This window comes from Chitinophaga sp. SVR4-12A, assembly GCF_056754765.1.
Window position 1 is genome coordinate 4,532,427 of sequence record NZ_JBPGWP010000001.1, and the last position, 57,671, is coordinate 4,590,097.

A 57,671-nucleotide genomic window follows, 5' to 3' on the forward strand; every position below is an offset into this window, starting at 1 on the left:
GTTCAGATAGGGTGCCAGCGGTATTACGGTCAACAGGCTCAACATGTTGAGCAGGAATTCCTGGAGGCTGGTGTATTTACTTTCATCGATAGCCATTCTGCCTTGCAAATAAGGCAAAATTATGCCAAGAATGAAGAAGTTTTATTACCACATTTTAGCCACCTGTTTAAATGATGTGCTTCTTTGTATGAGCTCAATCTGTTGTTGGGCCTGGAATAATTGCTTGTCCATTTTCAGCCGCTGGTAGATCTTGCGCAGCAGGGAGAAGTTCATGAGCCCCAATAGTTTAAGGTCTTGTTTCTGGGCAGTTTCCATGGCTGTTTCAGCTGCGCGGATCGCCTTATTATATTCCTGGTTGTTATAATGCACATTTGCAAGGATGACCTTCTGCAGTGTTTCCAGGTAACGTACCCCGTAAAGGTCTGCCGCATACTGGTGGAGCACTTCATCCAGGTGGCGGCATATTTTTTCGGCCATCTGATGATTGCCCAGGTTGAGCTGTGCATAGGCCTGCCAGCAGAGCAACGTTTGCCGGAGGGTGTCAAACTTCCGGTATTGCAGCGAAGGATAGTTCTCAAATAGCCGCTTGCTGAAATTGAACAGGTGGGCATAATCATTCATCAGTATGAACACCAGTCCCATATTGCGGTATATGATCTCCTGCTGTACGGAGAATTGCGGCTGCGAGGTACCGCTCCAGTAGCGGGTATAGTTATAGATCTTTTCCTTGATGCCTTCGTTAACAATGCCAAATTTCAGGTATTCATAGATGAACAGGTAAATTTCATAGGGGGTGATCCAGAGACTGTCATCCATATGTTCCCTGTTGCAGATCCTTTTGATGTTATTGAGCTCCAGTTCGCATTGCTCGGCATCCAGCTGCATAAGCGACATCCGGAAAAGAATGCTCCTTATTTTCAGGCGGTCTTCCGGTCCATCCGCCAGCCCGAACAGGGCCAGCAATACCTTCCGCTTGCTGAAATGCATGAATTCCTCGCTGATAAATTCGCTGAGCGGGTGTTTCTTAAAGTATCCAGGGGGGAAGATGGTCTTCAGCTCTACCTGGCGGTCGCCTTCGTGCTGATAATGCAGCACCAGGTATTCCAGCAGGAATGATTTTTCTATGTGTGAAAGCGGGAGGTCGAACATTTTTCGGATGCCCTCCGGCTGGTCATTATTGAGGGCATAGCGCAATAGCCATTTAAATACGCTGGCGCGATAGGTAGAGGGAGGCAGGTGCTGCAATACTCCCTGCAACATAGGCTCTCCTATCAGGTGGCCGCCTTCCTGAATATAATGCATGGCAGTGAAGTACTCCAGCAGGAAGTTATGCGCAAAGCGCACCTTTACATTGAACATGATCTCCTGGCTGAGGTTCTCCTCCACCAGTATATTATCCGCCAGCAATTCCTTATAAGCCGGGAAAAGATCGGAATTCTGGTTCAGCAGCAGTTGCTTGTCGATATACTGTCCACCGCGGCCATAATCAAGGAGCGACAGCAGCTGTTCAATGATCCGGATCTTGAAGGAATTGGTCTGGGAGCTGAATACCCGTTGCTGTATGAATTTTGAAACGATCTCGAAGAGGCTCAGATGCTCATCGGCAAGGGATTGCTCCGGCCCGGCGTTCAGCTGGCAGAACAGCTGCAGGTAGTACGGGTAACGCAGCTTTTGCAGGAAATGCTCACTAAAAGTGCGTACGGTGGCCGGGTCAAACTGGTGGTTGTATAAGATCGATTTAACTTCCTGTTCGGTGAGCAGCGGCAGGTTGATATTGGTTTCTTCGTCCATTTCCGCGCCCAGGTACCAGTAGCGGCGAAAAGCGGGGTACTGCACGGAATGCTGGAATATTTCAGCCCAGGTATTGCTGCGGATAGACAGTATCACTTTTACCCAGGGAAAGAGATCGTTGGAATATACAAAGTCTTCCAGCTTGGTATACATCAGCCGGAGCTTGTCGCCGGCTACCGCTATTTCGTCAAAACCGTCTATGATCAGTACCAGGCGGCCACCTTTTTTATCAAAATGGCTGGCAAAATATTCCCGGAAGTTTTCGCCACTGCCCAGGTTAAGCTGGTTGTCCAGCCAGGAGGAAAGGGAGAACCCTTTCAGCAGCAGGCTGCCTGCAGCATGTGCGTGGATGAACCAGCAAATATCCTGCTTGTAACGGGCCTCTTTGCCAAACCAGAAATGTTCTGCAAGATGTACCAGGGTCACTGATTTTCCCCAGCCGGAGGGCGCGATGAATGCAGTAGCGGCATAATCACTTTCCAGGAACCTTTCTATATGGGCAGTGCAATATTGCCGCGGAACGGTGGATGTAAAAGAAACACCAGAGCGGTTCTTTAACGTCACCATTGTATAATGGGAGACAGCATCGGCCTTGTTCTTAAGGTCGGCCCATTTACTGTTATCCACAGCTACGTCGCCGCTCAGCCGCTTATAATGATGGGTTTGAAAGTCTTCCCAGTCTTTATAATTGCAATATTGTGATAAGGTATTAAGTGTATAACGGGAGAAGCTGTGCTGGGCTACGGCAAATCCGAACACTCTTTTGAGGGTTGTTTCGCTGACCAGTTTAGTAGTGGCGTCCAGGATGGATTGCGAGAGGTGTTTACAGTCTCCCGGCAACATTACTTCTACGCCAAATCTCCGCAGCACTTCTTTTTGCAGCGTTATGATAAAATCATAGGATAGATCTATCATAGGGAGTGATAAATGGTTTTAGATGATGGATAGTCTTTAGGTTTCAAGAAATAATTACGTACAGATGAGACATTTAGATTTACCGTTTTTAAAATTAATATTAGGTAGGAATCACATGATACCGACGCTATACATTAACGTATTTTTTAATTACTATATGCCTGAATGGCATTTGTTATAACGATTGCATATCTAAGTCAATGATAGGTAGTTCATATTTGTTTTTACACTAATTAGTTAGGACTGTCAATTATACTGCTAAAACTGGTGAACAAAGCAACTAAGTCTCTTCACTTATTCCTGCTGGGCATACTACCATTGCGTGTTAAAAAATGAATAAAAAGAACAAAGTACAGACTAATGGATGGTATGAACATCTCCGTCTTCCTGAATGAAATGAATTTTCTTAATCCCACCCTTCAGAGTACATTCGTGCCGGTTATACCAACTAATAAACAGTAATAGATTCCCCTCCCTCATAGCCCTTGCCAGCGTTTGGAACAACGATAGTGAAAACCGTAACGCATTAAAAAATAAGAACCCTAACCAATTATTGCTATGCACTTAAACGTTACTCCTCGAAGGCTTTTGAGGGCTTTTATACTTGTTGTCATCCTCCTTTTCGGGTTAATCGGGCTACCGGCAACAACTACATATGCCAGCAGCCCCCATGCAGCAACAGCTGATGTTGCCATGCAGATGTACAGCTGGCAACGCGCATATCTTAAATGGCATCCCTATGCACCCTTCTCAGGGAAAGACATTACCATCCCCTATGGAACGGGAGCAGCTGCAGGGCCATTATGGAGCTTTGCCACCACACAGCAGAGTCCCATTACAAGCGGCCTTGCGTGCATCCTTTGCCTTGTGCAGAACCCAGCAAGGGCTATTGACGGAGATACTACCACCTACTCTACCCTGGTACTACCCGTTGGTATCGCAGCCACATTGGGACAACGCCTTACCTTTCCCGGCGATTACCTCGCAGGCGATTATGTAGCGCTTGAACTGGAAGTGCCCAGCCAGGCAGTATCCGGGACCCTGTTGGGTGGGATCAATATCGTGACCTACAATAATGGCGTATCCAATGCCGACCAGACCTTTCTGAACAACGGCGCTGTGACCATAGATCTCCTGGGTCTTGGTAACGGCAGCACCACTAAATTCCGGGCCGTTTTCCCTGTTGCACATAACTTTAACGCAGTACAGGTGAACATTACCTCTGCGCTGGCGGCCCTGGGTAATTTAAGGATCTATGAAGTGGTAGCAGGCGTGCCGCCCGCTATTACCCCGGCCAATCCCGTTGTCACCACCGGGCAGCAGGCCTCGCTTACCGCTTCAACGCGTTTGGCCAACGCGGTATTTAAGTGGTACTCCACCCCAACGGGCGGCAGCCCCGTTTTTACCGGCGCTACTTATAACACTCCGGCATTGCACAGTAATACCACCTATTACGTAGAGACCACGACTACCAACAATAACATCACCAGTTACCTGCGTACGCCTGTAACCGTTGCAGTTGTTAAGGGGCCCGCCCTGTGGACCTTCGGTATAGAACAGGAAAGCCCGAGAACCGGCGGCCTTGCCTGCGCACTGTGTAATGTAGAAAATCCGGAACTGGCAGTAGATGGAGATACCAGCACCCGCTCAAGGCTTATAATGTCACTAGGTGTAGCCTCCACCGTGGGGCAGTATATTCGTTTCCCGGCCGGATACCGGGCAGGGGACAGTATCGTACTATTCCTGTCAACCGAGGCAGACCTGCTGGCAAACACCAGCCTGCTCAACGGAATACAGGTACAAACCTTCCGCGGCGATACAGCTAATAACGATCCAGCCACCCTTAATCCCGCACTGGTCAATCTCCAATTGCTGGGAGCCAGCGATGGCCTTAATCATTTCCGTATAAGTTTTGCGGCCACGCAGCCGTTTGACGGCATACAGGTAGACCTGGTTTCGCTTGTTGGATTGGCAGGCGGACTGTATATAGGGGAGGCAGCCGCCATGATGCCGGTACAGGTTACAAGAATAAATCCAACCACAGATACCATACCGGCCGGACAAAGCGCCAGCTTTGCAGCGGCGATTCCCCGCATCCCGGATGCTACTTTCAGCTGGTATGAAACACCTACCGGTGGTACACCGGTATTCAGCAGCACAGGCTTTACTACGCCGCCGCTGCTGGAGAACAAAACCTATTATGTAGAAGCCTATTCACCTTCAGACGGCCTGCATAGCCTGATCCGCACTGCCGTGCCAATTACGGTAACCGCGGTGAATGAACTGGCCTGCGGCGCCGCAACTACCCAGTCTGCCGGTACCGCAGGCGTTGCCTGCCTGGGATGTAGTGTTATAAATCCCCAGCTTGCCGTAGATAACGATCCTGCCACTTCTTCAGAATTGCGTGTAGGTATCGGCTTGCTCGGCGGCGTATTCCAGGGCCTGGGCTTCCCCTCCCTGAGCGGTATTGCTGATACGCTCCGTGTAGGCGTAAGTTCCAGCTCGCAGGTGTTGGATGTAGGTTTGCTCACAGGGTTGACATTTACATTGTACAATGGCAATACCCAGGTGCAGCAGATCAATAACCCTTCATTGCTGACCCTCCGTTTCCCGAATGACAGCAGCTACTCCGAACTGGTAATTGCACCGGGCGTTGCATTCGACAGCGTTAAGATAGATTTCAACGCATTGCTGGCTGCCGTATCCAATATCCGGATCCATTATGCCAAGGCTACCGCGCCCGACGCCAGGGTACAGGATAGCGTATTACGGGCCTGCTCCGGCGGCAGCGTTACATTTAACGCAGTTTTCCCTGCCGGCGCCACCTTCCGCTGGTATGCGGAATATACAGGTGGTACGCCGCTGTTTACCGGCGCCTCCTTCACTGCGAACAATATCACCAGTGATACTACTTTCTTTGTGGAAGCTGTATCCACCGGTGCTGCAGCCTGCGGCAGCAATAATCGTACGCCGGTAGCTGTTAAACTGGGCCTGCCAGACATCTCCGTTACGCCTTCAACAATTAAAGTAAATAAAGGACAATCGGCCACCTTCAACATAGTAAGCCCCCAACAGGCTTATGCCTACAGATGGTATGCTGTTGATACCGGCGGCGTTGCCTTGTCAACCGGTACGCAATTCATTACGCCTGCAATAGATTCCGCTTCCGTATTCTATGCAGCAGCTGATTCTTCCGGCTGTACCAGCAAACGTGTTGCGGTATACGTTACTGTATCAACCGCGCCTGCAGCGCCGGTGATCATTCCGGATACCGCTTTTGTAAGCACTGGTCAGACAGCCACTTTCCGTATCGCTGATCCTGATCCTGCCCTTACTTACCGTTGGTATAATACAGATGCCGGCGGCGCCGTGCTGGGCACAGATACCATGTATACTACACCCGCCGTAACTGCCAACGGATACGTATATGCTGAGGCGGTGAATGCATCAAATGAGGTCAGCCCGCGCGCCCGTGCAGTGGTAAGGCTTATCGATGCACCGGGCAGTGGTCCATGTACATACGCCGGTGCCCAGGAAAGCCCTGTATATGTGGGCCTCCTCAACCTCTGCCTGTTGTGCGGCGTAACAGACCCTGTTAACGCCATAGACGGCGATACAACTACCTTCTCCAGGATTACAGCCACCATCGGCACAGGCTCCATAGGCCAGATGCTGCACTTTGGTGAGACCGGCATGGCTGGCGACAGCATACGCCTCTTGCTGGGATTGCCCAACGGCCTTGCTAATGTACAGTTGCTGGGCGCCGTGAGGATACAACCTTATAACAACGGCAGTCCTGTTGGCGCGCCTATATTCCTTGACTCAGAGGTGGTGCGGCTCAACGTGGTTACTCCTAACAAATTTGCAGCGGTAGCACCGGTACAAGGCAATTACGACGCCGTGCTGGTTACCCTGGGAGGATTGCTGACGGCCATTACTTCCCTGGATATATACAACGCAGAGCAGATCATGCTACCAGCCAAACCGGATGCTGATTCCGACTCTCTCATCGTTTGTACCGGTACTGCTGCCAGGATAGTAGCAAAAGATACCGCGGACATTACGGTTCAGTGGTTTGATGTGCCCACCGGCGGCTCCCCGTTATTTACCGGCGGTATCTTCAATACACCGGCATTGAGCCAGCCGGCAACTACTTATTATATAGGATCCGGCCGTAACGGCTGCAGCAACCTGCTGCGTGTGCCGGTAACTGTTAGAACAGCGGCGCGCCCTGCTGTACCGCAGCTGGTTAATGCTACAACAAATAGCTGCGTGGGCGATACGGCTACGCTGACAGTAGCAACGCCGCAGGCAGGTCTTTCCTACAAATGGTACGATGCGCCTACCGGCGGCAACCTGGTGGATACCGGCGCCGTGTTGAATGTTATACCTGCGTCTACCGGTGTAGACACGCTGAGCTATTATGTGGAAGCCGGTATTAACGGTTGCGCCAGCAGCAGCCGCGCTAAAGGCGATGTGTACGTAGGAACAAACTGTGGTGGGCCCGGTGGCATAGACACTACGGCCATTACGCTTTGCGCTGGCAGCAGCACCACATTAACCGTGGATAGCGTAATAACCGGTGCTACCTACCAATGGTACAACACGGCTAATGATAGTCTCGTCTTCAGGGGTACCAGCTTTACAACACCTGTGCTCACTTCAGGTGTAAACTACCTCCTGGTATCAACGCTGAACAGTGTAAGGGATACCATCCGCCTCTACGAGTTAACTGTTACCAGCAGCCTGGCAACACCTGTACTGGTAGCGCAGGAAATCGTAACTACGACCGGATCTGCTGCCACTTTCATTATCGCTGCACCGCAGGGTGGGGTGCTTTATAAATGGTACGGCGCTGCTACCGGCGGTACGCCGCTGGATACCGGTACTTCCTTCACTACCCCGCCACTTGCCGGCGACAGTGCGAAGTACTATGTAGAAGCCAGCGCAGGGGCCTGTACAAGCCCTGCGCGGGCAGTGGCTACCGTGAAAACAAGTAACGGCGGCGGCGTACCCTGCTATACAGCCAATACCACACAAAGCCCTGTTTATACAACACCTCTCAGCATTTGTCTGCTCTGCGGCGTCACAAACCCGCTGAATGCAGTAGACGGTGATACTACCACCGCTTCCCAGATACGCGCCAACATAGGCATAGGATATATTGGACAGGTGCTGAACTTCCAGCAACCGGGTCTTATGGGAGATAGCATCCGCCTTACACTGTCACTGCCGGGCGGTCTTGCTGATGTGCAGCTGCTGGGTGGTATAAGGGTACAGACATACAATGGCGGTGCTGCCGTAGGTAATCCTGTATTCCTCAACGGAGGTATAGGACTGGTAAAACTGCAGCTGTTGAATGGTAATAAGTTTACTGCTTCCTTTGCGGCGCCGGCTGATTATGACGCAGTATATGTAAGCCTTGGCGGTGTGCTCACTGCACTTACTACACTGCAGGTGTACACTGCAGAACAGCGGCTGAAGCCAGCCAGGCCTTCTGCAGATACAGATTCCCTGAGCCTTTGCCTGGGTGCCTCTGCACGCCTGGTAGCAACGGATACATCCGGTGTTACCGTTAAATGGTATGCCAGCGCCACCGGCGGCACAACGCTGGCTACTGGTGCTGTATTCAACACGCCGGCACTAACGCAGGCCATTACCACTTACTATATTGAAACCAGCCGCAATGGTTGTCCAAACCCGGTTCGTATACCTGTAACGGTGAATGCGAGGAATTGTGGCACCCCTGGCAGCGACACTACTGCCATTACTATCTGTCGTGGTACTTCCACTATATTGGCTGTGGATAGCGTACAAACCGGCGCTACCTATGAATGGTACAATACAGCGAATAACAGCCTCGCATTTACAGGCCTCAGCTTTACTACGCCTGTATTGAACGCAAATACTACCTATCGCCTCGAAGCTGCATTTGCAGGCGGCTTCAGGGATACACTAGAGACATATGTGATCACGGTAACTGATCCGCCGGTAGTACCGGTACTGGCTAATAGTGCAGTAATAAGCTGCGCCGGTGGGCCCGTACAACTGCAGGTTCAGCAGCCGCAGCCGGGTGTTACTTATAACTGGTACGATGTAGGAACCGGCGGTGCGCCGATCGGTGTGGGAGTTACATTCACGGTAACACCACCCGCCGGGCAAGATACCGTGAAATACTATGCAGGAGCAATTGCCGGCGTTTGTACCAGCACCAGCCGCGCAGTGGCTACTGTGATTACCATCAGTAACCTGCAGCCGCCTGCATTAACTACGAACCAGCAAAGCGTTAACCTGGGTGAAACGGCTATATTTACTGTTGCAAATCCCCAGGCAGGCATCACTTACAGATGGTACAGCACAGCCACCGGCGGTACGCCGCTCGCTATAGGCGCCAGCTTTACCACGCCGCCGCTGGCTGCTGATAGTGTGAAATATTACGTAGAAGCCAGCTCAGGCAGCTGCGTAAGCGGTACGCGTGCAGCGTTAACCGTGAAGAAGAATAATAATAGTGGCAATAACGGTGATACTACAGATATTACTCTTTGTACCGGCAGCAACATTACACTGAATGTAGTGAACCCGCAGGGCGGCGCGATCTACCGCTGGTACAATACCGCTAACAATAGCCTGGTATTCACCGGCACTTCGTTTACAACACCGGTGCTCAATGCCAGCATTACCTACCTGGTAGAAGCAACCCGGCAGGGTGGTGTTAAAGACACTAACCATGTATACCGGATCACAGTGGCCAATAGTACCACACCCCCGGTAGTAGTGTCCAACCTTGTGAAGGTCTGCAGTGGTCAGGATGCTACCCTGATTGTACAGAACCCACAGCCAGGCTTTACCTATCAGTGGTACGATGCAGCTACCGGTGGTAGCCTGGTGTTCACCGGCCCGGTATATACCGTTGTAGCAGCCACCGGCAACAGGGATTACTACGTACAATCCGTGCTGAATAATAAATGCGCCAGTGCAACAAGGACCAAAGTCAGCGTACAGGCAAGCAGCTCACCACCCGCACCGGTGGTAATTTCCAACAATGTTGTGACCTGCATAGGCGGCACTGCAACATTCAATATTCAAAATCCCGATCCGGCAATAAGCTACCGCTGGTACAACCAGCCCGCTGGTGGCACTTTGCTGGCAATAGGTACGGCTTATACTACCGCAGGCTTGTCCAATACCACCACCTTTTATGTAGAAGCGGCGTATAATGCAGGATGCGTAAGCACAGCGAGAACAGGGGTTACCGCTACCGTGGTGAATACCCTGGATGCACCGCTGGCAGATGCAGTGACTATCTGCTCTGGCCAGAGCACTGTAGTGACCGTAAAGAGCCCGGCCACAGGCCTGATCTACAGGTGGTATAGCACAGCTACCGGCGGCACGCCGCTGTTCACCGGTACTGCGTATACTACGCCTCCGCGGAACGCAAACACAGTATACTATGTTGAAGCAGCGAGTGGCGGTGGTTGTGTGAGCGTGAGCCGCACTCCGGTAAATGTTACGGTAAACAGCGTACCCGCTGCGCCACAGGTAAGCAGTTCAAATCTGCAGGTATGTACGGGCCAGACGGCCACACTGGAAGTCCAAAACCCGGATGTAAATCTCACCTATCGCTGGTATACGTCGCCTACGGGTGGCACGCCTGTTACCACCGGTATTACTGTTTCAACCGGTGCAGTAAACAGCAACCAGCAGTATTATGTGGAAGCGGTGAACGCCAGCGGTTGCGCCAGCAACGTGCGGACGCCTGTGAGCGTAACCGTAGGTGCACCTAACGCAAATGATATTGTGGTAGACGTGCCCGATCCGGAATGCCCGGGTGTGGTAACGCTCACAGCCAGCGCGCCCACTATTACTGATCCCGTATTCCGCTGGTACAGTACAGCCACCGGCGGCGCTCAGCTGGCTACGGGCGCGGTGTTCACTACACCTTCGCTGAGTCAGAACACTACTTACTATGTGGATGTTGCTACTGCGGGCGGTTGTACCAGCACCAGCCGTAAAGCGGTTACAGTTGGCGTATTGCAGCAGCTGGCCACTCCTGTGGTAACAGTAAGCGATTCTTCGGCTACAGCTATCACCTTCCGCTGGAACAGTGTGCCAGGTGCCACCAGGTATGAAGTAAGCACTGATAACGGAGCCACCTTCGTGCCACCCAGTTCAGGCGCCAACGGTACTACGCACAAGGTTTCCGGGCTTTCACCTAATCAGGCAGTAATCCTTGTAGTAAGAGCGTTGAATACCAACAGCTGCCAAACCAGCCAGTTGTCTGCTGCAGTTACCGGGAGAGCTACCAACCCGGCAGGCAACCAGGTATTTATACCGAATGTGTTTAGCCCTAACGGCGATGGTGTGAATGATGTCTTTATGGTATACGGTAATACTATTGCTTCAATGGAAATGCATATCTACAATGCCTGGGGCCAGGAAGTGTTCGTGTCCAAAGATCAACGTCAGGGATGGAACGGTACCATGGGCAGCAAAATGCAACCTGCCGGCGTATATGTTTACATCGTTACCGTGAAGCTGCAGAACGGCGCTACAGTCAACAGGAAAGGCAATATCACGATCATCCGCTAATCATACTGAGGTCCCGTTCCGGTTCATGCTGGAACGGGCATTCCTAACATGCTAAAAAAATACTCCCATGAGAAAAAATATAATTGTTCTGGGACTGCTGTTAAGTGCTTTGCTGCCCAGGGCCCTATGGGCGCAGGTAGACCCGCACTTCTCTCAATACTATGCTTACCCGCTGTGGCTAAACCCCGCGCTTACAGGTGTGTTGGACGGAGATTACCGGGTAAGTGGCAACTACCGCAACCAGTGGACCAATTACGGAAAAGCTTTTGCTACATCCGGCGTTTCTTTTGATGCTGCTACAGATAGAAATATAGGCGTTGGCGTTAACATCCTGAATATGTCTGCCGGAGACGCCGGCTATAATTATCTCAATGCTATGGCTAGCATTTCCTACAGTGGGGTTAAGTTCGGCGCCACGGGTACAACACGCCTGGTATTTGGTGTACAGGCCGGTATCATCAACAGGAAAGTAGACCCGGGCAAGTTTCAGACCGGCAGTCAGTGGAACCCCGTAATAGGCTTTGATCCCAGCATATTTAACGGCGAGAACATTAACAAAACCAGCTCCACCGCTTTTGACGCTGCTGCAGGCGCCCTGTTCTTCGACGGAAATCCCAACCATCGGCTGAATCCTTTTGTGGGCGTATCTGCTGGTCATCTAACGCGTCCGGAAGATCCCTTTATGTCCAATGGTAGTAACAGCAGGTATCCCATCCGTTACCTCACGCACGCCGGTACCAAAATAAAAATGACGGAAGAGCTGAGCCTTACCCCGCATGGCCTTTATATGCGACAGGGCAATGCGGAAGAAAAAGTACTGGGAGTATATGGCCAGTATGCCGTAAATCCTGAGTTTGATCTTCTGGCCGGGGCTACCTACCGCTTTGATGATTCGATGATTCCCTTTGCAGGTTTCCACTATAAGAATTTTGTGCTGGGAGCCAGCTACGATGCCAATGTGTCAAACCTGCACCGCTTAGTGAATGGAAGCAACAGCTTCGAAATATCACTTTCTTTTATCAGTCGTAAAAGAAGGGTGCTGACAGAAGAATATTTTATTTGTCCAAGGCTGTAAAGAATTAACGGAACGAAAACCCTTCAAATGAAACTTAGCATGATCGAAGTAAAAAATGTACAGATGAGAAGAATTGTACAATGTTTGATAATGCTGTTATTGAGCGCAAGCGCCGCTTATTCGCAATACGTGTATGATTACAGGCGTACCGCGGATATCTTCTATAACGCAAAGGATTACTATTCCGCAGCACAATACTACAGTAAAGCGCTTGGCACTTTCAGGATAAAACCTGCAAAGGTGCTGCCTTATGCAGTAGCCGCGGCAGGTAAGGAGAAAAGCAGTAAGATCAAGGATTATGAAACCGTTGTGTACCGCCTGGCAGAATCCTACCGGCAGTACAATGATTTCGGCAATGCTGAAACCTATTATGGGCAGGCATCCACTTTTAATAATCCTGCATTTCCGCTGGCCCGCTTCTGGTACGGCGTTTCTCTGCGCGCTAATGGAAAATACCCCGGGGCGCTGGAACAGCTCAAACAATTCAGGAACGACTACACCAATGCAGATGAATATGCGGCCAGGGCTGCGCTAGAAATAGCCAGTTGTGAGCTGGCGCTGTCAGAAGCCAGCAGCGTGCCCAGGTACAGCATCAGGAAATTAGGCGGAAATGTAAATGGCGGCGGCGCTAATTATGCGCCCTTGTTACTGAACAGCAGTACGCTTGTATTTACTTCTTCCCGTCCCGATACGCTGAATGCCGGCAAGGAGAAAAAAGAGAATCCTTATGTAAATAACCTCTATATCGCCCAGGGACAGGGCTACAGCTTTGAAAACAGCCAGAAGCTGGATATCCCGGCTGTTAAAGGGGTGGAACAGGGTGCCTCGGCATTAAGCCCGGATGGGAACACCATGTACCTTACCCGCTGGACGGTGAAGAACGGCCAGAAACAGGCGACCATTTATACCAGCACCCGGCAGGGCGATAAATGGTCAGAACCGGTGGCCCTTGGCCCTAATGTAAATGCAAGCGGCTTCAGCGCTATGCAGCCTTTTGTAACTGCAGACAACAAATATCTTTTCTTTGTCTCCAACAGGCCCGGTGGTATGGGTAAGAACGATATCTGGTATAGCCAGTTGCAGAACGGCGCCCCCGGAGCGCCCTGCAATATGGGCACCGGCATCAACTCGCGCGATGAAGAGCAGGCGCCTTTCTATGATGTCCAAAATGGTGTTTTCATATTTAGTTCCGATGGCCGTGTAGGGCTGGGCGGGCTCGATTTCTTCGTAAGTGAGGGCAACTTTACCGACTGGTCTTCTCCCCGCAACCTGGGGGCTCCTGTCAACTCGGCCAGGGATGATATTTACTACAACCCGGTAGACAAGGCCAAACCGCTGAACGGAGCCTTTATCAGCTCTGACAGGCAATCAGTATGTTGCCTGGAATTGTTCTATGTGAAGCGTAATGCAAAAATGGCCGGCGGAAAAATCCTGGACTGCGATGGAGAGCTGCCGCTTACCGGCGCTACGGTTACACTGCTGGACACCGTACAGCAGAAAGTACTGCAGCAGGTAACAGTGGATGAAACAGGCCATTATAACTTTGAGGTGGACATGGAGAAGCGCTATAAGATCATGGCCGAAAAAGAGAACTATTTCTCAAAGGCTATCTACTTCGACACCGACGAGCTGGTCAGGATTGATTCCCTGATGAATCCCACCCTCTGCCTGAAACGCTATGAGATCGGCAAGCCCATTATCCTGAAGGATATCTACTATGATTATAACAAGGCTACATTAAGGCCGCAGTCCCTGATCGTACTGGATACGGTGGTGGCCATTATGGCGGATAACCCGAATATCATTATTGAGATGGGATCGCATACAGACAGCAAAGGCACAGATGCATATAATATTAAGCTCTCGCAGGCAAGGGCCCAATCCTGTGTGGACTACCTGGCCAGTAAGGGAGTGCCTACCTCCCGCATGGTAGCCAAGGGCTACGGTGAGTCAAGGCCCATAGCGCCGAATACACTGGCAAACGGTAAGGATAATCCTGATGGCCGGCAGCTGAACAGAAGAACGGAGTTCAAGGTGTTGCGCGTACAACTCCAATTGCAATAATTACCCTTGCAATTTAGCTATATCCTATAAAACCAATTAGCCTCAGACAACAGTAGCCCCCTGAGCTCAGGGGGCTACCGCATTTCTACCACTCGTGGCGCACTATTATGGTTCCCGTCAATCTGTTGATAACGGTACAATGTATACGTCCATAGAACGGCGGCTTGCTGAAAAGGTTACTTTTTATATTACCTTTGCCCCTGTTTTATCTAAATCAGTAAACTATCTAGCAAATATGTCTGTCATTGTCGTTGGTACCATGGCGTTCGATGAAATAGAAACGCCCTTTGGAAAATCAGGAAAGATCATCGGAGGTTCCGCTACTTTTATAGCCTGGACAGCTGCCAATTTTGTGCAGCCGATTAACCAGATCTCCGTTGTAGGAGGCGATTTTCCGCAGGCGGAAATGAATGCGCTGGCAGCCAAGGGAGTGGCGCTGGAAGGTGTGCAGGTCAAAAAGGATCGTCCTTCCTTCTATTGGTCCGGTAAATACCATATGGACATGAACACCCGCGATACCCTGGTAACAGAACTGAACGTGCTGGGTGATTTTGAGCCGGTAGTGCCCGAAAGCTATCAGGGCAGTGACTTCCTGGTGCTGGGCAACCTGTCGCCCCAGGTACAGATCAGCGTTATCAACCAGCTGAAGGAACGCCCCAAGCTGATTGTGCTGGATACCATGAACTTCTGGATGGCAACTGCTATGGATGATCTGAAGAAGGTGCTGACGATGGTAGATGTATTGCTGGTGAACGATGGCGAAGCACGTCAGCTGAGCGGCGAATACTCCCTGGTAAAAGCAGCACGCAAGATCCTCACCATGGGACCGCGTTATCTTATTATTAAGAAAGGAGAGCACGGCGCACTGCTTTTCCATGAGAACCATGTGTTCTTTGCACCGGCCTTACCATTGGAAGACGTATTTGACCCCACTGGCGCCGGTGATACTTTTGCAGGGGGCTTTATAGGTCACCTCGCTAAAACAAAGGATATTTCTTTCGAGAATATGAAAACGGCTATCATTGTAGGTTCTGCGATGGCCTCTTTCTGCGTGGAGAAATTTGGTACAGGCCGTCTACGGGAGATCTCCCAGGATGATATCAGCGCCCGCCTGGAACAGTTTGTAGAACTGGTAAATTTCGATATCGATCTGGTTTAAAAGCCACAAGCTATAAACGGCAAGCCGCAAGCAGGTACCCTCTTTTGAAGGCCTCGCTTGCGGCTTGTTGCTTCAAGCAGCTATTTATAAATTTCGTTCAATATTTTTGCCAGCCTCAATCCACCCTTCAGCAGCTGCTGGTTCAGATCTTCCTGGAACCAGTAATTATAGCGAAAGCTCAGCTTGTCGCCTTCTTTAGTCCTGGCATAGACCTTATCAGCCAGTACATGCGATTCATACATCCAGTCGCGGATGCTGCCGCTTTGCAGCTTGCTAACCGTGGCCGCAGGTGCTATATCCAGCGCTTTGGCGTATTCGGTGTAGCTTAGCTGCTGGAATTCGATCAGGTGCTCGTCCCATACCCGGTGCAGGTTGGTGGGTCTGTCAAACCAGTACACGGTCACTTTATTGCCGCCCTGGTCTTCGTCACGACCTACGTGCAGCGGCTGGTGCATATCGCCTATCATGTGCACCAGGAATTTAAGCGCAAACACTTTCTGCTCTTTAGAGGCAGCAGATGATTTAAGCTGCTGTATCATGGCCTGTGTTTGTGTGTACAGGTTTTCGCCTTTTGCATTTTTAAGAAGCTTGTCAAATTGCACAGCGTCTGCTCCTGCCGGAAAATCCAGGTAATGCCAGGGGGAAGTATGATCATAGCGGTGGGTAGTATCGGATTTAATAAAGTCCGGCCAGTTGGCTATCATAGCCAGGCTTTCCCTGCCCAGCAACGCCTGAATGGCCTTGCGCGCCTGGGGGCTCAAATGTTGTGCGGCAATCTCGCCTACCACGCGGTGGCCGGTAGGGCCCCAGCTGTAGCCTTGAAAGGGTAGCAAAGGAAGTAATACGCCCAGTAACAGGCGAAAGAAGAATGTACGGTGCATAAAGAAAATTGAGACGCCAAATATGTGAAAATAAGTTCCAATTCCCAAGTTTCGTAATTTTGATGATTATGCCATTCAAGATACACTCACCATATCCCCCCGCCGGCGATCAGCCGGCAGCCATACGCCAGCTTACAGAAGGTTTAAAGAACGGAGAGCCTTTCCAGACGCTGCTGGGCGTTACAGGCTCCGGCAAGACCTTTACCATGGCAAATGTGATCCAGAACGTACAGAAGCCCACCCTGGTGCTTACCCATAATAAAACCCTGGTAGCGCAGCTGTACGGGGAGTTCCGCCAGTTCTTCCCGGATAATGCCGTGGAATATTTCGTGTCCTATTATGATTACTATCAGCCGGAGGCATATATGCCTGTGAGCGATACTTATATAGAAAAGGACCTGTCTATTAATGCAGAGCTGGATAAGCTCCGGCTCAGGGCCACTTCTAACCTCTTGTCCGGCCGCCGGGACATCATTGTAGTAGCCAGCGTGTCCTGTATATATGGTATGGGTAACCCTACTGAGCTGGAGAATGGGATCCTGCGCATTAACCGCGGGCAGACCATTGGCCGAAACACCCTGTTGCACGGACTGGTAAACTCCTTATATACCCGCACCACCGGCGATTTTACCCGTGGGTCTTTCCGGGTACAGGGAGATACGGTAGACATCAACCTTCCCTACGTAGATTATGGTTACCGCATTACCTTCTTCGGAGATGAAATAGAGGAGATAGAAAGTTTTGATACCGCCAGCGGCAAACGCATCGCTCCGATGGAAAATGCCGCCATCTTCCCCGCCAATCTTTACCTGGCCCCCAAGGATATGATGCAGCAGATCATCTATGAAATCCAGGACGAACTGCAGGCCCAGGTAGATTATTTCCGCTCACAGGGCAAGCACCTGGAGGCCCAGCGCCTGTCTGAAAGGGTGAACTATGACCTGGAAATGATCCGTGAACTGGGTTATTGCAGTGGCATTGAGAACTATTCCCGCTTTCTTGACCGACGCCTGCCCGGCACCAGGCCCTTCTGCCTGCTGGACTATTTCCCGAAGGATTTCCTGCTGGTGATAGATGAGAGCCACCAGACCATTCCGCAGATCAGCGGCATGTATGGAGGCGACCGCTCCCGCAAGCTTACCCTGGTGGATTTCGGCTTTCGCCTGCCCTCCGCTATGGATAACCGCCCCCTGAACTTCTACGAGTTTGAGAACCTGCTCAACCAGGTGGTGTTTGTTAGCGCCACCCCGGGCGAGTATGAGCTGAAACAAACGGAAGGTGTGGTGGTAGAACAGGTGGTGCGCCCTACCGGCCTGCTGGATCCGCCCATCGAGATCAGGCCCAGCGTTAACCAGGTAGACGACCTGCTGGATGAAATAGACCGCCGTGTACAGAAAGGGGACCGCGTACTGGTAACCACCCTTACCAAACGTATGGCGGAAGAAATGGACAAATACCTGCACCGTATTAATATTAAGTCGCGCTACATTCACTCGGAGGTAGACACCCTGGAACGCGTGGAGATCCTCCGTGACCTGCGCCTTGGTAAAATAGACGTACTGGTAGGGGTGAACCTGCTCCGTGAGGGCCTTGACCTCCCGGAAGTATCATTAGTGGCCATCCTGGATGCGGATAAGGAAGGCTTCCTCCGCGACGAACGCTCCCTGACGCAGACAGCCGGCCGTGCCGCCCGTAATGTGGACGGCCTGGTGATCTTTTATGCAGACAAGATCACAGACAGTATGCAGCGCACCATTGACGAGACCAACCGCCGCAGGGAAAAACAGGTCGCCTATAATATTAAACATAACATCGTTCCTAAAACCGTCAGGAAGTCTGTTGAACAGATCATGGGCCAGACCTCCGTACTGGAGATCAAGAGCTTTGATGAATCTTCACCTTATGCGGTCCATGAGGAAGTCTCCCTCGTAGCGGAAGATGCTATGACCTACGCAAAAGGGGAAGCGGCCGCAGCCAAGACCATCCCGCAGCTGGAAAAAGCGATCACCCGCGTAAAGAAGGATATGGAAAAAGCCGCCAAGGACCTCGATTTTATGGAGGCTGCCCGTCTACGCGACCAGATGTTTGCCCTGCAGCGTGAATTGGAAGAGATGAAACAAGCCCGCTAGACAATTTCGAGAGCAATGTTTATATGTAATAAATGATAATGTGTCTTTTCGGCAACCGCTACATAATACCCGTTCGTACGTAGTTATTATATTTATAAAATAATAATATAAGTCTTTTACCCTCTCTTCCTTCAACATATACTGAATTTAATTGTATGTATTAGTAATTGATTAATATATACATTATGAGCTATTTCCCATACTTGTAGTAGCAAGTACCCCTCCAAAGTTAGAAAATTGTTAAATGTAGCGCTTACCATTTACTATTTATCTGATAATTAAATACTTACAACGATTAACACGACTGCGTTTGCACTACTACGTACGTAAAATCCGGCATCATATTATAAATTATAATAATCTACTTAATATTGAGTCAATATTGCCAGTTTTTATTCAATCATTTCTATTTTTATGGTGTTTTGTTTGATCACTTGATTTTAATAAATACTTTTATTGCAGAAATTTAAAATTAAACGCTATGAAGAAAACTCCATTTCAGGATTACCTTCCATTCATTTTTCTTGCTGTAATAGCAATAATTGGCATGTTTATTCCTACCGCCGCCAATTTCGCCGACGCAAGCAAGTATAATTTCGGTGATATCGCCTGGATATTAGTGGCTACCTCATTGGTGTTTTTAATGACTCCCGGCTTATCCTTCTTCTACGGAGGTATGGTAAACCGCAAGAATGTTATTAATACCATGATGCAAAGCTTTATCGCTACTGGCCTTATCAGCGTATTGTGGGTGGTGATAGGTTTCAGCCTTGCATTTGGCAAATCTATAAATGGGGTGATCGGCGATCCGTCCACCTTTTTCTTCTTTAAAGGCGTTGCATCCGGCGAGCCCTGGAGCCTGGCCAACACGATCCCGCTGATCCTGTTCGCGCTGTTCCAGATGAAATTCGCCATCATTACTCCTGCCCTGGTAGTGGGTGCTACGGCAGAGAGGATCCGCTTTACTTCTTACGTACTCTTCATGGTGCTTTTCAGCCTCCTGGTATATGCGCCTATCGCACACTGGACCTGGCATCCCGATGGCCTGCTCTTTAAACTGGGCGTGCTTGACTTTGCCGGTGGTACGGTAGTACATATCTCTGCCGGTTGTGCCGCTCTTGCTGGCGCCCTGGTGCTGAAACGCAGAAAAGATCATATTGAAAAGAAAGAACTGCAGCCTGCAAACATTCCGTTCGTACTGCTGGGTACTGGTTTGCTGTGGTTCGGCTGGTTCGGCTTCAACGCAGGTTCTGCAGTAAGCGCAGGTCAGCTGGCAGTTTCCGCCTTCGCAACTACCAATACAGCAGCTGCTACGGCAGGCCTTACCTGGATCTTCTTTGATGTGATCCGCGGCAGGAAACCTTCAGCATTGGGCTTCTGTATCGGCGCAGTAGTTGGCCTGGTAGCCATTACGCCTGCTGCCGGTTACGTAGCGGTTCCGCAAAGTGTTGTGATCGGCTTCGTAGCTGCCATCGTATCCAACCTGATGGTACACTGGAAGTCTAAGACCAGCATAGATGATACACTCGATGTGTTCCCCTGCCATGGTGTAGGTGGTATGGTTGGTATGCTGCTTACCGGTGTTTTTGCTTCCAAAGCGATCAATGGCGCAGGTAGTGACGGCTTATTCTACGGCAATCCTGAACTGTTCCTGAAACAGCTGCTGGGCATGGTGATCGTGGTAGCTTATAGCTTCATCGTATCCTACGGTATCTTCAAGTTCATCAACATGTTCCACCCGCTGCGTGTAAGCGACGAAGACGAAAGCCTGGGTCTGGATGCTACACAGCACAACGAACATTATCATCCTGCGATGATGAGCGTGAACGGCACTGGCTCACTCAAGGAAGAAGAAGTTATACAATAGTTCATTCGTCCGGCTCAACACCGGCTTTACATCAAAAGTTCTTTAGTTAATAATGAATAATTAATAGTTAATACTTAGGTACGCAGGAAGTTTAACAACACATGCTACATTGATTATTAATTATTCATTATTAACTACTATGATATTCCCATTGCTTTCCCATACCCAAAACAAGCGAAGACAGGTAGCAGCACAAGAGATTCGACGACTCTAGTTCCACAAGCAAATACCATTTTATCAATCATTTTTCATTGCACGAGGCTGGCATGAGTGAGATAGTTATGTAAAACAGGGCAGGGTTAGGCCATGATTACTCATTCATGATACCGGAATTAAGATGACACATTAGAAACAGGTGTGAGCAACATCAGAAAAGGTGAATAGCGTTCGCAAAATAAAAATGCGCCAGCGCTATAGGGGCTTCGTGTGCCAATGAAAAAATAAAACCTTACAAATGAAGAAAACAATTCTAACCACATTCGCCGCCTGCAGCCTGCTTACCGCTTTTGCTCAAACGGCAGACACCACCAAGCCGCAGGAAGCATTCAAATTATCCGGATCTGCGGATGTGTATTACAAATACAACTTCAATAAAAACCTTACAGATAATAAGACCAGCTTTACAAATTCCCATAACTCCTTTGAACTGGGAATGGTATCCCTGAAAATGGAGCACGGCTTTAAAAAGGGCAGCTTTGTGGCGGATGTAGGCTTCGGCAGACGTGCATCTGAATTCTCTTACAACGATACCGTGAACAGCAAGAATGGCCTTGCCGTAGCGATTAAACAGCTGTATGTAGGATATCAGCTTACCGATAAGATCAAAGTAAGCTTCGGTAGCTTTGCCACACATATAGGCTATGAACTGGTAGACGCTTACCTGAACCGCAACTACAGCATGAGCTACATGTTCAGCAACGGGCCTTTCTTCAATACAGGCGCCAAAGTGGATTTCGCCATAACGCCCTATTTAAGCGCCATGCTGGGTGTGTTTAACCCGACCGACCTAAAGTCTGTAGACTTCAGCGATCATAAATATATCGGCGCACAGATAGGCTTTACGCCTGCCAGTGTTCCGCTCAAGCTCTATCTTAACTACCTGGGCGGAAAAGATACTGCAGGCATCCAGAACCACCAACTGGACCTCGTAGCCACTTACCAGGTGAACAAAGTATTAGGCCTGGGCTACAACGGTACCTTCAGCCGCTATCACGAAACGATTGAAAAGAATGGCAACGGCAATGGCGAAGGGCACGGCAGCGTTAAATGGTGGGGCTCCGCGCTGTACGTAAATCTTGATTTCACAGAAGATTTCGGCCTTACACTCCGCGGCGAATATTTTGATGATAAAGATCAGCTCAAAACCTTCGCCACCTCACTGGAAGGCGGTAGTGTAACAGCAGGTACGCTTACCTTCAACTATAAAGCAGGCAACCTTACCATCATGCCGGAGTTCAGGATCGACAAAGCTTCCAGGGACATATTCAACAAGTCTTCCGGTGCCGCTACTTCTACCACCGCTAACGTATTGCTGGCCGCAGTATATCACTTCTGATATTAAACTCTTGGCTCATATAAGAAGGTTTCAAGTAAAAACCTTTACGGGGCTCGTTTTCTGACGAGCCCCTTTTTCTTAACAATTTTGCTATATTGTACGTCAAAATCTTCGATGAATGTTGCAGGCCACCACGTTAAAATTCCTCAAGAATCTTAGCAGGAATAACACCAAGGAATGGTTCGATGAGCACAAACAGGCTTACCAGGATGCAAAAGCAGATTATGAAAGTATAGTACAACAGTTGATAGACGGGCTATCCAAGCAGGACGCTGAAGTAGCAGGACTACAGGTGAAGGATTGTGTTTTTCGTATATATAAAGACGTTAGGTTCTCAAAAGACAAGACGCCATATAAAACAAATATGGGCGCAGCCTTCTCTCCAGGCGGCCGTAAATCGCCCAGGCCCGGGTATTATTTTCACCTCGAGCCCGGCGGCAACAGCTTTGCAGGCGGTGGCCTGTGGATGCCTGAAGCCCCGGTGCTTAAAAAAGTACGGCAGGAAATTGATTATAACTTTGCTGAATTCCAGCAGATCATCAGCAATAAAGACTTCATTAAATATTTTGGAAAGATCGATGGCGAAGCATTGAAATCAGCGCCCCAGGGCTACCAGCCGGATAACCCGGCTATTGCATATTTAAAGCTGAAAAGTTTCACCGTATGGCATAGCTTTTCAGATGAAGCATGCATACAACCTGCATTAGTGAGAGAGATACTGAAAGTGTTTGCAGTAATGCAGCCGTTTGTAAAATTTCTTGACAGGGCCTTACATGATGAATAACGCCCTGTGCATTTCATACACAGCATAAAAAGGAGAAAAGGAACGGGTCCTTTTCTCCTTTTAAATTTCTTCTCTGTTTGTTCCCTTAAATTAATTTTTGTGTATCAAAAACTCAAACGGCCTGGCTTTACGGTTCTTTAATAAATTTTCCTTGTCCGTTCTGGTGTGAGCAAAACGTTGATTATACACATTGGCTACCTCAATGATAGGTATAATGCCGTCCAGCGTATCCTGCTGATCAACTATGTTCATAATACGGGATACCTGGGATGAGAAGTTGCTGCTCCACTCCTCAGTGAATTTGTGCATTAACAATAGCTCGCGATTGGTGTTGGTCTTCATAGGATTTAAGGGTGTTTACAGATTAGAGAAATTATACGGATTCTGAATAGCACTCTCTCTTGTATTGGCATAATTTGGTTTTTTATCATAGAAGCAAGTCGGCATAGGATTATGATACCAAAATCCAATTTTATACAGCAGAAATCAATACTACTTCCGTGTAATTTTTAATTTTCGTACGTGAATCTTCGTTAATGTTAAATTAAAAAGTCCCGACGTAATAACGAGACTTTCAATAACTTATAGCTGGAATCGTATATGCATTCATGAAAGATACATATATGATGATTATTTGATGGATTAGCAGATATTTTTATATCCACTGCTGTTGGTGCAGGTATTCAGCAATCTGTACTGCATTAGTAGCAGCTCCTTTACGTAAATTATCCGCTACAATCCACATGTTTACAGTTTTTGGCTGTGTTTCATCACGGCGTATACGTCCTACAAATACTTCATCTTTATCATGCGCGTCTTTGGGCATCGGGTACTGGTTACGCGAAGGATCATCCACTACAATTACGCCAGGTGTTTTTTCCAGCGTCTTACGTATTTCACTTAGTTCATATTCCTTCTCAAATTCAATGTTCACAGCTTCGCTATGACCGCCCATTACAGGTATACGTACAGTAGTGGCAGTAACGGCTATCTGATCATCTCCCATGATCTTTTTTGTTTCATTCACCATTTTCATTTCCTCTTTCGTATAGCCATTATCGAGGAACACATCAATATGCGGGATAACATTTAAATCAATTGCATGGGGATATGCTGCCGGACCATCAGTGATGCCCTTACGTTCATTCATCAGCTGATCCACCGCTTTTACACCGGTTCCTGTTACAGATTGGTAAGTTGATACCACAACACGGTTAATTTTGTATAACTCGTGCAGCGGGTTTAATACAATTACCATTTGTATGGTGGAACAATTGGGGTTTGCAATGATCTTATCTTCCGGAGTTAATGTTTTTCCATTTACTTCAGGTACTACCAGTTTTTTGGTAGGGTCCATTCTCCACGCACTTGAATTATCAATTACTGTAATACCTGCTGCTGCAAATTTAGGCGCCCACTCCAGTGAAGTGCTGCCACCTGCTGAGAACAGCGCTACTGCAGGCTTCATGGCAATAGCCGTATCTGCATTCACCACCTTATAGTTCTTGCCCTTAAATGCCACTTCCTTACCAACTGACTTCTCTGAAGCTACAGGGATCAGTTCTGTAACCGGGAAATTTCTTTCTGTCAACACTTGTAACATTTTTGAGCCTACCAGGCCAGTGGCTCCTACTACGGCAACTTTCATGTGGATTTTATTTTTTTCGAAGCGCAAAAATACTACCTTATTCTCTATATTCGCAGCCTTACCAACCATTTATTTTATGCAAACCTCCATTGTTTGTGCGGCACTGCTGTTGTTGCCCGCTTTCTCTCTCGCCCAGATCTCAGAAGGCTTTGACGATCCGCCCCTTTCCTGGCAGGGAACTGATTCTGCCTGGCAGATCAGCAATAGCCGGTTGCAAAGCAATTGCATGCAACCCAACAGCAATTTCTGGATATCAACGCCCGCCGGAATCAGGCTGCCCGCACTATGGGAGTGGTGGATGCAGTTGGATTTCAATACTTCGTCCAACAACTACACGGATGTTTTCCTGGTCGCCGGCAGCAGTAACCTGTTGCAGAACAACACAGGTTACTTTGTCAGGATAGGAGACAAGGACGATGACGTATGCCTGTACAAAAAAAATGCTGACAATGCTGTTGTAAAATTAACAGACGGACGTAACGGGCTTACCGACAAGCGCTCTACCACGCTCAGGGTAAAAGTAAGCTGCGACGACGCATTTAACTGGCAGTTGTGGGTAGATACTTCCGGTACAGGATGGCATTACATGCCGGAAGGTGTTGTCAATGACAGTACCTTTACTGACTCCGTCTGCTACGGCATCATGGTGCGCCAGTCAACCGCTTCCTTTTTCCGGAAACATTTCTTTGACGATGTCCACGTCCAGCCCTTTGTTAAAGACACAACTCCCCCGGAATTACAGTCCGTAACGGTACTTGGTGAACAGCAACTGCTGCTGCTCTTTTCTGAGCCACCGGATGCAGCAGCCGCGATTTTGCCTGCACATTACAAAGCAGGTGCAGCAGGTACTCACCCGGTAGATATTGTACTGTCGGCAAACACGGTTCATCTTGTTTTTGCACAGCCTTTTCCAGCCGGCGACAGCCTTTTGCTGCAGGTAGATGGGCTTAGCGATGCTGCAGGCAATGTAATGCACCCGGCCTCCGCCTGGTTCCTTTATCATCGCCCCGCACCCTACGAAGTGCTGATGCAGGAAATACTACCGGATCCTGATCCGCCCGTAAGCCTTCCTTTCCCGGAATTTGTTGAGCTGCGCAATAACAGCCCTTACCCGGTGCAGCTCCATCGATGGAAGCTGAGCGCCAATGCCGGGCAGACAGTATTGCCCTCCCTGCTGCTGGAGCCCGATAGCCTGTTGTTGCTTTGCGGGAAAGACAAAGCAGGAATGTTTACCGCCGGCAGCAGGGTAGCAGGCCTCGATGATTTCCCGGTGTTGGGAAATGAATTGGATACACTGGTACTCTACGATGCCGCCGGCCGCGTAATACATGCCCTGGCGTACGATAAAAGCTGGTTTGCAGGTTCCGGAAAGGATAAAGGTGGCTGGAGCCTGGAAATGGCAAAAAACAGCCTTATATGCGGTGCTAAGGAGGCTTGGGAGGCATCTGTAGATCCTTCCGGTGGTACCCCAGGAAAGCCCAATTCCATTTCCCGCCCCGCTAACGGCAATCCGCCCGCATTATTACGGGTAGCACTGCAGGATAGCCTGAGCGCCCTGCTGTTTTTCAGCAGAACAATGGACAGCGCCAAAGCCGCTGATCCGGCTTTGTATGAGATCAGCCCTGGTTCCACCGCTATTGCCTCACTCACCGTGTTACCACCACTCTTTAATACCGTGCTGCTCCGCCTATCCGCCCCTTTATCTGCAACAGCCATTTATACCCTGCGGGTAAAAGGCATTAGCGATTGTAGCGGAACAGCCCCTGGCGCAGATAATAGTATTGTTTTTGCACTCCCTGCTACCGGTGGCGCCGGCAATATTCTCTTCAGCGAAGTGCTCTTTGATGCCCGGTCTCCCGCACCGGAATTTGTGGAGATCTATAACCACGGCGACAAAGCCGTAAACCTGGAGCAGTTATTCATCAACACTCCTGAACGGGACATCGCGCGCATTCCACTCAGCAGAGTGCAGCGCCTGCTAATGCCCGGCCAGTATATGGCACTCACCCGTGATCCGGGCGCCCTGTGCCGCTATTATACCTGCAAAGCTTCCGAAAACCTGCTGCAGGTATCCGGCCTCCCCGCCTTGCCCAATGAAGGTGGCGACCTCGCCCTGTATAGTGCAGCCGGCCATTTGCTGGACCTGCTGCATTACTCGCCGGATATGCAATCGCCGCTGTCAGGAGATGCCAAGGGTGTTTCCCTGGAACGCCTAAGTTTTGAACAAGCGTCCGGTGATCCTGCCAACTGGCATCCCGCCGCCCTTACAGCGGGATACGCCACGCCTGGCAGCGCCAATTCCCAGCAACTGAACCTGCAGGAATTGCCCGGGGAGCTGACAGTACAGCCCCCGGTATTTTCACCGGATAATGATGGGGTGGATGATGTGGCCGTGCTGACCTGCCGCCCTCCCCAGGCCGGATTTGTGGGCAATATCACGATTTTTGATGCCCTGGGTCGGCCGGTACGCCGCCTTTTACAAAGTGGACAGTTAGGTAACCAGGCTACTATTATCTGGGACGGCCTGGGAGAAAATAAACAAGGTCTGCCCGCAGGGATATACATTATATTTACTGAAGTATTCGACCTGCAGGGAGGGGTAAAGCGTTGGAAGCTGCCGGTAGTAGTGGCGAGGAGGTTGAATTTAAATTAATTATTTATATTTGCGCTCCCTACTAAAAATTTGAACATGCAGTACAGAGAAATTGTTGCAGTAACCGGTTTAGGCGGTTTGTTTCAATTATTAGCCAGCAAACAGGATGGCGCTATTGTCCGTTCCCTGGAAGACAAAAGCACGCGTTTTGTTTCCTCCCGCATCCATAACTTTACCCCGCTGGAAAGTATAGAAGTATTTACCACCGGAGATAATGTAAACCTTGTAGAGGTTTTCAAAGCCATGCAGGAGAAAGAAGCTGAATTCCCACTGGCGCCGGCCAAAGCGGACAATAATGCTATCAAGGCGTATTTCAAGAGCGTATACCCTGACTTCGATGAAGAAAAGGTATATGTGAGCGATATGAAGAAGATGGTGAAATGGTACGCCATCCTCAAAGCCAATGATCTCCTGAAATTTGACGAGATCCTGGCGGAAGAAAACGGAAGCGAAACCGCAGAGGAAGCAGCTCCTGTAGAAGCAACACCGGAAACAGCGCCTGCTGCTGAGGCAGAAAAACCTGCTAAAAAAGCAAAAGCGCCTAAAGCAGCTGCTAAGGAGAAGGACGAACCCGCAGCTGAAGCGCCTGCAGAAAAAGAAAAGCCGGCTAAGAAAGCAACGAAGGCTAAGAAAGAAGACGCGCCTGCTGCCGAAGGTGAAGAAGCTGCACCTAAGAAAACTACCCGTAAAAAGAAGACGGAAGAATAATCCCTTTGCAGCTGAACAGCCGCAAATTTTAACTTACAGCTAACAACTATCAGTATACCAGATTCCGGGCAACTGCCCGGAATTTGCTATTTTAGTAAGATGAACACATTAAACGCAAATATTGAGAAACTGCCGCGCAAATTTCTTCCGGAGAACTTTACGGTTACTACCTGGGATGCGTTGCAGCCTTATTATGAAGCTCTCAAAGAGCGCCCCATCAACAACACGGCGGAACTGGAGCAATGGCTGAAAGATGTAAGTGAGCTGGAAGCAGTGGTAAGTGAAGACGCCTGCTGGCGCCAGATCCGGATGACCTGCGATACTACCAGCAAAGAGCTGGAAGAATCTTTTACTTATTTTTTCATGGAGATACAGCCCAAGCTGCAACCTTATGCAGATGCGCTGAACCGTAAGCTGCTGGACTGCCCCTTTGCCAAAGAGCTGGGTAGCGGCTTTGAAACGTACCTGCGCAGCGTACGTAAACAGGTAAAGCTATTCCGCGAAGAGAACGTACCCCTGCTGGCAGAATTGAGTGTAATGGCCCAGCAATTCGGCGTGGTGAACGGCAAGATGACCATCGAAATAAATGGCCAGGAATACACCCTGCAGCAGGCTGCCAAGTTCCTGGAAAGCAGCGACCGCGCCCTGCGGGAAGAAGTGCTCCGAAAAACATATGAACGCCGCCTCAAGGACCGCGATACACTGGATCAGCTGTATAGTTCACTGATAGGAAAACGCCACCAGGTAGCCCTCAACGCCGGCTTCAGCAACTACCGCGATTACAAGTTTGAAGAACTTGGTCGCTTTGACTACACCAAAGAAGATTGCTTTCAGTTCCATGCGGCAGTAAAAGAACATATACTGCCCCTGGTAAAGAATATACTGGAAAAACAGCAGGCTAAATTACAGCTGGACACCCTGAGGCCCTGGGATACTGAAGCTGAGCCTGAAGGCGTGAAACCATTGGAGCCCTTTCATAGCGGTGAAGAACTGATCACCAAAACGATCGGTTGCTTTGATCAGCTGGGCCCCTTCTTCGGCAACTGCCTTCGCGTAATGCAAAAGATGGGTCGTTTAGACCTGGAAAGCCGTAAAGGTAAAGCGCCGGGCGGCTATAATTGTCCCCTGGCGGAAACCGGTGTACCTTTCATTTTTATGAATGCTGCCGGCCAGATGAAAGACCTTACCACCATGGTGCATGAAGGCGGTCATGCCGTGCACTCCTTCCTCAGCCACGATCTTCCGCTGAGCGCCTTCAAGGAATATCCCATGGAAATCGCAGAAGTGGCCAGCATGAGCATGGAGCTTTTCACCATGGATCATTGGGATATTTTCTTCAGCAACAAGGAAGAACTGCAGCGTGCAAAACGTCAGCAGCTGGAGCGCGCCATCACCATATTTCCCTGGATCGCTACTATCGATAAGTTCCAGCACTGGATCTATGAGCATCCGCAGCATACGGCGGAAGAACGTACCGCAGCCTGGGTAAGCATACTGGATGAGTTCTCACCGGAGGTGGTGGACTGGACCGGATTGGAAGATTATCGCTCCATGGGCTGGCAGCGGCAGCTGCACCTGTTTGAAGTGCCGTTCTATTATATCGAGTATGGTATTGCCCAGCTGGGCGCTATCGCTATGTGGAAACAATATAAGGAGAACAAGCAGGCGGCGCTGGATAATTACGTAAAAGCGCTCAGCCTTGGAGGTACTAAAACATTGCCGGAGCTGTATGAAGCGGCAGGTATTCGTTTTGATTTTTCGCCTGCCTACGTGAAAGAGCTGGCAGACTTTGTAAAGAAAGAAATGGACGCAATCGGATAAAACTGTAGTTTGAAGGTTTCAAGTTTGAGGTCTGAAGTTCGTTGGAGGCCAGAAGTCTAAAGTAAGATCAGACACTTATTTAAACATCTAACCTGTAACTAACCTCAGACCTCAAACTTCAAATCTCAAACGTTATTTACACTGTTTGCAAACCCCGCTTACCACTACTTCCACATTATGCATGGCATAGCCTTTGGGAAGCTGTATGCTGGGTACATCGGTCTCTTCCAGGCAAACGGTATTGCCGCATTCCTCGCATTTGAAATGCACGTGATGATCGTGATGATGATGTTCTGAACATTCCGATTTGCACAAGGCATATCTTACGGAAGTATCTGTAGTAGGTATTTTATGGATAATGCCCTTATCCAGGAATGCCTGCAGGGTCCGGTAGATAGTAACCCGGTCAAAAGATTGTCCGAGTTTTTTCTCAAAATCGCTGTGTTCCAGGGCTCCGTTACTTTTCATGAAGAGCTCCAGTATTTTCACGCGGGTTTCAGTAACGCTCAGGTGACTGTTCCGCAGTAAATGATGGATCTGTTCTCTGTTGTTTTTAACCATGATCAGAAAATTGACAGCACATTAAAGCTATTCATTCAATAACCGGTCTACGTCATTGATCAGTTTATCTACGTCTGATACCTTGGTGCCTTCATATAGTCCCCTTACACGGCCTTCTCCGTCTACCAGTGCAAACCACTGGGTATGTACAAAGTCCTCTTCACCGGTGTAAGTGCCATCATCCACCATGTATCCCTGTCTGGCCAGCTTGTACAGCTCTTTTTTGGTACCTGTCAGGAACCACCAGTTCCGCGCATCTGCTCCATGTTTTTCTGCATAGGCTTTCAGCACAGGTACGCTGTCATGTTCCGGGTCTACAGTATGGGAAAGGATACGGAAATCGGGTTGGTCCTTGTATCTGGCATATACCTTTTCCATGTTCTTGTTCATCTTGGGGCATATACCGGTACAGGTGGTAAAGAAGTATTCCGCTACATAGATCTTTCCTTTAACATCGTTGCTGGTGATGGTCTTACCCTCCTGGTTCACAAAAGAGAAACCACCTACAATATGCCCGGGGCTTCCCAGCACCGGCAGCCTTTCCTTACCGAAGAAAGTGCCGGTCTCTCCTTTTATCACCCATCCCGCATAGCCCAGAAAGGCAACACTCAGCAAAACGAAAAACAGTACGTAAAAAATCGTCTTTTTTGACATAAAGCCAGTCCTTTAATCTGTGGCAAAGGTACTGATAAGTTACCATGTAAAAAAAATGTGCAACGCAGTTGCAAATAAATCCCTAGCTTTGTTGCCTCAATAGTTTTACCACCCGAAATAGGATCGTATGTCAGACCGCCTGCGTAAAATGAACCTGGATGTATTGGGTATCGGCGCTTCCCTGATCTGTGCTGTGCACTGTGCTGTACTACCCTTGTTGATGACTGTATTGCCACTTCTTGGATTGGAAATGTTTAAAAATGAAAAGCTGGAATACGGGCTGCTAAGCTTTACCTTCCTGGTAGGCTGTACTTCTCTTTTCAGGGGATACCGCTATCATCACCATTACCTGAAACCCCTGCTGCTGTTTGTCCTGGGCTTTGTTTTGCTGCTCACGGGCCACTTCCTGGCAGCAGAGCGCTGGGAGCCAATTTTAATAACTGCTGGTGCGCTCCTGGTGGTCATTGCTCATATATGGAACCTGCGCGAATGCAGGCACTGCCGGATCTGTAATAAGGACGGAATGGAACAGTAGATAAGACGCTTTCCGAAACCAAAAAATGTAGTGCTGTATCCTGGATATAGAACTTCTGCTAAAGTAGTGTTCACCTTCTAAATTTAGGCTAGCCTAAAAATTAATTTAGAATAACTATATCATAAAACTTATTTTTGCCATGATAAAAAGTTGCAGATGGTAAAATATGTACTACTATATATTCTGGTCCTTTATTCATTAACGGCTGGCAGCGTACAGGCGCAAACGGCCTCAGGCGGGCGGTTGAAAGGAACCGTACTGGCCGATGGCAAGCCTGTACCCTTTGCCAGCGTCGGGTTTACCGATATTAAAACAGGAACCGTTACAGACGAAGCCGGTAACTATGAGCTAACAGCCATACCGGTTGGCCGCCATGTACTGCAGGTAAGCGCCGTGGGTTATGTAAAATATACGCAGCCCGTACAGGTAAAAGCAGCTAACACGGTGCGCATCGATGTGAACCTGCAGCCAACAGCTTCCAGCCTCAGCGAAGTGGTGGTAACAGGCACCTTGCGGCCGGTGTCTAAAATGGAGAGCCCCGTGCCCGTAGATGTATTTACCCCTTTGTTCTTCCGCAAAAATCCTACACCCAGCCTCTTTGACGCCTTACAGAACATTAACGGCGTAAGGCCGCAGCTCAACTGTAACGTGTGTAACACCGGGGATATCCACATTAACGGCCTGGAAGGCCCTTACACCATGGTAATGATAGACGGTATGCCGATTGTCAGCGCCCTTTCTACCGTGTATGGCCTGTCCGGTATCCCTAACAGCCTGGTAGAACGGGTAGAGGTGGTCAAAGGCCCTGCCTCCACCTTATATGGCTCGGAAGCAGTAGCCGGACTTATAAATGTGATCACCAGGGATCCTGCTACAGCCCCCCTGCTTACCGCCGATGTGTTTAGCACCTCCTGGCAGGAGTACAATGCAGACCTGGGCCTCCGCATCAATACGGGTAAGGCGCGCGGTCTGCTGGGCGTTAATTATTTTAACTACCAGCACCCGGTGGATAATAACGGTGATGGGTTTACAGATGTGACCCTGCAGCATCGTATCTCCGTTTTTAATAAATGGGTCTTCCCGCGCCGTAACCAACGTATCGCTTCGGTGGCGGCGCGTTATTATTATGAGGACCGCTGGGGCGGACAGACGCAATGGACTCCGCACTGGCGCGGAACAGACAGCATCTACGGTGAAAGCATCCGTACCAAGCGCCTGGAGCTGATCGGCAGCTACCAGCTGCCCGTAAAGGAAAAGATCATGTTCCAGTACTCATTTAATTTGCACGACCAGAATTCTGCCTACGGCAAAAACTGGTTCCTGGCAGATCAGAAAATAGCCTTTGCCCAGTTCACCTGGGATAAGCAGGTAGGAAAACATAACCTGCTCACGGGCCTGCCCTTCCGCTATACTTATTATGACGATAATACGGTAGCCACACCCACTGCCACCCATACCTATCTCCCCGGCCTTTTCCTGCAGGATGAGATCAAGCTGAACACCAGGCATACGGTCTTGCTGGGCATGCGCTATGATTATAATTCCATCCATGGAAATATCTTCACACCCCGCTTTGCCTATAAATGGGCGCCGGATGATCAGGATGTCCTGCGCCTCAACGTGGGTTCCGGTTACCGGGTAGTGTCTGTCTTTACAGAAGATCATGCGGCCCTGACGGGCGCCCGGCAAGTGGTGATCGAGGATAAACTGAAACCGGAAAAGAGCTGGAATGTGAACCTGAACTATGTAAAGAAGATCAATCTTAATAATGCTTTTCTGGGCCTGGACATGTCTGCCTTTTACACCCGCTTCAGCAATAAGATCATCCCGGATTATTCCAAACAGGATTATATATTATATAATAACCTTAACGGCTATGCCATATCAAGGGGCTTTAGCCTGAACACCGACCTGGCCTTCTCCTTTCCATTGAAGGTATTGGCAGGCGCCACTTTTATGGATGTTTATACGGTAACGGATGATGGCGGAAAGTCTGTTCGTGAAAGGCCTATGCTGACAGAAAGGTTCACGGGCACCTGGACCGTATCGTACAGCTTTCCCCGTGCAGGTTTATCAATAGATTATACAGGTAACGTTTACGGGCCAATGAAGCTTCCACTGCAAAACAACCTGGACCCCCGTCCGGCCAACTCCCCGGTATGGAGCCTGCAGAATATACAGCTTACCAAAAAGTTTCCCCGCGGCTGGGAAGTGTACGGTGGGATAAAGAACCTGCTGAACTTCAGGCCAGCCCCGGATGCTATTGCCAGGCCTTTCGATCCATTTGACAAGCAGGTAGTGCATGACCAGCAGGGAAGAGTGCTGCCCACGGCAGACAATCCCTACGCGCTTACCTTTGATACCAACTACGTATATGCATCTAACCAGGGCATACGCGGGTTTCTGGGGGTACGCTGGACACTGATTGACTAAAAAGACAAACGCTCCAAGGGTTTCAAACCCTTGGAGCGTTTGTCTCCTGCTAAAATCTCTTTACATCTTAAGCCCAAGCTTAACTCCCAGCTGTATACTGGGCAGTATGCTCACCAGGCGGCTGTTATCGCTTTGTACCACCCCATTATTATCAAAGAAATTATTATAATGATACACTTTGCTGCGGACGCCCAATCCTATATATGGGTCAAATATGATCTTGCCTTTGGTGAACTGGCGGCCCAGCAACACTTGTAAACCATACACATTCTTGCTGGCGGATTCTGTATATTTACCGTCGTTGATCTCCACATCTTCATTCGGATAAAATACTTTCTTATAGAACAGGATCGGTTCAAAATAAGTACCTCCCGCCCGTGAAGCGCCTTCGTAGATGGAAAAGAGATACCAGCGCAAACCAGCCCTGAACCCAAGACCCCTTCCTTCCACAAACTGTTCCGTGGTAATGTTTGGTTTCTTTTGCCCGAAATCTATTTTTTTAGCCAGGTAATAGTCTGGGTAATCGGTATAAATACCTATAATGCCCAGCTCCAGGCTTAGCTTTTCAGTAAGCTCCTGTTCAATGTAAATATCCAGTTCGTTGATCAGGGTGGTGGGGTTAACCTTGATATAGGTGCTATTGCTGAAAGTAGTGGCGGGTTTGCTTTGTGCCTGTGCATGCAGACAGAAACCACATGCGGACAGTAATGCAAGTATAGTTCTCTTCATAGCAAACATTAGGACAAGATTGACAGCTGAAAACGGGCCAGGCAACAGCGAATTTTAAGACAATAATCGTTCCACAATTACCGGGTACCAGGTATGCTCCAGCAGCTGTATTTTTGCGGCAAGGGAGGCTGGCGTATCTTCCGGTAATACTACGCATCGTTCCTGCAATATGGTGGCGCCGTCGTCATATTTTTCATTGACATAGTGGATGGTGATACCACTTTCCGCATCTTTCGCACTGATCACTGCCTCATGTACAAAATGCCCGTACATACCTTTGCCTCCGTATTTGGGTAACAGTGCCGGGTGAATATTAATGATACGGTTAGAAAATGCCTGCACCAGGTTAGCGGGTACCTTCCATAAGAACCCTGCCAGTACCACCAGGTCTATTTGCCGCTGTTGCAGCTCCTGTATATAGCGGTCCGAACGAAAGAACAGTTCCTTATCTATCAGGATGGACTCAATGCCTTCTTTTTCTGCTATCTGTAATACGCCGGCCCCGGGTTTGTTACAAACGATCAGCGTTACCCTGGCTATTGCAGACTGTTTAAAATGGTCGATGATCTTCTGAGCGTTACTACCGGCGCCTGAGGCAAAGATGGCGATATTTTTCAAGGCTGAATGTTATTTTTTCCAGCGCAAAGTTAGCAGTTAAACACGGCTTTTCCTTGGGCCCTGTTGTCCTTCCAGGGAGCTTCTGGTGAGGTTCAAGCTTATTCGGGCTGAAATGCAGTCCTATTGCGGAAGAACTGGGGGATGTCCGGTATATGACCGGTATCTGTCCGGTATCTGACCGGTAGATGTTCCCTCTCTTATAAGATACCCAACATCTACGGCTGAAGTACCTTTAAACAACCTGTCTTTTAGAGGAGGCCCATAGATCCCGGGGCAATAAAACACGAGAGCCGCACCTTTTTGGATGCGGCTCTCAGTTAATTTCGTTATAAATAAGGAGAGGGAACAACAGTGCTACCGCAGGTATTCCCCGCAGCCCCGGTAATTCTTGTCCTTTACCTGGACCTCCACGGTATAAGGGCGCATATACCCGCTCATGTCGTCTGTACATGCCCGCTGCCGGATGGTAATGATGAATTCGGCCTTTTCATGCTTAGGGGTATAGACCCGGAGGCTGTCTGTATCAGGTTGGGGCCTGGGCGTAGGTACCCGCAGGGAGTCACCGTTCATGTCCTGGAAGAAGATGGTCTTGTTCCGGTCCAGCTCCAGGCTCCAGCCGGGCTCATTGCCGGCGGCCCAGAAATCGGCGCCGGCGGCAGCCTTTTCCCTTAGCTGCCTGTAGTTGCCACCGCCGCCTACCGGCCTTAATATATAATTGTCTGCCAGGGCCCCGGTAATGCGGTGACCTTCCCGGTCAAGATGATATAGTTTGCCGTCCTCAAAAAGGAACTGTTGCGGCTGCTGACCTACCAGTGTTATAATGGAGTCGTTCTCCATTTTCCACATGCCGGTGTCGATGACGGCTCTGCCTTCGTTCCGGTCGCGGTATACCATCAGCTCCTGGTAGCGCTGGTCCTCCTGCAGGCTGAGCTGGTAATCTATGCCCGGGCAGTCTGCACAGGGTAAAGTGCCCTGGTAGGCGCCGGCCGCCTTGCTGGCAGGGCTGGAAATGCCTTCGCCGGGGTTGGACGCAGGGGGTGACTGGGTACTGTCTGTGTGGGTTGCCGGTCCGCCGCCTCCGTTACAGGCGGTTACCGCTCCAAGGATAGCTGCAAAAAGAAAGCTCCGGTACTTCATGGGGAATGGTTTTTTTAAGTAAGCGAGCCAGTTAAAATTACATCAAATCAAGCCAAAAAAAGCGCATCGAAACACCATATATATATTATACCGCCAGGGTCATATATAAGTTTTTTCGTTACATGATATTTATCATAAAATAATCCCTTCGAAGTCTTTATGTATAGATAAAAGACTCAACAATGCAACTAATAAATTTTTTAATTGTTGATAAATTGTCAACATTGTGTCTTATTTTTGCTGGCACTTTTAAAGAAACTAAGGTCAAATCTAAACTAATAGGCTGTGTATCGTCGTGTTTCCATTCGTTTGCGCAAGCAATTTGTGAGTGTTCTTATCCTGTGCGCCGGACTTGTTCTCTCGGTTTCGACAGCTAAGGCGGCAGATCCGAACAAGGGTAAGACATTATTCCAACAGAACTGCGCATCCTGCCACAATGTGCATAAGAAAGTGACGGGTCCTGCTCTGAAAGACGTTGAGTCAAGATGGGCTGACAAGAAATTGTTACATCAATGGATCCATAACTCCGCTTCTGTACTCGCCACTGGTGATCAGTATGCAAACAATCTGTATAATGAGTATAACAAACAGGCAATGCCTGCTTTCCCCTCTTTCTCAGATGCAGATATAGATGATATCCTTGCTTATATCGGTGCAGAAGGCGCTAAAACACCAGGTGGTCCTAAAGCAGGAGCTCCCGGAGCAGAAGGCGCTGCTGCTGAAGAAGGTAGCGACAACAGCCTGCTGTTTGGCATCATTACACTGGTTCTCGCTATCGTAGCACTGATCCTGATGCAGATCAACAGCAACCTGAATAAGCTGGCTGCAGACAAAGACGGCGTTGCCACTCCCGAACCCGTACCCTTCTACAGAAATAAAGCATACATCGCCCTGGCGATCGTCGTGTTATTCATGGTGGGCGGATACTTTACTATCAACGGTGCTATCGGTCTCGGACGCCAGAAAGATTACATGCCTGAGCAACCGATCCACTACTCTCACAAAGTGCATGCCGGTATTAACCAGATCAACTGTCTTTACTGTCACGCAGGCGCTGAAAAGAGCAAGCACGCTATGATCCCTTCTGAAAATATTTGTATGAACTGTCACAAGGCCATTAACTCTTACAGTGGTCCTGAGCTGGTTACTGCAGAAGGTAAAAAGATCAACGGCACCGCAGAGATCCAGAAACTGTATGATTATGTAGGCTGGGATCCGCAGGCACAGAAATATACCAAACCCGGTAGACCCATAGAATGGACCAAGATCCATAACCTGCCCGACCACGTATACTTTAACCACTCTCAACACGTGGTGGCCGGTAAGCAACAATGTCAAACCTGTCACGGCAATATCCAGGATATGGACGAAGTTCACCAATTCGCTGACCTGTCCATGGGCTGGTGTATCAACTGCCACCGTACTACCAAAGTGCAGTTTGCCGACAACAAATACTACAGCATTTTCGAGAAGTTCCACCAGGATGTTAAGGCTGGAAAGATCGATAGCGTGACTGTTGAAATGGTGGGCGGTACCGAATGTCAGAAATGTCACTATTAATATTATGACACAGGGAAGTGATACACATATCCCACTTCCTACCTCATGAAATCAAATTAGTAAATCACGTAACTCGTAATAAATAACATGGAGCAGAAAAAGTATTGGAAAGGCTTGGAGGAGTTGCACGATACCAAAGGGCACCAGGAAATCGTAAAAAATGAATTCCGGGAAGAACTGCCCTTTGAGGAAAGCGAAAGCCTGTTGAATGCTACAACACCCCGCAGGGACTTTCTGAAGTACCTGGGGTTCACCACCGCTGCAGCTACCATTGCAGCCAGCTGTGAAATACCGGTTAAAAAAGCTATCCCTTACGTAAATAAGCCGGAAGAGATCACCCCCGGCGTACCTAACTATTATGCTTCTACCTATGCCGTAGATGGCGAGTTCGTGCCTGTAGTTGTAAAGACCCGCGAAGGCCGTCCGATCAAAATAGAAGGTAATACCCTCAGCTCTGTTACCGGTGGCGCTACCACCGCTAAAGTACAGGCTGCGGTACTGAGCCTGTACGATGTTGCCCGCCTGCGTTATCCTACTATCAACGGTACGGAAACTACCTGGGCAGAGCTGGACAAACAGGTGAAAGCTGCTTTAGGCTCACTGGGTGGTCAGCCGGTTGTGCTGCTGACCTCTACCATTATCAGCCCCTCTACCAAGAAAGTGATCGGCGAGTTCCTGGCTAAATATCCCGGCTCCCGCCATGTTACATACGACGCAGTATCCTACTCCGGTATGCTGCTGGCCAACGAGGCCGCTTATGGTAAAAGAGCACTACCTTCTTACCACTTCGAGAATGCTAAAACAATAGTAAGCCTGGGTGCAGACTTCCTCGGAACCTGGTTAAGCCCGGCTGAATTTGCAAGACAATACGGCGCTACCCGTAAGATCAATGCAGCGAAGCCGGAAATGAGCAAACATTTCCACTTCGAAAGCATGATGAGCCTTACCGGCGCTAACGCTGACGAAAGATTCACACACAAGCCTTCCGAAACCGGCGCAGTTGCGCTCGCCCTGTACAACGCTGTTAACGGCGGTGCAGTAAGCGGGATCGCAGACAAACGCCTGGCGGATGGTATCACCAAAGCTGCACAGGCACTGAAAGCTGCCCAGGGCAAAGCGCTGGTGGTATCCGGCTCCAACGATGTGAACGTACAGCTGATCGTGAACGCCATCAATAACCTGGTAGGCGCTAACGGCACTACCATTGATTGGGCTACTACTTCCAACTACCGCCAGGGTATCGACAGCGATATGGCGCAGCTGGTGAATGACCTGAATGCAGGCAGCATCGGCGCATTGCTTATCCACGGTGCAAACCCTGTATACGATTATTTCGACGCTAAGAAGTTTGCTGACGGTCTGAAGAAAACTAAGCTCACTGTTTCTTTCAATGATCGTAAAGACGAAACTTCTGAGCTGGTTAAATACGCTGCTCCTGACCACCACTTCCTGGAAAGCTGGGGCGATGCAGAAGGTAAAACCGGCTACTTCAGCTTTACACAGCCTACTATCGCGCCCTTGTTCAAAACACGCGCATTTGAAGATACCCTGCTCTCCTGGAGCGGTAACCCTACCAACTGGGTAGATTACCTGAAGAACGAATGGATCGCCAAACTTGGCGGACAGGAAGCATGGGACAGAACCCTGCAGGATGGCGTGATCGAACCGGCTACTGCTCCTGCCCTGGCTGGCGCTACCTTTGCCGGCGACGTAGCTGCTGCTTCTGCCAAGATCAGCAGCGCTAAGAAAGGCGGTAAGTTCGAGCTGGTGCTGTATGAAAAAGTAGCGATCGGCAACGGTAAACTGGCTAACAACCCCTGGTTGCAGGAAATGCCTGATCCGATCACCCGCTCTACTTGGGACAACTACGCCTGCGTGTCCAACACACTGGCGAAGACCTTCAACGAGCAGCTGGGTGACGACTACGAGATCAACGCTGACAAGAAAGTACTGAAAATAAAGGCTAACGGCAAAGAAATAGAGCTTCCGCTGCTGATCGTGCCTGGTATCCATCCCGAAGTGATCGCTATCGCCGTAGGTTACGGCCGTAGCCTGAACGCAGGCAGGGCTGCCGGCAACATCGGTAAGAACGCTTATCCTTTTGCAAGCTACAACGGTCAGACCTTCGACTATTTCGCTCCTGATGCTACTGTTGAAGCTACCGGCGCAACTTACCAGATCGGTCTTACCCAAACACACAACAGCTACGAAGGCCGTCCGATCATCAAAGAAACTACCCTGGAAGAATTCATCAAGAATCCGAAAGAGGTGAACGAAGATCGCGCTGAGCTGAGCAAATACGGTGAAGATTTCCGCGCAGACGGTACCCTGTATCCGAATTATCCTTACCCCGGCATAAAATGGGGTATGTCTATAGACCTGAACACCTGCTTTGGTTGCGGCGCCTGCGTTGTGGCCTGTACTGCAGAGAACAACGTTCCTGTTGTAGGTAAAGAGCAGGTGATCAAAGCACACGAAATGCACTGGCTGCGTATCGACCGCTACTTCAGCGGCGATGAGAACAACCCGGAAGTGGTGTTCCAGCCGATGCTGTGCCAGCACTGCGACAATGCTCCCTGTGAGAACGTTTGTCCGGTAGCTGCTACCAACCACAGCTCTGAAGGTATTAACCAGATGGCTTATAACCGTTGTATCGGTACCCGTTACTGTGCTAACAACTGTCCGTATAAAGTACGTCGCTTTAACTGGAGAGACTGGAATGGTGCAGATAGCTTCGAGAACAACCTGTACGACGTGGCTGATATGAACGATAACCTGACCCGCATGGTGCTGAACCCTGACGTAGTGGTACGCAGCCGCGGTGTAATGGAAAAATGTTCTTTCTGCGTACAACGCCTGCAGGACGCTAAACTGACTGCCAAGAAAGAAGGCCGCCCCGTTAAGGATGGTGAAGCCAAAACTGCTTGTCAGCAGGCATGCGCAGCAGACGCTATCGTATTCGGTAACGTGAATGACAAGGACAGCCGCATCTACAAGATGCGTACCCAGGAACAGCAGGACAGGCTGTACTATGTGCTCGAAGAGACACATACACTGCCTTCCATCAACTACCTGGCTAAGATCCGTAACAAGGACGCTGCTCCCAAAGCGGAAGCCGGTCATCACGAAGAAGCGCATCACGGATAATAACGAATAGGAACTAGAGATCAGATCATAAAAAAGATAAGGGCTGCTAGTCAGCAACTAACAGCTAAAAGCTTTAAGAACTATGCATTTAAAGTACGAATCCACACTGAGAGAACCTTTAGTTGATGGGGTAAAGGATTATCACAAGGTAACCGAAGATATCATCGGCCCCATTGAAGGCAAGCCCGGAAAATTGTGGTATGTGGGCTTAACTATATCACTCTGCCTTTTGGCGTTTGGTGCGTTTTCTGTGACCTGGGAGGTGTATTACGGTACCGGGGTGTGGAATCTGAATAAAACTGTAGGTTGGGGTTGGGACATCACCAACTTCGTGTGGTGGGTAGGTATCGGTCACGCCGGTACGCTGATCTCCGCCATCCTGCTGCTGTTCCGCCAGGGATGGCGTACAGGGGTGAACCGTGCGGCAGAAGCGATGACGATCTTCGCGGTAATGTGCGCCGGCCAGTTCCCTATCTTCCACATGGGTCGTGTTTGGATGGCCTTCTTCGTACTGCCTTATCCCAACACCCGTGGCCCGCTGTGGGTTAACTTTAACTCTCCGCTGCTGTGGGACGTGTTCGCGATCTCTACGTACTTCACGGTATCGCTGCTGTTCTGGTATTCAGGTCTGATCCCTGACTTTGCCACCGTGCGCGACAGGGCCAGAACCAAACTGCGTAAACTGCTGTATGGTATCGCCTCTTTCGGCTGGACCGGTTCCACCAAACACTGGCAGCGTCACGAATCATTATCACTGGTGCTCGCCGGTCTGTCCACCCCGCTGGTGCTTTCCGTGCACACCATCGTATCTTTTGACTTTGCTACTTCAGTGATCCCTGGTTGGCACACCACCATCTTCCCTCCCTACTTCGTGGCGGGCGCGATCTTCTCCGGATTTGCGATGGTGCAAACGCTGCTGATCATCACACGTAAAATATTACACCTGGAAGACTACATCACCATCGGCCACATGGAGGCTATGAACAAGGTGATCGTACTGACAGGCTCTATCGTAGGTTGCGCTTACCTTACTGAGCTGTTCATGGCATGGTACGGCGGTGTACAATACGAATTTGACAGCTTCTACAAATACCGCGCTGCCGGTCCGCTGGGTTGGTCTTACTGGATCATGATGACCTGTAACGTGATCACTCCCCAGGTGTTCTGGTTCCGCAAGATGAGAAGGAATGTAATGGTAACCTTCATTATGTCCATCATCGTGAACATCGGTATGTGGTTTGAGCGTTTTGTGATCATCTGTACTTCACTGTACCGCGATTACCTGCCCTCCAGCTGGACTTACTATCGTCCGGCCTGGCCTGAGGTTGGTTTCTACATGGGTACCTTCGGGCTGTTCTTTACCTGCTACTTCCTGTTCGCCAAGTATTTCCCGGTGATCGCGGTAGCTGAGATCAAACATGTACTGAAGACTTCCGGCGAAAGCTTTAAGGATAACATGCAGAAGTACGAAACGGAGGAGGCAGACAAATTTGCGCACGACGTAGCACATGCGCACTAAATAAAAGTTGTCAGTTATCAGTTGACAGTCACTGATAACTAATAACTGACAACTGAAAACTGACAACTATTTAATAAGATTTTGAATTTTTCAACATATGGCTGCAAAAAATTTTGTTGTAGGTGTTTTTGATGATGAGGCGGTGTTGTTCCCGGCTGTAAAGAAAGTACGTGCCGCAGGATACAAGATCCATGATGTATACACCCCCTTTCCCGTGCATGGCCTCGATCATGCCATGGGCCTGAGAGAGACCAGCCTGCATACAGCCGGTTTTGTATATGGCATTACCGGTACTACTACAGCCCTGTCTTTCATGAGCTGGGTATTTGCTTCAGACTGGCCTTTGAACATCGGTGGTAAGCCGCACTTCCCGCTGCCTGCCTTCATACCTATTACCTTTGAGTTAACAGTACTGTTCTCTGCGGTAGGTATGGTGCTCACCTTCTGTTATCTCTGCCAGATAGCGCCTTTTGTGAAGAAGCATGTCTTCCATCCGCGTCAGACAGATGATAAATTTGTAATGGCTATCGAGATCACAGGTAAAACGTCTGCTGCTGATGTAAAGAATTTCCTGGCCAGCGTTGGCGCCCAGGAGATCAACGAGCAGACAGCTGAAACAGGATGGTGGCTCGGCCGTTTCGACCGCGAAGACCGCCTCTACAGCGAGCAACCGGCGCCGTTAAATGTTTAATTGAAAACGAGTAAAAAGACGATTGAGTTTCAAATGATATCGTAAGATTCATTTGACCGATATAAAAGACGATCTACTTCAAATGAAAAGGACTTCCAACATATTAGTAGTAGCTGCTTTGGCAGGCGGAGCTTTACTGGCGGCCTGTAATACAGGAGAGAACCACAGAAAGCCCGGCAGGATCTATATGCCGGATATGTACGAATCCCGTGCATACGAGTTCTATAACCCGCGCCTGGCCAGCCTGAAGCCTGTGGAAGGAACAGTTAAGAGAGGAGAATTGCTGCCTTATCACGTTAAGGAAGGGGATACCGCTCTGGCTAATACTATTAAGAACCCGCTCACTATTACAGAAGCCGATGTGGCTGAAGGAAAACGTTTGTACAACATCTACTGCGGCATCTGCCATGGTACTGCACTGGATGGTAACGGTCCGCTGTATAAAGGCGGTGAAGGTCCTTATCCTGCTGCACCGGCTAACCTGGCTGCAGGTGGTCCGAAATCCCACTATACCCAGGGTCGCCTGTTCTATGTAATGACTTATGGCTGGAATGCCATGGGGAGCTACGCCAGCCAGCTGGACAGAACACAGCGTTGGAAGATAGCCGCCTATATCAAGAGTGTACAGGGTGGAGAGATATTTGGTGCTCCTGATGCAGCGCCTGCAACTCCCGCTGCGGGACCGGCTGCTTCTGGTGGAGATACCACATCAGCTAAATAATTGGAATAGTATTTAGGTCAAAATAAATACAGTAAGTAACTAGCAAGAAAATTTCGACAAATTAGTAACAAATGAAGGACCAATTTGTAGTACCAGCAAAATTGAGAACGGCCAGTTTCGTGTTAATGGGCATTGGCGTACTCACATTATTGATCGGATTAGTGGCGCTTCACGGCGAGCACGGGTCTACCCGTTTTTGGGCTGGCATTTTGCAGAACAGTACTTTCTTTCTGCTGGTAACATTGGCCAGTACTTTCTTTATCGGAGCTACTACACTGGCACAGGGTGGTTGGCAGATCGCCTTCCGTCGTGTTCCGGAAGCTATATCAATGGCGGTACCTGTACTGGGTGGCCTGCTGTTCATCGTGCTGATGATCATCGTTTTCGGTGGGAAAGATCACATCTACCACTGGCTGAACGCTGAGCATGTAAAGCATGACCGCGTATTAAGCTGGAAATCAGCTTTCCTGAGCAAGGGCTTCTATACTACCGCTACTATTATTACAATAGCGCTGTGGTCCTTTTTCACGGTGAAGCTGCGTAATATGTCCTTACAGGAAGATACCTGGGATCTGTCTCCCGAGAGCGGTCGCCGTATTCTGTGGAGGAACACCGTATGGTGTGGTGGTTTCACAGTGATCTACGCGCTGAGCGTTGGTTCTACCACTCCCTGGCTGTGGCTGATGAGCATCGACGCACACTGGTTTTCTACCATGTACAGCTGGTATACATTCGCCAGCACCTGGGTATCTGGTTTGTCACTGATCGCATTGTTTGTGATCTACCTGAAAAACAACGGGTACCTGTCTTTCGTGAACGAAGAGCACATACATGACCTGGGCAAGTTTATGTTCGCTTTCAGCATCTTCTGGGCTTACCTGTGGTTCTCGCAGTACATGCTGATATGGTATGCCAACATGCCGGAAGAAACTGAATATTTCAAACCCCGTGTATGGGGCGAATGGCGCCCGGTGTTCTTCCTGAACCTGATCATCAATTTCATCCTGCCTTTGCTGCTGTTGATGAAACGTGATACCAAGCGTAACTATACATCTGTAACTTATATAGCGATACTGATCATCTTCGGTCACTGGCTGGATTTCTTCCAGATGGTAATGCCGGGCACTGTAAAGGAGCTGAACTTCCCCTGGTATGAACTGGGCCTGGGACTCGGCTTCGTAGGTGTGATCATTTTCGTGGTGATGAATCAGCTGGCGAAGGCTCCGCTGGTTCCAAAAAATCACCCTTATCTGAAGGAAAGTATCGTACACCACACCTGATGAGGGGCTAAAGTGGAACTAGAAACAACGTAAAGCATTAGATAACTTAATTATTTCAAATAGCAATGTCAGGTTTTTTAGCAGTCTTAGTTGTTGTGCTCATATTCGTAGTCATCTTCCAGATTGCGAAGGCGAGCGAATATGTGTCCATATTGAAGGGGGAAAAGAAGGCCCGCCAGCAGAACAACCGTATTAACGGATTTTTGCTGATCGCTTTCCTGGTGCTGGGACTCATAGGCGTATATTACTGTAATGAGCTGTTGAAAGGTAAGATATTGGGAGAAGCCGCCTCTGAACAGGGAGATTCCATTGACAACATGATCATGTGGACACTTTACATTACCGGTATCGTGTTTGTGATCACCCAGATCCTCCTGTTCTGGTTCGCCTTTAAGTACCAGGAAAGAGAAGGCCAGAAAGCCTACTACTTCCCGCATAACAACAAGCTGGAGGTGATCTGGACAGTAATTCCTGCCATTGCGCTCACTGTGCTGGTGGCCATCGGCCTCCGCCACTGGTTCCGTATCACCTCAGAAGCGCCCAAGGACGCGATGGTGGTGGAGATCACCGGTAAACAGTTCAACTGGCTGATCCGCTACCCCGGTAAAGATGGCCAGCTGGGCAGCAAATTCTTCAAGAACATCAACGATGCTACCAACCCTGTAGGTCAGGATTGGGACGATAACCTGAATAAAGATGATTTCATGGCTACCGAAATGCACCTGGTAGTGGGTAAACCTGTGAAACTGATCATTGGTTCCCGCGATGTGGTACATGACGTGGGTCTGGCTCACTTCCGTATGAAGATGGACGCCGTGCCCGGTATCCCTACTACCATGTGGATCACGCCTAAATTCACTACTGCGCAGATGAAAGAGAAGACGGGTAACCCGGACTTTATCTATGAAATCTCCTGCGACCAGATGTGCGGCTCCGGTCACTACTCCATGAAAGCCAATATCGTGGTAGAGACCCAGCAGGAATTCGACGCCTGGGTGGCCAAGCAGAAATCACAGTATGAACTGGCTCACGCTGCCGCAACACCGGCTGCTCCCGCACCACAACAGGAGCCCGCTAAGGACAGCACGCAGAAAGCCGTGGCCGCTATTGTTCACTAAGACGTAAATTTGTAGGCAAAAACACTTAAAAGAAATAAGCCGTCAACTCTTTACCCAGGAAGCGGCTATATAATAAACAGAACCGATTATGAGTAACGAAGCAACCTTGCACAGTCATCAACATGAGGTAACGCATGGCACAGTGGCACATGACGACCATGGCAACGGGCATCACGAACATCATGAAGACAGCTTCATCTCGAAGTATGTTTTCAGTATGGATCATAAAATGATCGCCAAGCAGTTCCTGATCACAGGTATCATCTGGGCAATCATAGGCGCTGCTTTCTCTGTAATATTCCGTTTGCAGCTGGCTTTCCCGGATACATCTTTCCCCATCCTGGAAACTGTGCTGGGCCATTGGGCTAAAGGCGGCCGTATTACTCCGGAAGCTTATTATGCACTGGTAACTATGCACGGAACCATCCTGGTGTTCTTTGTATTGACCGCCGGTCTGAGCGGCACCTTCTCCAACCTGCTGATTCCCTTACAGGTAGGTGCGCGTGATATGGCTTCTCCCTTCATGAACATGCTGAGCTACTGGTTCTTCTTCCTGGCCAGCCTGGTGATGATCGCTTCCCTGTTTGTGCAAACAGGCCCTGCTTCCGGTGGCTGGACCTCTTATCCTCCGCTGAGCGCTTTGGGTGACGCTTCCATTGGTTCCAAGATCGGTATGGACCTTTGGCTGACCAGCATGGCGCTGTTCGTTGTTTCGCAGCTGCTGGGCGGTCTGAACTACATCTCTACTATCCTGAACATGCGTACCAAAGGTATGAGCATGACCAAGATACCTTTGACCATCTGGTCTTTCTTCTTCACCGCCGTACTGGGTGTATTATCTTTCCCCGTACTGCTGTCCGGCTTTATCCTGCTGCTGTTTGACCGTCACGCAGGCACCAGCTTCTACCTGAGCGAACTGTTCGTAGCCGGTAAAGCGCTGTCAAACGAAGGCGGTAGCGCCATCCTTTACCAGCACTTGTTCTGGTTCCTGGGTCACCCGGAAGTATATATCATCATCCTTCCTGCGATGGGTATGGTATCTGAGGTACTGGCGGTGAGCTCCCGCAAACCGATCTTCGGTTACCTGGCGATGGTTGGCTCCCTGTTCGCTATCGCTATCCTGGCCTTCCTGGTATGGGCGCACCACATGTTCGTTACCGGTCTGAACCCCTTCCTGGGCGCGTTCTTCGTACTGTTAACGCTGTTGATCGCCGTACCATCTGCCATCAAGGTGTTCAACTGGCTGACCACCATCTGGAAAGGTAATATCCGCTTCACGCCTGCCTCCCTGTTCGGTATCGGCTTTGTAAGCACCTTTATCTCCGGTGGTCTGACCGGTATCTGGCTGGGTAACTCTTCTATCGACATTCACCTGCACGATACTTACTTCGTGATCGCGCACTTCCATATAGTAATGGGTGTATCTGCATTCTTCGGTATGTTTGCCGGTATCTACCACTGGTTCCCGAAAATGTACAGCCGCTATATGAACGGTACCCTGGGCTACATCCACTTCTGGATCACCCTGGTAGGCGCTTACTGTATCTTCTGGCCAATGCACTACGAAGGTATGGCGGGTATGCCCAGAAGGTATTTCGATTACTCTAACTGGGAATCTTTCAAACAGTTTGTGGAGCTGAACAAGTTTATCAGTATTGTGGTGTTGATCGTATTTGCTACGCAGCTGCTGTTCGTGTTCAACTTCTTCTATAGCATCTTCAAGGGACGTAAGCTTACTACTACCAATCCCTGGAGCGCTACCACGCTGGAGTGGACCACCCCGATTCATCCGGGACACGGTAACTGGCCTGGTGAAATTCCGGAAGTACACCGCTGGGCTTATGATTACAGCAAGGACGGACATGACTTTATTCCGCAGACAGTGCCTATTTCTCCGGACGAATCAAAACATTAATAAATCGGCTGTTAGCTATTAGCTGCTAGCAGCTAGTAGCCAACAGCTAATAGCTAGATAATTGTGTTGCAAGAAAACTCCATAAAGTTGTCATTATCGTACGCAGTAGCCAGTAAAGCGAGGGATTACTTCCAGCTGATGAAGTTCAACCTTACTTTCATGGTAGTATTCTCGAGTGTCTGGGGCTATCTGCTGGTGCCTGAAGTGGGGTTTAGTTTGGTTAAAGTTCTTTTTTTATTCGCAGGTGGGCTGCTGGTATCGGGTTCGGCTAATACCATTAATCAGATACTGGAGAAAAATACAGACAAGCTGATGGCCCGCACCGCTAACCGTCCTTTGCCTGCCGGCCGTCTTTCTGAAACAGAAGCGGCGGTGGTGGCAGTGATCACGGGAGCCGGCGGTATAGCTATCATGGCCCTGGCCTTTAATTGGCTGAGCGCAGTGCTGAGCCTTATCTCGCTGATATTGTATGGGTTTGTGTATACGCCCTGGAAAAAATGGAACTCGCTGGCGGTGCTGGTGGGAGCCATTCCGGGAGCTTTACCGCCATTGATCGGCTGGGCCGCAGGCGCTGATCAGCTAAGCGAAGGCGGCTGGGCTTTGTTTACCATCCAGTTCCTGTGGCAGTTCCCGCACTTCTGGGCAATTGCCTGGATAGCGCACCAGGACTATACGAAGGCCGGCTTTAAGCTATTGCCAGCCGCTGGTGGTCCCAATAAAATGACCGCCCTGCAGGCAGCCACTTATGCGCTGCTGCTGATACCGGCGGGCCTTGCGCCTTACCTGCTGAAATTAACCGGTAGTGTATCTGCCGTTATCTGCATCCTGGCTGGTGTATTCTGACCTGTACCGTGCTATTACGCTGTACAGGAAATTAGATGTGCCGGCTGCCAGGAAGCTGATGTTCGGTTCTTATATTTATTTGACAGTTGTGCAGCTGGCTTTGCTGGCTGACAAAGTATAAAATCAGAGGAGTGATGCAGGCAATGAGCGTACAACGTAAAAAAATACATCCGCACAAATATTCCCTATGGATTGCTATGGGTAGCATTACCATGATGTTCATCGGGTTTACCAGTGCCTACGTTGTAAAGCGCGCGCAAGCCAATTGGCTCGCGTTTGAGCTGCCCCACATCTTCTGGATCTCCACCGCGGTGATCCTCATCAGCAGTGGCACCATCCAGATGGCTGTGAAGCAGTTCAAGGAGCGGAATATGAGGAGGTATAAGCAGCTGATCACCCTTACTGCGGTATTGGGTGTAATATTTGCGGCATGCCAATGCATTGGTTTTGCCCAGCTAAGCGACCGCGGTTTGCCGCTGAGCGGTCCGGTATCTGCCTCCTTCATTTACGTGATCGTAGGTATGCACATGTTGCACGTGCTGGGTGGTGTAGTAGCCTTGCTGATCATGTTTGGCAGGGCGTTCAGAACAAGGGTGCGCGTTTACAGCGCAGTGCCCATTGAGGTAGCCTCGCTCTACTGGCATTTTGTAGATGCGCTTTGGATCTATCTCCTGATATTTCTGAGTATCGCTAGATAAACTTTATAAATTTTCAATTACAACTAAAAAATGGATACAGCAGTTACAGCGAAGAAAAAATGGTGGAGTGGAGGGTATTCTCCCTTTAATGTGAGCTACGGAAAGTTGATGATGTGGTACTTCCTGATGTCAGATGCATTTACCTTTGGCGCATTGCTGATAGCTTACGGTACTATTCGTTTCATGAGCACCTCCTGGCCTGATGCCAATGAAGTGTTCCATGCATTTCCGTTCATGGGCCACATGAACCTGCCGCTGGTATTTGTGAGCTTGATGACCTTCATCCTTATCATGAGCTCTGTAACCATGGTACTGGCCGTACATGCCGGTCATATGAGAGACCAGAAAGGCGTAGCCAAATGGCTCTCCTGGACCATCGTAGGCGGCGCTGCCTTCTTGGCCTGCCAGGCATGGGAATGGACGCACCTTTATCATGCAGGCGCATGGTGGGGCCGCAATCCTTTCGTGAATGTTGACGGTACCGTTGCTTCTACCAACTTTACCAACTTCTTCTTTACTATCACCGGTTTCCATGGTCTGCACGTAACTTCGGGCGTGGTGCTGAACATCGTGATCCTGACCAATGTACTGAAAGGTACCTATGAGCAGCGCGGTCACTATGAAATGGTGGAGAAAGTAGGCCTCTACTGGCACTTTGTAGACCTGGTTTGGGTATTTGTGTTTACCTGTTTCTACCTGCTGTAACCAGGCGGTAAGGACTTAATTGTAATTTTGAATTTTAAAAAAATCATTCGTAATGGAACATACACATACCGCTGCAGCAGAACATGAGCAACACGGGCATAGTGATGCTGCTGTGAAGACTATCTGGAAAACGTTTTGGATCTTATTAGGCATTACTATAGTTGAGATCGGCCTGGCTTTTCTGCACCTGGAAACCGGTTTTCCGAGCAGGCTGGTGCTGAATGCAGTTTTCCTGGGACTTACCGTTGTTAAGGCTTTCTTCATCGTAGCGGAGTTTATGCACCTGCGTCACGAGATCAAGAACCTGATACTCACGATACTGATCCCCCTGATGCTGTTCGTATGGTTTATCATTGCGTTCCTGGCAGATGGCGATTCGTGGAAGAACATGCGTAAAGACCTGGCTCCCGGCAATCCGAAACAGCCGGCAGCAGTGGAAGCTCCGCATGCGCATCACTAATGATTGGAATTTATTACAGATATTAAAAACGACAGGCTATTTCTCGCAGGGCAGTCATAGGGTTAATGTTGGCGGTGTTGGTTCCGTTGCTTGGGTACCTGATCGTAGATCATTATAGTAAAGACGTGGTACCTATACCACGTTTTTACGTTCCGGAAAGGGTGGATACCGTAGTAAAGAATGGGGAAACCAGCTATGATACGGTATTCCATACCATCCGCAATTTTGAGCTCACCAACCAGTCAGGTCAGAAGGTAAGCCTGAAAGACCTCAAGGGTAAGGTGCTGCTGGTAGATTTCTTCTTCACTTCCTGTACCAGCATTTGTCCGACACTTACCAGCAACCTGAAAAAGATCCAGGATGCTTATGTAAAGAACGACACTTTACTGCAAATTCTCTCCTTCACTGTTGACCCGGTGCGCGACTCTTCAGAAAAGTTAAGGCAGTACGCCATTAAGCACAACATCAACACCGATACCTGGTGGCTGCTGACCGGCGACAAAAAGGAGATCTATGACATTGCCCGTAACGATTTTTATGTGTCAGTGACCCAGGGAGATGGTGGCCCGGATGATTTCATCCACACCGAAAAGCTGGTGCTGATCGATAAGAATGGCCATATCCGCGGTTACTATAACGGCCTTGATAATGACGCTATCCGTCAGTGCGCCAATGATATTGCCGTGCTGCACCTGGAAAAAGACAGGAACCGGCCTCCCTTCTGGAAGCGCTTGTTCTCCAGTAACCAATAATTTACCTCTCAAGGGGATATCATGAGTATTAAGAACAAAAATCTTAACCTGCCTATCACCATCGTATCAATACTGATACCGGTAGTAGTAGCCATTTTATTCTACCTGCCGCGCCCGGAAATGCAGGCCGGTTTTGATATACGCATTCTCCCGCTTTTTCATGCCATTCTGAATTCAGCCACGGCTATACTGCTGCTGGCCAGCCTCTATTTTATCAAGAACGGGCAGACAAAGGCGCATAAGGTAACCAACCTGATAGCGGTATCCCTGAGCGCGCTCTTCCTGGTATCATATGTAACCTACCACTTCTTTGCTGAGTCTACCCGTTTCGGTGATATTAATCACGACGGGGTGCTGGACGCGGCAGAAAAGGCACTGGTGGGCGGCACCAGGTATTTATATTACTTCATTCTCCTTACCCATATCATCCTGGCAGCCGTGATCGTGCCGCTGGTATTATTTACCCTGCTGCGTGGCCTGCAGGCAGATTATGTGCGTCACCGCAAGATAGCCCGCATTACCTGGCCTATCTGGTTCTATGTGGCTATTACCGGGGTGATTGTGTATGTAATGATATCTCCTTATTACTAATACTGCGTAACTTTACAGTATGAAAACGATAGGGCAAATAGTGTTGATGTTATTGTGCAGCGTTTCTGCGATGGCGCAATGTTCTCTCTGTACAAAAACAGCACAGCAGCTGGGCGAGGGCCCGGCAAAGGGGCTGAATAACGGTATCCTCTACCTGGCTATCACTCCCCTGGCGATCATCGGCATACTGGGCTACCGCTGGTGGCGTAGCAACCGTTTCTCCGACAACGACTAATCAATAATTAAAAATGAATAATTAATAATCTTTATGCAGGTACTGCACCTGGCATAAGGAGGCTTGTTTTTATAGTATTCTTAATTCTTAATTATTCATTATTAATTTCTTGCCCTTCCTGTGGGAACTGGAATTCCGGGCAATCTACCCGGAGGTCTCCCGATTGTAAAGGCGCGTTTACGAGATGGCAGTAGTGCCCGGCTGTTTGATGTTCATAGAAGCGGCAGTTAAGGCACATGGTCTGCGGGGTGATAATGTACTGTTGGTTAAGGCGGTAGATGGTTTGAAGCAGGCTGTCCAGCAGGTTATCCTGTTTATCGGCCGGGAGCTGGGCTATGCTGTCATACATGGGTTGTGCAAAGCGCTCTACTTTGGCGGCCAGTGTTTTACCATCTTTCACCAGGTGCAGGGTATGGCTGCGGGAATCATTTGCCAGGGCCTTTCTGACCAGCAGCTTTTTACTTTCCAGGGATTTGACGGCATCGCTGATGGTGGCTTTGGTCATGTTGAAGTAGGCCGCCAGGTAGGTAACGGTTCTCTTTTCTTCCGGGTAGTGTTGCAGGAAAATAAGTACTTGTATCTGAATGGGGCTCAGGCCGTATTGTTTGGCTTCGTTCCAGAGTAGCACGCGAAAAGCTTCCGATAGACGCTCCAAAGCGGCTACCACCTTACTGGAAACGTTACCGGCCTGCTGTGCGGGGTTGAAAATTGATGCTTTCCCCATGTTCCTGCTTTCCTGCTACATTTAGTAACCGGCTAATATACGAAAATTTGATGCGGCAGGAAATACAATGTTAATGGCAGCCCTCAATTTCGTGGATATAGTAGCCTTGTTGTACGATGGTCTGTTCCCAGATAGGCACTACTTCTTCCAGGTGGCAAAAGCGGCATTCCCTTGGGGTGATGTGGGTGCTGGCCTGGACTTTGGTACGGAGATAATCTTTGCCAAAGGTGAGTACGTTCTCGTAGTGGGTATCGGCGGCAACGATGATATCAAAATGCATATAGCCACCGCTTTTCTTCTTTACATAGGTATCAAATACAGCGACTTCCATAGTACGTGATTTTACGTCAGGTGCTTAAGGGTTCTCAATACCGTATATGATCAAGATTTGGTTTAGCAGATCTCCTGTGAGGCTGGGTCGGGATATGTCCATAGGATGACGCTAAGGCTAACAGCTTTGAACCATGCCTGGTGCATTTTTTCAACGTCTTCGGGGCGGTGTCCTTGTTTGCTCAGGAAGGGTCGGATAGCGGCTGTAACAGGGTATATGAAGGTAACCATGTAACGGAGGAAAACTACGGGAATATCTCCAAGACCGGTGTCTGATATGGGTTGCTCCCGCATACGTTGTGCGATGGCCTCTTCATAACGGGACCATTGGTTATTACGGGACTGGCAGAGTTGCCGTATCCAGTCGCCAAAGCGGGGGCGCAGGGAATTCAGGTAATCTGCATCCGGCTGCCCGTCCCTGGTGAAGTAATGTGCCAGGTAATCGTTGGCCACCATATGGTCATACCAGATATCCAGTATTGCTTCTGCCTGATCGGAAAGTACCTCGCCAGCCATTTGCAGATAACGTTCATCTTCCCGGGTAAACAACAACATTCTCTTCAGTAGAACTAGATCACGAAGGCTCAAAGTTGATGAGGTCATGCCGGCCGACGTACTTTCATAACGCTTGCCATTTATCATACATATATTTTTTAGAGGAGTAGCCACACAAATCCATACCTTACAAATATAATAAGGGTTCCTAACTAAAAAAATTTTTAACAAATCGTTCACTGGTCCTTTCTCTCTATATATCAGACTTTTAGCATGCGAAATATGCTTATTAGCAGCGTGTAAGGAACGATATGGTAAAATTTGTCCAATTTAGCAATTAATTATTGTTAACGAGCCGTTAACTCATTCTGTCGTAAATAAAATGACGAATGACATTTTAATACAGCCAACTGACTGTATTTAATAAAACTGCTATATATAATTGCTACCTGTCATCATTTTTATTTGAGTTTGTAAGCCGTTGTTTATAGTTTTGAGGCCCGTTAGGCTTACCACGCTTATTACTCACGCATAGCGAATCAATATAAAGCGCATGAAGAATATTTTTTTTGGTCTCACCAGGGGCGGCATACCTGTATCTCCATCAATGGACCCGGCCTTAACTGATGCACAGATTGAACAACCCAGCGGTATTAATACCCGCAGGGTGCTCTATCTCTCTTTTTTGACCGTAGTGAACGCGGTTGTGATCAGCCTGATCGCAAAAGTGCTGCTGATGTTAATTAATCTTATTACCAATATTTCATTTTACGGAACCTTCTCCGTGCATGAAGCGTCTCCCTTGCATAACCAGCTGGGCATCTGGGTGATAGTGGTGCCCGTGATCGGCGCCATCATTGTTGGTTTCATGGCCAGGTATGGCTCTGCTGCCATCAGGGGGCATGGCATACCCGAAGCGATGGAACAGGTGTTGGTGAACAAGAGCCGTATCAAACCGCTGATCACTTTTCTGAAGCCGGTTTCCGCGGCGATCTCCATTGGCACCGGCGGTCCCTTTGGCGCTGAGGGCCCTATCATTGCAACAGGCGGGGCCTGGGGCTCCGTTATCGGGCAGGTGCTGAGCATTACTGCTTCTGAAAGAAAGATCTTACTGGCGGCAGGTGCAGCCGCGGGTATGTCGTGTATCTTCGGCACCCCACTGGCAGCCGTGATACTGGCCGTTGAATTGCTGTTGTTCGAGTTCTCCCCCCGGAGCATTATCCCGGCGATCCTCAGCTGTATTACCGGTGCGGCTTTCCATCACCTGTACTTCGGTGGCGCGCCCGTATTTACCATGCCTGATGTGGAGGCGCCCACGAATACGGCCCTGCTGGCCTATTCTATCATAGGCATTGTGATCGGGGTGTTGTCTGCCCTGATCACCAAGGCGGTGTACCTAATAGAGGATGCATTTGAAAAACTGCCCATTCACTGGATGTGGTGGCCTGCTATCGGCGGACTTGTAGTTGGTGTGGTGGGTTATTTTGCGCCTGAAACCCTGGGTGTGGGATATGTTAATATCGATAACCTGCTGATGGGCAAAGTAACGCTGCAGACCTTATTTGTGCTGGGCGTCCTTAAATTTATCTCCTGGTCTTTTTCACTGGGCAGTGGTACTTCCGGCGGTACTCTGGCGCCTTTGCTGACCATTGGCGGCGCCTCCGGTTTGTTTGTCGCCTTTCTGTTCCAGGCGGCTTTCCCGCAGGTAGAGATCAACTTTTCCATAGCGGCACTGATCGGGATGGCGGCCATGTTTGCAGGCGCTACCAGGGCCCTGCTTACTGCTATCATATTTGCACTGGAAACCACCCGTGATGCGGATGCCCTGCTGCCGCTTGTAGGTGCCTGTGTTGCGGCTTACTTTATCTCTTTCCTGCTCATGCGTAATACCATCATGACAGAGAAGATCGCCCGCAGGGGGATCCTTACACCGCATACGTATAAACCTGACCTGCTGGAAAGTGTTTCTGTAAAAGCTGCCATGCTGCAGGAGCTGGTAATGATCAGCCAGGAGAATACTATCGGCGAATTACGCAGCTGGTTATACGAAAATAAACTGGGTAGCCATGACCTGGCCTATCCCGTGGTGGATGCACATCAGCAGCTGACCGGTATTGTGCAGACAGATGATGTGCTGCAGCCGGATGTACCGGAAGATGCAGCCGTTAGCTATGTTTCACATACTAATGTGGTCACGGTGCAGGAAGAGACATCGCTGCGTGTAGCGGTAGACCTGATGGCCCGTCACAAGCAGGATGTGCTGCCCGTTATCGCTTCATCGAAGGATAAACAGCTATTGGGGCTGGTGAATTACCGCTCTGTTTTTGCGGCTTACCAGCACGCGAAGGAGGCAGAGGAAACCAGCAGCCGCAATATTTCCATCAAGCGGCAGGTGATCAGGTTATTGATCCGCAATGGCGTATTGAAATAAGTATTACGCTGAATAGTCATTCACCAGCCTGTATAAATTAAAGGCGCCATGCTGTAGCTGTTCCTGCACTTTTTGTATCAGCGCTTTCTTGTCGAGGTGTTGCATACGGCGGTGCTGGATCAGCTGCCATGCTTTTTCAGCGAGTAGTACGGCATGCCGTTCATGGTGGCGGATCTGTTGCTGATGCTGATCAATAGCTTGTATGAGTGGTGCGATGCCTTCATTGCGGGTGGCAATGGTCTTTAACACCGGGATTTGCCAACCTGCTCCGGCATGATGCCTTTCTGCAGACAGCAGGCGGAGGTTCTTTACAAAAGCGTCTGCATTGTCACGGTCTGCTTTGTTCACCACAAAGATGTCGGCTATCTCCATCAGGCCGGCTTTCATGGTCTGGATCTCATCGCCGGCTTCCGGCACCACCACTACAACGGTGGTATCTGCAATACCGGCTATTTCCACTTCACTCTGGCCAACGCCTACTGTTTCAATGAACAGGTAATCGAAGCCTGCGGCTTTGATCACATCACTCACTTCTATGATCTTGGGACTGAGCCCACCCAATGCGCCGCGGTTGGCCATAGAGCGGATAAACACCCTTTGATCATTAAAATGCTGGCTCATACGGATGCGATCGCCCAGCAATGCGCCAAAGTTAAAAGGAGAAGAAGGGTCTACTGCAATGATGGCGATGCGTTTTTGTTGTTCCAGCAGGGTTTGTATCAGCAGGTTAACCAGGGTGCTTTTACCAGCGCCGGGCGGGCCGGTTATACCTACCACGCGGGTATGGCTACTAGCCGGAAGCTGTTCCAGCAGCTGTTCGTAGCCGGGAGCACTGTTCTCCACCAGGGAGATACGGCGGGCCAGCGCTTTCAGGTCATCTGTATCTGCCAGCTTGTACATTCAGGATTTGTTTGCTGCAAAATAATGAGTTCCGGCATGCATTTAATACAGGCTGCGGTATATTTCCAGGTATTCTGCCGCCATCCGTTCCCAGCTGAACTCCATGGCATGATTCATAATTGCGTTGGCCGGACGCTGGTTTTCGTAGTGCCACATACCGTTCTCAAACACTTTCTGCATGTGAGCAGGATCAAAGTCACGGAAGTAATAGGCAACGCAGCCGCCTACTTCAGGCAGGCTGGTTTTGTCT

Annotated in this window: 44 protein-coding genes (2 of these 44 cut by a window edge); 29 read left to right on the forward strand and 15 right to left on the reverse strand. The window is 49.3% G+C overall.

What is annotated here, in order from left to right:
* A protein-coding gene (locus tag ACR9Y8_RS18715) for a transglutaminase domain-containing protein (protein WP_481214771.1) crosses the window boundary here: on the reverse strand, window positions 1-108 show its 5' portion. It extends 813 nt beyond the left edge of the window; the window shows 108 of its 921 coding nt (coding positions 1-108); its start codon is at window positions 106-108; its stop codon lies beyond the left edge, outside the window.
* Window positions 109-144: 36 nt separating this feature from the next.
* Complete coding sequence (locus tag ACR9Y8_RS18720) at window positions 145-2,706, reverse strand: NACHT domain-containing protein (RefSeq protein ID WP_481214772.1); 2,562 nt, start codon at window positions 2,704-2,706, stop codon at window positions 145-147.
* Window positions 2,707-3,399: 693 nt separating this feature from the next.
* Here ACR9Y8_RS18720 and ACR9Y8_RS18725 point away from each other — a divergent pair.
* The 4 genes from ACR9Y8_RS18725 to ACR9Y8_RS18740 all read left to right on the forward strand — a co-directional run bounded on the left by ACR9Y8_RS18725 (window position 3,400) and on the right by ACR9Y8_RS18740 (window position 15,593).
* The gene (locus ACR9Y8_RS18725) at window positions 3,400-11,295 is read left to right on the forward strand and encodes a T9SS type B sorting domain-containing protein (RefSeq protein ID WP_481214773.1); all 7,896 of its coding nucleotides are present in this window, start codon (window positions 3,400-3,402) and stop codon (window positions 11,293-11,295) included.
* A 67-nt stretch (window positions 11,296-11,362) separates the two neighbouring features.
* Complete coding sequence (locus ACR9Y8_RS18730) at window positions 11,363-12,370, forward strand: PorP/SprF family type IX secretion system membrane protein (RefSeq protein WP_481214774.1); 1,008 nt, start codon at window positions 11,363-11,365, stop codon at window positions 12,368-12,370.
* A gap of 39 nt (window positions 12,371-12,409) precedes the next feature.
* Window positions 12,410-14,434: an OmpA family protein gene (locus tag ACR9Y8_RS18735; RefSeq protein WP_481214775.1), complete on the forward strand. Its 2,025-nt coding sequence runs from the start codon at window positions 12,410-12,412 to the stop codon at window positions 14,432-14,434.
* 235 nt (window positions 14,435-14,669) lie between these two features.
* Complete coding sequence (locus ACR9Y8_RS18740; RefSeq protein ID WP_481214776.1) at window positions 14,670-15,593, forward strand: PfkB family carbohydrate kinase; 924 nt, start codon at window positions 14,670-14,672, stop codon at window positions 15,591-15,593.
* Window positions 15,594-15,673: 80 nt separating this feature from the next.
* On the opposite strand, the gene ACR9Y8_RS18745 is transcribed toward ACR9Y8_RS18740, so the two are convergent.
* Window positions 15,674-16,474 (reverse strand): S1/P1 nuclease, encoded by an 801-nt coding sequence (locus tag ACR9Y8_RS18745; protein WP_481214777.1) that lies wholly within the window; start codon window positions 16,472-16,474, stop codon window positions 15,674-15,676.
* 68 nt (window positions 16,475-16,542) lie between these two features.
* Between ACR9Y8_RS18745 and uvrB the strand changes: the two genes are divergently transcribed.
* The 4 genes from uvrB (at window position 16,543) to ACR9Y8_RS18765 (ending at window position 22,809) form a co-directional block, all read left to right on the forward strand.
* The gene (uvrB, locus tag ACR9Y8_RS18750) at window positions 16,543-18,603 is read left to right on the forward strand and encodes an excinuclease ABC subunit UvrB (RefSeq protein WP_481214778.1); all 2,061 of its coding nucleotides are present in this window, start codon (window positions 16,543-16,545) and stop codon (window positions 18,601-18,603) included.
* A 481-nt stretch (window positions 18,604-19,084) separates the two neighbouring features.
* Entirely contained in the window at window positions 19,085-20,470 is a 1,386-nt protein-coding gene (locus ACR9Y8_RS18755; protein WP_481214779.1) for an ammonium transporter, read from the forward strand.
* A 454-nt stretch (window positions 20,471-20,924) separates the two neighbouring features.
* On the forward strand, window positions 20,925-22,025 hold the full coding sequence (locus ACR9Y8_RS18760) for a porin (RefSeq protein WP_481214780.1): 1,101 nt from the start codon (window positions 20,925-20,927) through the stop codon (window positions 22,023-22,025).
* 118 nt (window positions 22,026-22,143) lie between these two features.
* Entirely contained in the window at window positions 22,144-22,809 is a 666-nt protein-coding gene (locus tag ACR9Y8_RS18765) for a DUF2461 domain-containing protein (protein ID WP_481214781.1), read from the forward strand.
* Window positions 22,810-22,899: 90 nt separating this feature from the next.
* Here the strand turns inward: ACR9Y8_RS18765 and ACR9Y8_RS18770 are convergent, their stop codons facing one another.
* On the reverse strand, window positions 22,900-23,151 hold the full coding sequence (locus tag ACR9Y8_RS18770; RefSeq protein ID WP_145710668.1) for a hypothetical protein: 252 nt from the start codon (window positions 23,149-23,151) through the stop codon (window positions 22,900-22,902).
* A 313-nt stretch (window positions 23,152-23,464) separates the two neighbouring features.
* On the reverse strand, window positions 23,465-24,457 hold the full coding sequence (locus ACR9Y8_RS18775; RefSeq protein WP_481214782.1) for an aspartate-semialdehyde dehydrogenase: 993 nt from the start codon (window positions 24,455-24,457) through the stop codon (window positions 23,465-23,467).
* A 76-nt stretch (window positions 24,458-24,533) separates the two neighbouring features.
* Between ACR9Y8_RS18775 and ACR9Y8_RS18780 the strand changes: the two genes are divergently transcribed.
* From ACR9Y8_RS18780 to ACR9Y8_RS18790, 3 genes are all read left to right on the forward strand, one after another.
* Window positions 24,534-27,110, forward strand: coding sequence for a lamin tail domain-containing protein (locus tag ACR9Y8_RS18780; RefSeq protein ID WP_481214783.1), 2,577 nt, complete (start codon window positions 24,534-24,536; stop codon window positions 27,108-27,110).
* A gap of 36 nt (window positions 27,111-27,146) precedes the next feature.
* Window positions 27,147-27,818, forward strand: a complete 672-nt coding sequence (locus tag ACR9Y8_RS18785; protein WP_481214784.1) for a DUF5606 family protein — start codon at window positions 27,147-27,149, stop codon at window positions 27,816-27,818.
* Between the two features lie 99 nt (window positions 27,819-27,917).
* Complete coding sequence (locus ACR9Y8_RS18790; protein ID WP_481214785.1) at window positions 27,918-29,639, forward strand: M3 family oligoendopeptidase; 1,722 nt, start codon at window positions 27,918-27,920, stop codon at window positions 29,637-29,639.
* Window positions 29,640-29,771: 132 nt separating this feature from the next.
* Here ACR9Y8_RS18790 and ACR9Y8_RS18795 read toward each other — a convergent pair whose 3' ends face one another.
* Window positions 29,772-30,200, reverse strand: coding sequence for a Fur family transcriptional regulator (locus ACR9Y8_RS18795; RefSeq protein ID WP_481214786.1), 429 nt, complete (start codon window positions 30,198-30,200; stop codon window positions 29,772-29,774).
* A 27-nt stretch (window positions 30,201-30,227) separates the two neighbouring features.
* Entirely contained in the window at window positions 30,228-30,854 is a 627-nt protein-coding gene (locus tag ACR9Y8_RS18800) for an SCO family protein (RefSeq protein WP_481214787.1), read from the reverse strand.
* A gap of 127 nt (window positions 30,855-30,981) precedes the next feature.
* Between ACR9Y8_RS18800 and ACR9Y8_RS18805 the strand changes: the two genes are divergently transcribed.
* Both ACR9Y8_RS18805 and ACR9Y8_RS18810 read left to right on the forward strand, forming a co-directional pair.
* Window positions 30,982-31,389 carry a MerC domain-containing protein gene (locus ACR9Y8_RS18805; protein WP_481214788.1) on the forward strand — a complete coding sequence of 136 codons (408 nt, stop codon included), beginning with the start codon at window positions 30,982-30,984 and terminating at the stop codon, window positions 31,387-31,389.
* 156 nt (window positions 31,390-31,545) lie between these two features.
* On the forward strand, window positions 31,546-33,822 hold the full coding sequence (locus tag ACR9Y8_RS18810; protein WP_481214789.1) for a TonB-dependent receptor: 2,277 nt from the start codon (window positions 31,546-31,548) through the stop codon (window positions 33,820-33,822).
* 60 nt (window positions 33,823-33,882) lie between these two features.
* Here ACR9Y8_RS18810 and ACR9Y8_RS18815 read toward each other — a convergent pair whose 3' ends face one another.
* The 3 genes from ACR9Y8_RS18815 to ACR9Y8_RS18825 all read right to left on the reverse strand — a co-directional run bounded on the left by ACR9Y8_RS18815 (window position 33,883) and on the right by ACR9Y8_RS18825 (window position 36,306).
* Window positions 33,883-34,551 (reverse strand): hypothetical protein, encoded by a 669-nt coding sequence (locus ACR9Y8_RS18815; protein WP_481214790.1) that lies wholly within the window; start codon window positions 34,549-34,551, stop codon window positions 33,883-33,885.
* A 54-nt stretch (window positions 34,552-34,605) separates the two neighbouring features.
* On the reverse strand, window positions 34,606-35,169 hold the full coding sequence (gene purN, locus ACR9Y8_RS18820; protein ID WP_481214791.1) for a phosphoribosylglycinamide formyltransferase: 564 nt from the start codon (window positions 35,167-35,169) through the stop codon (window positions 34,606-34,608).
* Window positions 35,170-35,523: 354 nt separating this feature from the next.
* Window positions 35,524-36,306 (reverse strand): copper resistance protein NlpE N-terminal domain-containing protein, encoded by a 783-nt coding sequence (locus tag ACR9Y8_RS18825; RefSeq protein WP_481214792.1) that lies wholly within the window; start codon window positions 36,304-36,306, stop codon window positions 35,524-35,526.
* A 285-nt stretch (window positions 36,307-36,591) separates the two neighbouring features.
* Here ACR9Y8_RS18825 and ACR9Y8_RS18830 point away from each other — a divergent pair, with 285 nt between their 5' ends.
* The 15 genes from ACR9Y8_RS18830 to ACR9Y8_RS18900 all read left to right on the forward strand — a co-directional run bounded on the left by ACR9Y8_RS18830 (window position 36,592) and on the right by ACR9Y8_RS18900 (window position 52,541).
* Window positions 36,592-37,866 (forward strand): c-type cytochrome, encoded by a 1,275-nt coding sequence (locus ACR9Y8_RS18830; RefSeq protein ID WP_481214793.1) that lies wholly within the window; start codon window positions 36,592-36,594, stop codon window positions 37,864-37,866.
* 87 nt (window positions 37,867-37,953) lie between these two features.
* Complete coding sequence (locus ACR9Y8_RS18835; protein ID WP_481214794.1) at window positions 37,954-41,013, forward strand: TAT-variant-translocated molybdopterin oxidoreductase; 3,060 nt, start codon at window positions 37,954-37,956, stop codon at window positions 41,011-41,013.
* 82 nt (window positions 41,014-41,095) lie between these two features.
* Window positions 41,096-42,532 (forward strand): NrfD/PsrC family molybdoenzyme membrane anchor subunit, encoded by a 1,437-nt coding sequence (gene nrfD / locus ACR9Y8_RS18840; protein WP_481214795.1) that lies wholly within the window; start codon window positions 41,096-41,098, stop codon window positions 42,530-42,532.
* Between the two features lie 97 nt (window positions 42,533-42,629).
* Window positions 42,630-43,223, forward strand: coding sequence for a DUF3341 domain-containing protein (locus ACR9Y8_RS18845; RefSeq protein WP_481214796.1), 594 nt, complete (start codon window positions 42,630-42,632; stop codon window positions 43,221-43,223).
* 82 nt (window positions 43,224-43,305) lie between these two features.
* Complete coding sequence (locus ACR9Y8_RS18850; protein WP_481214797.1) at window positions 43,306-43,944, forward strand: c-type cytochrome; 639 nt, start codon at window positions 43,306-43,308, stop codon at window positions 43,942-43,944.
* 71 nt (window positions 43,945-44,015) lie between these two features.
* Entirely contained in the window at window positions 44,016-45,224 is a 1,209-nt protein-coding gene (locus ACR9Y8_RS18855) for a quinol:cytochrome C oxidoreductase (protein WP_481214798.1), read from the forward strand.
* A 65-nt stretch (window positions 45,225-45,289) separates the two neighbouring features.
* The gene (locus tag ACR9Y8_RS18860; protein ID WP_481214799.1) at window positions 45,290-46,342 is read left to right on the forward strand and encodes a cytochrome c oxidase subunit II; all 1,053 of its coding nucleotides are present in this window, start codon (window positions 45,290-45,292) and stop codon (window positions 46,340-46,342) included.
* Between the two features lie 88 nt (window positions 46,343-46,430).
* The gene (locus ACR9Y8_RS18865; RefSeq protein WP_481214800.1) at window positions 46,431-48,257 is read left to right on the forward strand and encodes a cytochrome c oxidase subunit I; all 1,827 of its coding nucleotides are present in this window, start codon (window positions 46,431-46,433) and stop codon (window positions 48,255-48,257) included.
* A gap of 87 nt (window positions 48,258-48,344) precedes the next feature.
* A complete protein-coding gene (gene cyoE, locus ACR9Y8_RS18870; protein WP_481214801.1) occupies window positions 48,345-49,100 on the forward strand; it encodes a heme o synthase in 756 nt (251 codons plus the stop codon).
* Between the two features lie 134 nt (window positions 49,101-49,234).
* A complete protein-coding gene (locus ACR9Y8_RS18875; protein WP_481214802.1) occupies window positions 49,235-49,798 on the forward strand; it encodes a cytochrome c oxidase subunit 3 in 564 nt (187 codons plus the stop codon).
* Window positions 49,799-49,828: 30 nt separating this feature from the next.
* Window positions 49,829-50,503 (forward strand): cytochrome c oxidase subunit 3, encoded by a 675-nt coding sequence (locus tag ACR9Y8_RS18880; protein WP_481214803.1) that lies wholly within the window; start codon window positions 49,829-49,831, stop codon window positions 50,501-50,503.
* A 52-nt stretch (window positions 50,504-50,555) separates the two neighbouring features.
* Window positions 50,556-50,963, forward strand: a complete 408-nt coding sequence (locus ACR9Y8_RS18885; protein WP_481214804.1) for a cytochrome C oxidase subunit IV family protein — start codon at window positions 50,556-50,558, stop codon at window positions 50,961-50,963.
* Between the two features lie 77 nt (window positions 50,964-51,040).
* Window positions 51,041-51,715, forward strand: coding sequence for an SCO family protein (locus ACR9Y8_RS18890; RefSeq protein WP_481214805.1), 675 nt, complete (start codon window positions 51,041-51,043; stop codon window positions 51,713-51,715).
* 21 nt (window positions 51,716-51,736) lie between these two features.
* Window positions 51,737-52,306, forward strand: coding sequence for a DUF420 domain-containing protein (locus tag ACR9Y8_RS18895; RefSeq protein ID WP_481214806.1), 570 nt, complete (start codon window positions 51,737-51,739; stop codon window positions 52,304-52,306).
* A gap of 19 nt (window positions 52,307-52,325) precedes the next feature.
* On the forward strand, window positions 52,326-52,541 hold the full coding sequence (locus ACR9Y8_RS18900; RefSeq protein ID WP_481214807.1) for a hypothetical protein: 216 nt from the start codon (window positions 52,326-52,328) through the stop codon (window positions 52,539-52,541).
* Window positions 52,542-52,632: 91 nt separating this feature from the next.
* Here ACR9Y8_RS18900 and ACR9Y8_RS18905 read toward each other — a convergent pair whose 3' ends face one another.
* The 3 genes from ACR9Y8_RS18905 to ACR9Y8_RS18915 form a co-directional block, all read right to left on the reverse strand.
* Entirely contained in the window at window positions 52,633-53,265 is a 633-nt protein-coding gene (locus ACR9Y8_RS18905) for a MarR family winged helix-turn-helix transcriptional regulator (protein ID WP_481214808.1), read from the reverse strand.
* Between the two features lie 70 nt (window positions 53,266-53,335).
* Entirely contained in the window at window positions 53,336-53,596 is a 261-nt protein-coding gene (locus tag ACR9Y8_RS18910; protein ID WP_481214809.1) for a DUF2024 family protein, read from the reverse strand.
* Between the two features lie 62 nt (window positions 53,597-53,658).
* Window positions 53,659-54,237: a protoglobin domain-containing protein gene (locus tag ACR9Y8_RS18915; protein WP_481214810.1), complete on the reverse strand. Its 579-nt coding sequence runs from the start codon at window positions 54,235-54,237 to the stop codon at window positions 53,659-53,661.
* A 406-nt stretch (window positions 54,238-54,643) separates the two neighbouring features.
* On the opposite strand from ACR9Y8_RS18915, the gene ACR9Y8_RS18920 reads away from it, so the two are divergent.
* On the forward strand, window positions 54,644-56,521 hold the full coding sequence (locus tag ACR9Y8_RS18920) for a chloride channel protein (RefSeq protein WP_481214811.1): 1,878 nt from the start codon (window positions 54,644-54,646) through the stop codon (window positions 56,519-56,521).
* 3 nt (window positions 56,522-56,524) lie between these two features.
* On the opposite strand, the gene meaB is transcribed toward ACR9Y8_RS18920, so the two are convergent.
* Window positions 56,525-57,421: a methylmalonyl Co-A mutase-associated GTPase MeaB gene (gene meaB / locus ACR9Y8_RS18925; protein WP_481214812.1), complete on the reverse strand. Its 897-nt coding sequence runs from the start codon at window positions 57,419-57,421 to the stop codon at window positions 56,525-56,527.
* Window positions 57,422-57,463: 42 nt separating this feature from the next.
* On the reverse strand, window positions 57,464-57,671 hold the 3' end of the coding sequence (locus ACR9Y8_RS18930; protein WP_481214813.1) for a glycosyltransferase family 4 protein. The gene runs 842 nt beyond the window's last position; 208 of the gene's 1,050 nt are visible here — the last part of the coding sequence; the start codon falls outside the window, past its right edge — the gene reads right to left on this strand; the stop codon is at window positions 57,464-57,466.

Bases quoted from the DNA above. Each gene is read 5' to 3' on its own strand.
- meaB (WP_481214812.1), bottom strand. From the start codon at position 57,421: ATGTACAAGCTGGCAGATACAGATGACCTGAAAGCGCTGGCCCGCCGT.
- ACR9Y8_RS18780 (WP_481214783.1), top strand. From the start codon at position 24,534: ATGCAAACCTCCATTGTTTGTGCGGCACTGCTGTTGTTGCCCGCTTTC.
- ACR9Y8_RS18895 (WP_481214806.1), top strand. From the start codon at position 51,737: ATGAGTATTAAGAACAAAAATCTTAACCTGCCTATCACCATCGTATCA.
- ACR9Y8_RS18765 (WP_481214781.1), top strand. From the start codon at position 22,144: ATGTTGCAGGCCACCACGTTAAAATTCCTCAAGAATCTTAGCAGGAAT.
- ACR9Y8_RS18910 (WP_481214809.1), bottom strand. From the start codon at position 53,596: ATGGAAGTCGCTGTATTTGATACCTATGTAAAGAAGAAAAGCGGTGGC.
- nrfD (WP_481214795.1), top strand. From the start codon at position 41,096: ATGCATTTAAAGTACGAATCCACACTGAGAGAACCTTTAGTTGATGGG.
- ACR9Y8_RS18760 (WP_481214780.1), top strand. From the start codon at position 20,925: ATGAAGAAAACAATTCTAACCACATTCGCCGCCTGCAGCCTGCTTACC.
- ACR9Y8_RS18835 (WP_481214794.1), top strand. From the start codon at position 37,954: ATGGAGCAGAAAAAGTATTGGAAAGGCTTGGAGGAGTTGCACGATACC.
- ACR9Y8_RS18790 (WP_481214785.1), top strand. From the start codon at position 27,918: ATGAACACATTAAACGCAAATATTGAGAAACTGCCGCGCAAATTTCTT.
- ACR9Y8_RS18810 (WP_481214789.1), top strand. From the start codon at position 31,546: ATGGTAAAATATGTACTACTATATATTCTGGTCCTTTATTCATTAACG.
- ACR9Y8_RS18915 (WP_481214810.1), bottom strand. From the start codon at position 54,237: ATGATAAATGGCAAGCGTTATGAAAGTACGTCGGCCGGCATGACCTCA.
- ACR9Y8_RS18855 (WP_481214798.1), top strand. From the start codon at position 44,016: ATGAAGGACCAATTTGTAGTACCAGCAAAATTGAGAACGGCCAGTTTC.
- ACR9Y8_RS18720 (WP_481214772.1), bottom strand. From the start codon at position 2,706: ATGATAGATCTATCCTATGATTTTATCATAACGCTGCAAAAAGAAGTG.
- ACR9Y8_RS18905 (WP_481214808.1), bottom strand. From the start codon at position 53,265: ATGGGGAAAGCATCAATTTTCAACCCCGCACAGCAGGCCGGTAACGTT.
- ACR9Y8_RS18795 (WP_481214786.1), bottom strand. From the start codon at position 30,200: ATGGTTAAAAACAACAGAGAACAGATCCATCATTTACTGCGGAACAGT.
- ACR9Y8_RS18805 (WP_481214788.1), top strand. From the start codon at position 30,982: ATGTCAGACCGCCTGCGTAAAATGAACCTGGATGTATTGGGTATCGGC.
- ACR9Y8_RS18920 (WP_481214811.1), top strand. From the start codon at position 54,644: ATGAAGAATATTTTTTTTGGTCTCACCAGGGGCGGCATACCTGTATCT.
- ACR9Y8_RS18745 (WP_481214777.1), bottom strand. From the start codon at position 16,474: ATGCACCGTACATTCTTCTTTCGCCTGTTACTGGGCGTATTACTTCCT.
- ACR9Y8_RS18800 (WP_481214787.1), bottom strand. From the start codon at position 30,854: ATGTCAAAAAAGACGATTTTTTACGTACTGTTTTTCGTTTTGCTGAGT.
- ACR9Y8_RS18730 (WP_481214774.1), top strand. From the start codon at position 11,363: ATGAGAAAAAATATAATTGTTCTGGGACTGCTGTTAAGTGCTTTGCTG.
- ACR9Y8_RS18825 (WP_481214792.1), bottom strand. From the start codon at position 36,306: ATGAAGTACCGGAGCTTTCTTTTTGCAGCTATCCTTGGAGCGGTAACC.
- ACR9Y8_RS18735 (WP_481214775.1), top strand. From the start codon at position 12,410: ATGATCGAAGTAAAAAATGTACAGATGAGAAGAATTGTACAATGTTTG.
- ACR9Y8_RS18775 (WP_481214782.1), bottom strand. From the start codon at position 24,457: ATGAAAGTTGCCGTAGTAGGAGCCACTGGCCTGGTAGGCTCAAAAATG.
- uvrB (WP_481214778.1), top strand. From the start codon at position 16,543: ATGCCATTCAAGATACACTCACCATATCCCCCCGCCGGCGATCAGCCG.
- ACR9Y8_RS18865 (WP_481214800.1), top strand. From the start codon at position 46,431: ATGAGTAACGAAGCAACCTTGCACAGTCATCAACATGAGGTAACGCAT.
- ACR9Y8_RS18755 (WP_481214779.1), top strand. From the start codon at position 19,085: ATGAAGAAAACTCCATTTCAGGATTACCTTCCATTCATTTTTCTTGCT.
- ACR9Y8_RS18815 (WP_481214790.1), bottom strand. From the start codon at position 34,551: ATGAAGAGAACTATACTTGCATTACTGTCCGCATGTGGTTTCTGTCTG.
- ACR9Y8_RS18875 (WP_481214802.1), top strand. From the start codon at position 49,235: ATGCAGGCAATGAGCGTACAACGTAAAAAAATACATCCGCACAAATAT.
- ACR9Y8_RS18725 (WP_481214773.1), top strand. From the start codon at position 3,400: ATGCAGATGTACAGCTGGCAACGCGCATATCTTAAATGGCATCCCTAT.
- ACR9Y8_RS18850 (WP_481214797.1), top strand. From the start codon at position 43,306: ATGAAAAGGACTTCCAACATATTAGTAGTAGCTGCTTTGGCAGGCGGA.
- ACR9Y8_RS18880 (WP_481214803.1), top strand. From the start codon at position 49,829: ATGGATACAGCAGTTACAGCGAAGAAAAAATGGTGGAGTGGAGGGTAT.
- ACR9Y8_RS18770 (WP_145710668.1), bottom strand. From the start codon at position 23,151: ATGAAGACCAACACCAATCGCGAGCTATTGTTAATGCACAAATTCACT.
- ACR9Y8_RS18860 (WP_481214799.1), top strand. From the start codon at position 45,290: ATGTCAGGTTTTTTAGCAGTCTTAGTTGTTGTGCTCATATTCGTAGTC.
- ACR9Y8_RS18740 (WP_481214776.1), top strand. From the start codon at position 14,670: ATGTCTGTCATTGTCGTTGGTACCATGGCGTTCGATGAAATAGAAACG.
- ACR9Y8_RS18785 (WP_481214784.1), top strand. From the start codon at position 27,147: ATGCAGTACAGAGAAATTGTTGCAGTAACCGGTTTAGGCGGTTTGTTT.
- ACR9Y8_RS18900 (WP_481214807.1), top strand. From the start codon at position 52,326: ATGAAAACGATAGGGCAAATAGTGTTGATGTTATTGTGCAGCGTTTCT.
- ACR9Y8_RS18845 (WP_481214796.1), top strand. From the start codon at position 42,630: ATGGCTGCAAAAAATTTTGTTGTAGGTGTTTTTGATGATGAGGCGGTG.
- ACR9Y8_RS18885 (WP_481214804.1), top strand. From the start codon at position 50,556: ATGGAACATACACATACCGCTGCAGCAGAACATGAGCAACACGGGCAT.